The organism is Nocardia sp. NPDC052001, assembly GCF_040680615.1.
In the GTDB taxonomy this organism is placed as follows: Bacteria; Actinomycetota; Actinomycetes; order Mycobacteriales; family Mycobacteriaceae; genus Nocardia.
The window spans coordinates 342110-398190 of the sequence record NZ_JBFAXC010000007.1 but is presented as its reverse complement, the minus strand read 5'-3'; the positions used below and the strand labels follow the sequence as shown (position 1 = coordinate 398190).

General features: G+C 66.2%; 57 protein-coding genes (2 of these 57 running past the window's edge). 38 read left to right on the top strand and 19 right to left on the bottom strand.

The annotated features are described in order from the left end of the window. On the bottom strand, window positions 1–55 hold the start of the coding sequence (locus tag AB0L82_RS30830) for a helix-turn-helix domain-containing protein (RefSeq protein WP_364643928.1). It extends 854 nt beyond the left edge of the window; only the first 55 of its 909 coding nucleotides appear in the window; the start codon lies at window positions 53–55; its stop codon lies off the left edge, out of view. Window positions 56–341: 286 nt separating this feature from the next. Between AB0L82_RS30830 and cysD the strand changes: the two genes are divergently transcribed. From cysD to AB0L82_RS30800, 6 genes are all read left to right on the top strand, one after another. Continuing rightward, window positions 342–1247 carry a sulfate adenylyltransferase subunit CysD gene (gene cysD / locus AB0L82_RS30825; protein WP_364644231.1) on the top strand — a complete coding sequence of 302 codons (906 nt, stop codon included), beginning with the start codon at window positions 342–344 and terminating at the stop codon, window positions 1245–1247. Further along, window positions 1247–3133, top strand: a complete 1887-nt coding sequence (gene cysC / locus AB0L82_RS30820) for an adenylyl-sulfate kinase (protein WP_364643925.1) — start codon at window positions 1247–1249, stop codon at window positions 3131–3133. Before cysD ends, cysC begins: the two co-directional genes overlap by 1 nt. Before the next feature lie 17 nt (window positions 3134–3150). Further along, window positions 3151–4353, top strand: coding sequence for a hypothetical protein (locus tag AB0L82_RS30815; protein ID WP_364643922.1), 1203 nt, complete (start codon window positions 3151–3153; stop codon window positions 4351–4353). Continuing rightward, on the top strand, window positions 4350–5144 hold the full coding sequence (locus AB0L82_RS30810) for an SDR family oxidoreductase (RefSeq protein ID WP_364643919.1): 795 nt from the start codon (window positions 4350–4352) through the stop codon (window positions 5142–5144). The genes AB0L82_RS30815 and AB0L82_RS30810 overlap by 4 nt, the downstream gene beginning before the upstream one ends. Window positions 5145–5164: 20 nt before the next feature. After that, window positions 5165–6298 (top strand): sulfotransferase, encoded by a 1134-nt coding sequence (locus AB0L82_RS30805; RefSeq protein ID WP_364643916.1) that lies wholly within the window; start codon window positions 5165–5167, stop codon window positions 6296–6298. A 104-nt stretch (window positions 6299–6402) separates the two neighbouring features. Continuing rightward, window positions 6403–7722, top strand: coding sequence for a TIGR03118 family protein (locus tag AB0L82_RS30800; protein WP_364643913.1), 1320 nt, complete (start codon window positions 6403–6405; stop codon window positions 7720–7722). Between the two features lie 426 nt (window positions 7723–8148). On the opposite strand, the gene AB0L82_RS30795 is transcribed toward AB0L82_RS30800, so the two are convergent. From AB0L82_RS30795 to AB0L82_RS30785, 3 genes are all read right to left on the bottom strand, one after another. Next, on the bottom strand, window positions 8149–9546 hold the full coding sequence (locus AB0L82_RS30795; RefSeq protein ID WP_364643910.1) for a DUF222 domain-containing protein: 1398 nt from the start codon (window positions 9544–9546) through the stop codon (window positions 8149–8151). 259 nt (window positions 9547–9805) lie between these two features. After that, window positions 9806–10846: a peptidoglycan recognition family protein gene (locus tag AB0L82_RS30790; protein WP_364643907.1), complete on the bottom strand. Its 1041-nt coding sequence runs from the start codon at window positions 10844–10846 to the stop codon at window positions 9806–9808. Window positions 10847–10886: 40 nt separating this feature from the next. Then, window positions 10887–11519, bottom strand: coding sequence for a TetR/AcrR family transcriptional regulator C-terminal domain-containing protein (locus tag AB0L82_RS30785; RefSeq protein WP_364643904.1), 633 nt, complete (start codon window positions 11517–11519; stop codon window positions 10887–10889). Window positions 11520–11615: 96 nt separating this feature from the next. On the opposite strand from AB0L82_RS30785, the gene AB0L82_RS30780 reads away from it, so the two are divergent. The 5 genes from AB0L82_RS30780 to AB0L82_RS30760 are packed head-to-tail and all read left to right on the top strand — an operon-like array spanning window position 11616 to window position 16694. Then, window positions 11616–12767, top strand: a complete 1152-nt coding sequence (locus tag AB0L82_RS30780; protein ID WP_364643901.1) for an acyl-CoA dehydrogenase family protein — start codon at window positions 11616–11618, stop codon at window positions 12765–12767. Between the two features lie 31 nt (window positions 12768–12798). Continuing rightward, entirely contained in the window at window positions 12799–13551 is a 753-nt protein-coding gene (gene fabG / locus AB0L82_RS30775) for a 3-oxoacyl-ACP reductase FabG (RefSeq protein WP_364643898.1), read from the top strand. A gap of 23 nt (window positions 13552–13574) precedes the next feature. After that, window positions 13575–14732 carry an acyl-CoA dehydrogenase family protein gene (locus AB0L82_RS30770; protein ID WP_364643894.1) on the top strand — a complete coding sequence of 386 codons (1158 nt, stop codon included), beginning with the start codon at window positions 13575–13577 and terminating at the stop codon, window positions 14730–14732. Between the two features lie 22 nt (window positions 14733–14754). Then, window positions 14755–16239 carry a long-chain fatty acid--CoA ligase gene (locus tag AB0L82_RS30765; protein WP_364643891.1) on the top strand — a complete coding sequence of 495 codons (1485 nt, stop codon included), beginning with the start codon at window positions 14755–14757 and terminating at the stop codon, window positions 16237–16239. Beyond that, window positions 16236–16694, top strand: a complete 459-nt coding sequence (locus AB0L82_RS30760) for a MaoC family dehydratase (RefSeq protein WP_364643888.1) — start codon at window positions 16236–16238, stop codon at window positions 16692–16694. Before AB0L82_RS30765 ends, AB0L82_RS30760 begins: the two co-directional genes overlap by 4 nt. A 40-nt stretch (window positions 16695–16734) precedes the next feature. On the opposite strand, the gene AB0L82_RS30755 is transcribed toward AB0L82_RS30760, so the two are convergent. Next, a complete protein-coding gene (locus tag AB0L82_RS30755; RefSeq protein ID WP_364643885.1) occupies window positions 16735–17199 on the bottom strand; it encodes a VOC family protein in 465 nt (154 codons plus the stop codon). Between the two features lie 63 nt (window positions 17200–17262). Between AB0L82_RS30755 and AB0L82_RS30750 the strand changes: the two genes are divergently transcribed. After that, window positions 17263–17907, top strand: coding sequence for a helix-turn-helix domain-containing protein (locus AB0L82_RS30750; RefSeq protein WP_364643882.1), 645 nt, complete (start codon window positions 17263–17265; stop codon window positions 17905–17907). A gap of 18 nt (window positions 17908–17925) precedes the next feature. On the opposite strand, the gene AB0L82_RS30745 is transcribed toward AB0L82_RS30750, so the two are convergent. Continuing rightward, complete coding sequence (locus AB0L82_RS30745) at window positions 17926–18720, bottom strand: YdcF family protein (protein WP_364643880.1); 795 nt, start codon at window positions 18718–18720, stop codon at window positions 17926–17928. A 124-nt stretch (window positions 18721–18844) separates the two neighbouring features. After that, window positions 18845–19138, bottom strand: coding sequence for a hypothetical protein (locus AB0L82_RS30740; protein WP_364643877.1), 294 nt, complete (start codon window positions 19136–19138; stop codon window positions 18845–18847). 14 nt (window positions 19139–19152) lie between these two features. Between AB0L82_RS30740 and AB0L82_RS30735 the strand changes: the two genes are divergently transcribed. Next, window positions 19153–19428, top strand: a complete 276-nt coding sequence (locus AB0L82_RS30735; protein ID WP_364643874.1) for an Lrp/AsnC ligand binding domain-containing protein — start codon at window positions 19153–19155, stop codon at window positions 19426–19428. A gap of 81 nt (window positions 19429–19509) precedes the next feature. On the opposite strand, the gene AB0L82_RS30730 is transcribed toward AB0L82_RS30735, so the two are convergent. The 3 genes from AB0L82_RS30730 to AB0L82_RS30720 all read right to left on the bottom strand — a co-directional run bounded on the left by AB0L82_RS30730 (window position 19510) and on the right by AB0L82_RS30720 (window position 21542). Next, the gene (locus AB0L82_RS30730) at window positions 19510–19860 is read right to left on the bottom strand and encodes a hypothetical protein (RefSeq protein WP_364643871.1); all 351 of its coding nucleotides are present in this window, start codon (window positions 19858–19860) and stop codon (window positions 19510–19512) included. Between the two features lie 138 nt (window positions 19861–19998). Then, entirely contained in the window at window positions 19999–21054 is a 1056-nt protein-coding gene (trpD, locus tag AB0L82_RS30725) for an anthranilate phosphoribosyltransferase (protein ID WP_364643868.1), read from the bottom strand. Window positions 21055–21131: 77 nt separating this feature from the next. Further along, window positions 21132–21542: a hypothetical protein gene (locus tag AB0L82_RS30720; protein ID WP_364643865.1), complete on the bottom strand. Its 411-nt coding sequence runs from the start codon at window positions 21540–21542 to the stop codon at window positions 21132–21134. Window positions 21543–21719: 177 nt separating this feature from the next. Here AB0L82_RS30720 and AB0L82_RS30715 point away from each other — a divergent pair, with 177 nt between their 5' ends. The 4 genes from AB0L82_RS30715 (at window position 21720) to AB0L82_RS30700 (ending at window position 26030) form a co-directional block, all read left to right on the top strand. Continuing rightward, complete coding sequence (locus AB0L82_RS30715) at window positions 21720–22331, top strand: heme-copper oxidase subunit III (protein ID WP_364643862.1); 612 nt, start codon at window positions 21720–21722, stop codon at window positions 22329–22331. Between the two features lie 161 nt (window positions 22332–22492). Further along, the gene (locus AB0L82_RS30710; RefSeq protein WP_364644228.1) at window positions 22493–23278 is read left to right on the top strand and encodes a cytochrome c; all 786 of its coding nucleotides are present in this window, start codon (window positions 22493–22495) and stop codon (window positions 23276–23278) included. Further along, the gene (locus AB0L82_RS30705) at window positions 23275–24429 is read left to right on the top strand and encodes a ubiquinol-cytochrome c reductase iron-sulfur subunit (RefSeq protein ID WP_364643859.1); all 1155 of its coding nucleotides are present in this window, start codon (window positions 23275–23277) and stop codon (window positions 24427–24429) included. Before AB0L82_RS30710 ends, AB0L82_RS30705 begins: the two co-directional genes overlap by 4 nt. Then, the gene (locus tag AB0L82_RS30700) at window positions 24426–26030 is read left to right on the top strand and encodes a cytochrome bc complex cytochrome b subunit (protein ID WP_364643856.1); all 1605 of its coding nucleotides are present in this window, start codon (window positions 24426–24428) and stop codon (window positions 26028–26030) included. The genes AB0L82_RS30705 and AB0L82_RS30700 overlap by 4 nt, the downstream gene beginning before the upstream one ends. Window positions 26031–26120: 90 nt before the next feature. Here the strand turns inward: AB0L82_RS30700 and AB0L82_RS30695 are convergent, their stop codons facing one another. The 5 genes from AB0L82_RS30695 to AB0L82_RS30675 all read right to left on the bottom strand — a co-directional run bounded on the left by AB0L82_RS30695 (window position 26121) and on the right by AB0L82_RS30675 (window position 30869). After that, the gene (locus AB0L82_RS30695; protein WP_364643853.1) at window positions 26121–26720 is read right to left on the bottom strand and encodes a TetR/AcrR family transcriptional regulator; all 600 of its coding nucleotides are present in this window, start codon (window positions 26718–26720) and stop codon (window positions 26121–26123) included. After that, window positions 26717–27196, bottom strand: a complete 480-nt coding sequence (locus tag AB0L82_RS30690; RefSeq protein ID WP_364643850.1) for a DUF1772 domain-containing protein — start codon at window positions 27194–27196, stop codon at window positions 26717–26719. Before AB0L82_RS30690 ends, AB0L82_RS30695 begins: the two co-directional genes overlap by 4 nt. 19 nt (window positions 27197–27215) lie before the next feature. Then, on the bottom strand, window positions 27216–27614 hold the full coding sequence (locus AB0L82_RS30685; protein WP_364643847.1) for a hypothetical protein: 399 nt from the start codon (window positions 27612–27614) through the stop codon (window positions 27216–27218). Between the two features lie 121 nt (window positions 27615–27735). Further along, on the bottom strand, window positions 27736–28506 hold the full coding sequence (locus tag AB0L82_RS30680; RefSeq protein ID WP_364643844.1) for a BTAD domain-containing putative transcriptional regulator: 771 nt from the start codon (window positions 28504–28506) through the stop codon (window positions 27736–27738). 179 nt (window positions 28507–28685) lie between these two features. Continuing rightward, on the bottom strand, window positions 28686–30869 hold the full coding sequence (locus AB0L82_RS30675) for an MMPL family transporter (RefSeq protein WP_364643841.1): 2184 nt from the start codon (window positions 30867–30869) through the stop codon (window positions 28686–28688). A gap of 149 nt (window positions 30870–31018) precedes the next feature. Between AB0L82_RS30675 and AB0L82_RS30670 the strand changes: the two genes are divergently transcribed. Next, window positions 31019–31660 (top strand): TetR/AcrR family transcriptional regulator, encoded by a 642-nt coding sequence (locus AB0L82_RS30670; RefSeq protein WP_364643838.1) that lies wholly within the window; start codon window positions 31019–31021, stop codon window positions 31658–31660. 3 nt (window positions 31661–31663) lie between these two features. On the opposite strand, the gene AB0L82_RS30665 is transcribed toward AB0L82_RS30670, so the two are convergent. Then, window positions 31664–32143 (bottom strand): hypothetical protein, encoded by a 480-nt coding sequence (locus tag AB0L82_RS30665; protein ID WP_364643835.1) that lies wholly within the window; start codon window positions 32141–32143, stop codon window positions 31664–31666. A 135-nt stretch (window positions 32144–32278) separates the two neighbouring features. Between AB0L82_RS30665 and AB0L82_RS30660 the strand changes: the two genes are divergently transcribed. The 3 genes from AB0L82_RS30660 to AB0L82_RS30650 are packed head-to-tail and all read left to right on the top strand — an operon-like array spanning window position 32279 to window position 34157. Beyond that, window positions 32279–32740 (top strand): ester cyclase, encoded by a 462-nt coding sequence (locus AB0L82_RS30660; protein ID WP_364643832.1) that lies wholly within the window; start codon window positions 32279–32281, stop codon window positions 32738–32740. Beyond that, window positions 32737–33252, top strand: coding sequence for a DUF2505 domain-containing protein (locus AB0L82_RS30655; protein ID WP_364643829.1), 516 nt, complete (start codon window positions 32737–32739; stop codon window positions 33250–33252). The genes AB0L82_RS30660 and AB0L82_RS30655 overlap by 4 nt, the downstream gene beginning before the upstream one ends. Then, the gene (locus AB0L82_RS30650; protein WP_364643826.1) at window positions 33249–34157 is read left to right on the top strand and encodes an SDR family NAD(P)-dependent oxidoreductase; all 909 of its coding nucleotides are present in this window, start codon (window positions 33249–33251) and stop codon (window positions 34155–34157) included. Before AB0L82_RS30655 ends, AB0L82_RS30650 begins: the two co-directional genes overlap by 4 nt. A gap of 40 nt (window positions 34158–34197) precedes the next feature. On the opposite strand, the gene ubiG is transcribed toward AB0L82_RS30650, so the two are convergent. Both ubiG and AB0L82_RS30640 read right to left on the bottom strand, forming a co-directional pair. Next, complete coding sequence (gene ubiG / locus AB0L82_RS30645; RefSeq protein WP_364643823.1) at window positions 34198–34902, bottom strand: bifunctional 2-polyprenyl-6-hydroxyphenol methylase/3-demethylubiquinol 3-O-methyltransferase UbiG; 705 nt, start codon at window positions 34900–34902, stop codon at window positions 34198–34200. A gap of 35 nt (window positions 34903–34937) precedes the next feature. Next, window positions 34938–36128 carry an FAD-dependent monooxygenase gene (locus tag AB0L82_RS30640; RefSeq protein ID WP_364643820.1) on the bottom strand — a complete coding sequence of 397 codons (1191 nt, stop codon included), beginning with the start codon at window positions 36126–36128 and terminating at the stop codon, window positions 34938–34940. Between the two features lie 209 nt (window positions 36129–36337). On the opposite strand from AB0L82_RS30640, the gene fabD reads away from it, so the two are divergent. The 13 genes from fabD (at window position 36338) to AB0L82_RS30575 (ending at window position 49710) form a co-directional block, all read left to right on the top strand. Next, the gene (fabD, locus tag AB0L82_RS30635; protein ID WP_364643817.1) at window positions 36338–37297 is read left to right on the top strand and encodes an ACP S-malonyltransferase; all 960 of its coding nucleotides are present in this window, start codon (window positions 36338–36340) and stop codon (window positions 37295–37297) included. Between the two features lie 49 nt (window positions 37298–37346). Next, window positions 37347–37748 carry a phosphopantetheine-binding protein gene (locus AB0L82_RS30630; RefSeq protein WP_364643814.1) on the top strand — a complete coding sequence of 134 codons (402 nt, stop codon included), beginning with the start codon at window positions 37347–37349 and terminating at the stop codon, window positions 37746–37748. Between the two features lies 1 nt (window position 37749). Continuing rightward, window positions 37750–38529, top strand: a complete 780-nt coding sequence (gene fabG / locus AB0L82_RS30625) for a 3-oxoacyl-ACP reductase FabG (RefSeq protein ID WP_364643811.1) — start codon at window positions 37750–37752, stop codon at window positions 38527–38529. 7 nt (window positions 38530–38536) lie between these two features. After that, window positions 38537–38983, top strand: a complete 447-nt coding sequence (locus AB0L82_RS30620) for a hypothetical protein (protein WP_364643809.1) — start codon at window positions 38537–38539, stop codon at window positions 38981–38983. After that, entirely contained in the window at window positions 38980–40230 is a 1251-nt protein-coding gene (locus AB0L82_RS30615) for a beta-ketoacyl-[acyl-carrier-protein] synthase family protein (protein WP_364643806.1), read from the top strand. The genes AB0L82_RS30620 and AB0L82_RS30615 overlap by 4 nt, the downstream gene beginning before the upstream one ends. Further along, the gene (locus AB0L82_RS30610) at window positions 40227–40616 is read left to right on the top strand and encodes a hypothetical protein (protein ID WP_364643803.1); all 390 of its coding nucleotides are present in this window, start codon (window positions 40227–40229) and stop codon (window positions 40614–40616) included. Before AB0L82_RS30615 ends, AB0L82_RS30610 begins: the two co-directional genes overlap by 4 nt. Beyond that, a complete protein-coding gene (locus AB0L82_RS30605; protein WP_364643800.1) occupies window positions 40613–41890 on the top strand; it encodes a beta-ketoacyl-[acyl-carrier-protein] synthase family protein in 1278 nt (425 codons plus the stop codon). Before AB0L82_RS30610 ends, AB0L82_RS30605 begins: the two co-directional genes overlap by 4 nt. Before the next feature lie 14 nt (window positions 41891–41904). Continuing rightward, window positions 41905–44226, top strand: a complete 2322-nt coding sequence (locus tag AB0L82_RS30600; RefSeq protein ID WP_364643797.1) for a beta-ketoacyl-[acyl-carrier-protein] synthase family protein — start codon at window positions 41905–41907, stop codon at window positions 44224–44226. Continuing rightward, window positions 44220–45296 (top strand): 3-oxoacyl-ACP synthase III family protein, encoded by a 1077-nt coding sequence (locus AB0L82_RS30595; RefSeq protein ID WP_364643794.1) that lies wholly within the window; start codon window positions 44220–44222, stop codon window positions 45294–45296. The genes AB0L82_RS30600 and AB0L82_RS30595 overlap by 7 nt, the downstream gene beginning before the upstream one ends. After that, window positions 45293–46843: an NAD(P)/FAD-dependent oxidoreductase gene (locus AB0L82_RS30590; protein ID WP_364643791.1), complete on the top strand. Its 1551-nt coding sequence runs from the start codon at window positions 45293–45295 to the stop codon at window positions 46841–46843. Before AB0L82_RS30595 ends, AB0L82_RS30590 begins: the two co-directional genes overlap by 4 nt. Before the next feature lie 12 nt (window positions 46844–46855). Continuing rightward, window positions 46856–48400, top strand: coding sequence for an acyl-CoA carboxylase subunit beta (locus tag AB0L82_RS30585; protein ID WP_364643788.1), 1545 nt, complete (start codon window positions 46856–46858; stop codon window positions 48398–48400). A 118-nt stretch (window positions 48401–48518) separates the two neighbouring features. Next, window positions 48519–49529, top strand: coding sequence for an acyl-CoA dehydrogenase family protein (locus AB0L82_RS30580; RefSeq protein WP_364643785.1), 1011 nt, complete (start codon window positions 48519–48521; stop codon window positions 49527–49529). A gap of 58 nt (window positions 49530–49587) precedes the next feature. Beyond that, the gene (locus AB0L82_RS30575) at window positions 49588–49710 is read left to right on the top strand and encodes a hypothetical protein (protein ID WP_364643782.1); all 123 of its coding nucleotides are present in this window, start codon (window positions 49588–49590) and stop codon (window positions 49708–49710) included. Here the strand turns inward: AB0L82_RS30575 and AB0L82_RS30570 are convergent. Beyond that, window positions 49705–51435, bottom strand: coding sequence for a DEDD exonuclease domain-containing protein (locus AB0L82_RS30570; protein ID WP_364643779.1), 1731 nt, complete (start codon window positions 51433–51435; stop codon window positions 49705–49707). The two genes, AB0L82_RS30575 and AB0L82_RS30570, sit on opposite strands and share 6 nt — an antisense overlap. A 586-nt stretch (window positions 51436–52021) precedes the next feature. Between AB0L82_RS30570 and AB0L82_RS30565 the strand changes: the two genes are divergently transcribed. The 4 genes from AB0L82_RS30565 to AB0L82_RS30550 all read left to right on the top strand — a co-directional run. Then, window positions 52022–52615, top strand: coding sequence for a C40 family peptidase (locus AB0L82_RS30565; RefSeq protein ID WP_364643776.1), 594 nt, complete (start codon window positions 52022–52024; stop codon window positions 52613–52615). Between the two features lie 237 nt (window positions 52616–52852). Further along, window positions 52853–53818 carry an NlpC/P60 family protein gene (locus AB0L82_RS30560; protein WP_364643773.1) on the top strand — a complete coding sequence of 322 codons (966 nt, stop codon included), beginning with the start codon at window positions 52853–52855 and terminating at the stop codon, window positions 53816–53818. 19 nt (window positions 53819–53837) lie between these two features. Further along, window positions 53838–54842, top strand: coding sequence for a hypothetical protein (locus AB0L82_RS30555; protein WP_364643770.1), 1005 nt, complete (start codon window positions 53838–53840; stop codon window positions 54840–54842). A gap of 77 nt (window positions 54843–54919) precedes the next feature. Further along, a protein-coding gene (locus tag AB0L82_RS30550) for a glycosyltransferase family 4 protein (protein ID WP_364643767.1) crosses the window boundary here: on the top strand, window positions 54920–56081 show its 5' portion. 2 nt of this gene lie beyond the right edge of the window; the window shows 1162 of its 1164 coding nt (coding positions 1–1162); it begins with the start codon at window positions 54920–54922; its stop codon straddles the right edge of the window (only 1 of its three bases is visible, at window position 56081).

Below are 56081 nucleotides of genomic sequence, written 5' to 3'. Positions count from 1 at the left end.
CGGTGCCGCGGGTACCGGCCTCGGATAGCGCTGTGGTGGAGGCGATTTCAGTCAAGTCGTCCTCGGTGGTCGTCGGGTCGGCCGGGCCGCGTGCACTGAGGCCAATCTATCGCGAGTAGTGCGCGGTGGCGGGGTGTGGAGCCCGGCCGAAAACATGCCGGGGTGACGGATGGGCCGCTAATCGGGCGCTGGGTATTGACCGGGACTGGTCGGGCGACCTATCGTCGGTGTCACATAATCGAACAATAGCGTCGAATATTCGACACCGCAAGTCTTTCGGGCAGATACGGCCTTCGGGAAGACGCGGTCGCGAGGATCGACGCGGCGAGTGAGTGAAGCGAATGCGCGCGGGATACGAGTTGTCGCACCTGGACGCCCTGGAGGCGGAGTCGGTGCACATCATCAGGGAGGTGGCCGCCACCTTCGAACGACCGGTGCTGCTGTTCTCCGGCGGTAAGGATTCGGCGGTCATGCTGGAGTTGGCGCGGCGGGCGTTCTGGCCCGCACCGCTGCCGTTCCCGCTGATGCATATCGATACGGGCCGCAATTTCGACGAGGTGATCGACTTCCGCGATCGCACCGTCGAGCGCCTGGGCGCACAGCTGCTGGTCGGCAGCGTGCAGGACGATATCGACGCGGGCCGGGTCACCGAGAAGGCGGGCGAATCCCGTAACCGGCTGCAAACCGCGACCCTGCTGCGCAGTATTCGGGAGCACCGTTTCGACGCCGTCTTCGGCGGCGCGCGGCGCGATGAGGAGAAGGCGCGCGCCAAGGAACGCGTCTTCAGCTTCCGCGATGAATACGGCGCATGGGATCCGCGAGCACAGCGGCCCGAAGTCTGGAGCCTCTACAACGGCCAGCACAGCAAGGGCGAGCACATTCGCGTGTTCCCGCTGTCGAATTGGACCGAACTCGATATCTGGGAGTACATCGAGCGCGCCGAGGTGGCGCTGCCGCCGCTGTACTACGCGCACCGCCGCCTGGTGCTGGAGCGCGACGGAATGCTGTTGGCGGACAACAGGTTCATCGCCCGCAAGCCCGATGAGGAACTCTTCGAGACCAGCGTGCGCTTCCGCACCCTCGGCGATGCCGACTGCACCGGCTGCGTCGAATCCGATGCCGCCACCCCCGGCGCGGTGATCGCCGAAACCGCCGTCACCCGCCTCACCGAACGCGGCGCCACCCGCGCCGATGACCGCATCTCCGAATCCGGCATGGAAGATCGCAAGCGAGAGGGCTACTTCTGATGCGCCGCAACCTTTTACGGCTCGCCACCGCGGGCAGTGTCGACGACGGCAAATCGACCCTCATCGGCCGCCTGCTCTTCGACTCCAAATCGCTGTTCTCCGATCAGCTCGACGCCATCGAACGCGCCAGCCTGGCGCGCGGTAACGGCGGACCGGATCTGTCGCTGGTCACCGACGGTCTGCGCGCCGAACGCGAACAGGGCATCACCATCGATGTCGCGTACCGCTACTTCACCACGCCGCGAAGGAAATTCGTCATCGCGGACACCCCGGGGCATGTGCAGTACACCCGCAATATGGTGACCGGCGCGTCCACCGCGGACCTGGCGCTCATCCTGGTGGACGCGCGCAAGGGCGTCTCGGAGCAGACCCGCCGCCACGCCTTCCTGTCCTCACTGCTGGGTGTGGGCCACCTGGTGCTGTGCGTGAACAAGATGGATCTGGTCGACTGGTCCGAACAGCGATTCGAGGAAATCCGCGAGGAGTTCGCGGATTTCGCCACCAAACTCGATGTCGGCGATCTGAGCTTCCTGCCGCTGTCCGCGCTGCACGGCGACAACGTGGTCGATATGTCCACGCACACACCGTGGTACGCGGGACCGCCGCTGCTGCGTCATCTCGAGGAGGTGCACATCGCCTCCGACCGCAATCTCATCGACGCCAGATTGCCTGTGCAGTATGTGATTCGGCCGCACGGCGAATCACAGCGCAGTTACGCGGGCACCATCGCGGGCGGCATCTTCAAGCCGGGTGACGAAGTGGTGGCACTGCCGTCGGGTCGCACCAGTCACGTGACGGAGATCTGGGGCCCGGGCGGCAGCAAGATCGAAGAAGCCTTCGCGGGTATGGCGGTCTCGCTCACCCTCGATGACGAAATCGATATCGGCCGTGGGGATATGCTCGCGCGGCCCGGCAATCAGCCGCATCAGGATCGCGAGCTGGACGCCATGGTCTGCTGGTTCTCCGATACCGGCACGCTGCGCGCCGGGAACGACTACAGCATTCGCACCGCCACCCAGCACACCAAGGTGCGGGTCACCGAGCTGGACTATCGCCTCGATGTGAACACCCTGCATCGGCAGACCGAGGCGGAAGCGCTGTCGCTCAATGACATCGGGCGCGTCACGCTGCACACCCGGCAGCCGATCATGTTCGATCCGTACCGGGACAATCGCGCCACGGGCAGTTTCATTCTCGTCGACGACAGCACCAATCAGACGGTCGCGGCGGGCATGATCACCGCCCGCACCCCGGGCATCGCCGAGGCGACCAGCGATCGCGGGCACCGCGCCACCGGCCGCCGCCCGCGCGCGAATGTGGTGTGGCACAACTCGGCCGTGGATCGCGGACAGCGGTTGAGCCAGGGTATGACGCTGTGGCTGACCGGGCTGTCCGGCTCCGGAAAGTCCTCCATCGCGGTCGAATTGGAGCGGCAGTTGATCGCCGCCGGTCGCCCGGCCTATCTCCTCGATGGCGATAATCTGCGGCACGGCCTGAACAACAATCTCGGCTTCACCGATGCGGATCGGCGCGAGAATATTCGCCGCGTCGCGGAGGTCGCGTCACTGTTCGCCGATGCGGGCACCATCGCCATCGTCTCGCTGATCAGCCCGTTCCGGGAGCAGCGCCGCGATGCGCGAAAGCTGCACGACGACAAGCGATTGCCGTTCAATGAGATCTTCGTTGACACGCCGATCGAGGAGTGCGAGCTTCGGGATCCGAAGGGTTTGTACAAGCGTGCCCGTTCGGGGGAGCTGCCCGAATTCACCGGCATCTCTTCGCCTTACGAGCGCCCGGAGTACGCCGAACTCACCATTACTCCCGATCAAGGCAACCCAGCCGAGATAGCCCGCCTTATCCGCCGAGAACTAGGCATTCACTCTTGAAAGAAGGCAGACGCCTGATGGACACCCCCAACATCGAACAGGCCGAACTCCCGCTGACCGAGCCCTTCCTGGCCGCGGTCGCCGAGGCCGAGAAGCTCATCGCCGCAGCGGATTTCATCCGTGACGAGCACGACCTCGCCGAGGGCTACGACTATTTGCAGGGCAGTATCGCCGCGGTTCTGCAACTGTCCCGCGCGCACGGCACCTCGCATCCGTATTTCGTGACCTCCACCGGCCCGTACACCAAGATGGGCCTGGATAACCCGGACACGCTGTACTACCACGCGAATGTGGAGCCGACCGGCGAGTACCTGCTCACCGGCGTGCGCGGCAATACCGTCGACCTGAGTTTCCAGGTGCTCAAGGGCGATTACACCGCCACCGACGTCCCCAATGGTGATGACGCCTTCGATGATCGCCGCCTCGATATCGCCGAGGACGGCAGCTACCAGCTGCGATTCGGCCCGCCCAAGGAGAATCCGGAGCCGAACTACTTCGTGCTCGGCGAGGGCGCGTCCATGCTCGCGGTGCGCGAGGTGTACGGCGACTGGGATACCGAGCGCAAGGGCTCGATTCGCATCGAGCGCGTCGACACCATCGGCACCGCCCCGGCCGAACCCGATGTGGCGGGTCTGCGCAAGCGCTACCGCGCCGCCGGTCGCATGCTGCTGACCCGGGTCAACACCTGGTTCAACTTCCCCAAGTGGTTCTATCTGAACCTGCCGGTCAACACCCTGACCGAACCCCGGCTCACCCCGGGCGGTTTGAGCACCCAGTACTCCTCGGTGGGGCATTTCGATCTCGCCGACGATCAGGCGCTCATCATCACGGTGCCGAAATCCGATGCGCCGTACCAGGGCTTCCAGCTCGGCAGCCGCTGGTACATCTCGCTGGATTACAGCAATCACCAGACCAGCCTGAATCACGCTCAGGCACAGGTGGATCCGGACGGCATGATCCGCATGGTCGTCTCCGCGCGGAACCCGGGTGTCACCAACTGGATCGAGACCACCGGCCGCCGCCTGGGCATTCTCCAGTTCCGCTGGCAGCGCGTGGCCCGCCCGATGACCGAGGCGGACGGCCCCGTCATCGAACTGGTGCCCTTCGACAAGGTGGCCGAACGGCTGCCGCACTACGCACACAATCAGATCGACGAGGCGGGCTGGCGCGAACGAATCGCCAACCGCCAGCGCGCTTTCGCGGGAAGGATGCTCGGATGACCCGGCTCAGGACAGGACTGCTCGACGGCAAGGTCGTGGTGATGAGCGGTGTGGGCCCCGGCCTCGGCCGCTCCATCTGCCTCGAAGCCGCCGCGGCCGGTGCCAAGGTCGTGCTCGCGGCCCGCACCGAATCCCGTTTGAAGGAGGTCGCCGACGAGATCGAGGCCGAGGGCGGCGTAAGCCTGAGCGTGCCAACCGATATCACCGATGAGGAGCAGGTGCGGAACCTGCTGGCGCGCACGGTGGAGACGTTCGGCCGGGTCGACGTGCTGGTGAACAACGCGTTCTCGGTGCCGTCCATGAAACCGCTGGCGCGCACCGATTTTCAGCAGATTCGCGATAGCGTCGAACTCACCGTGCTCGGCGGGCTGCGCATGACGCAGACCTTCACCGACGCCCTCGCCGAAACCAAGGGCAATGTCGTCATGATCAATTCGGCGGTGCTGCGGCACTCCGAACCCCGGTACGGCAGCTACAAAGTCGCCAAATCCGCGCTGCTGGCCATGTCGCAAACCCTGGCCACCGAACTCGGTGACAAGGGAATCCGGGTCAACACCGTTGCCCCCGGCTACATTTGGACCGATCAGCTGAAGTGGTACTTCGGCGAGATCGCCAAGAAGTACGGCATCACCGAGGAGCAGGTCTACCAGCAGACAGCGTCCAAAACCGATCTCAAGCGACTGCCGCTGCCCGATGAGATCGCCCAGACCGTGGTGTTCCTGGCCTCGCCGTTCGCCAATGCCATCACCGGCCAGACCATCGACGTCAACTGCGGCGAATACCACGTTTGATGAGCAAGGAGTTACCACCCATGAGCGCACGCACCTCCGTCGGCACCGTCGAGGATCTGCACGCCTCGGCCACCCGGGTCTGCGGCCTCGAAGACTTCGGCGCGGACGATTACCTGGAGGGTTTGAGCACCCTGCTGGAGTCGTATCAGCGCGATGCCGGACTCACCGAGCTCGGCTCCAAGATGAGCCGGTTCTTCCTGCGCGGGGCGCTGGTCGCCCGCGCGCTCAGCGAAGCGTCCTGGAAGGCCAATCCGGCGTATGCCGAAACCCGGGTCACCAGGCCGATTTTCGTGACCGGACTGCCGCGCACCGGCACCACGGCGCTGCATCGGCTGCTGGCCGCGGATCCGGGGCATCAGGCCCTGGAGATGTGGTTGGCGGACTTCCCGCAGCCGCGCCCGCCGCGCGACAGCTGGGCCGACAATCCGATCTACCAGCGCATCGACGCCGGATTCGCGCAGCATCGCATCGAGAATCCGGAATTCATGGGCGTGCACTATATGAGCGCCGCCGATGTCGAGGAGTGCTGGCAGCTGCTGCGCCAGACGGTCAAGTCCATCTCGTACGAGTCGCTGGCCTACCTGCCGACCTACTCGCAGTGGTTGCGCAAGCAGGACTGGACCGACGCCTACCTCCGGCATCGGAAGAACCTGCAGCTCATCGGGCTCGGCGATGAACGGCGCTGGGTGCTCAAGAATCCGAGCCACCTGTTCGCCCTGGACGCGCTCATGGCGGTGTACCCCGATGCGTTGATCATTCAGACCCATCGCGATCCGGTGACCATCGTCGGTTCGTCGTGCAGTCTGTCCGATCAGGCGGCGCGCGGCTGGTCCACCACCTTCGTCGGCGAGACCATCGGCAAGACGCAGTTGGAGCTGTGGTCGCGCGGGCTGCGTGAATTCAACAGCGCCCGTGCGCGATACAACCCGGAACAGTTCCTCGATATCGAATTCGATGAATTGCGGGCCGATCCCATGGGCACCGTCGAAAAGATCTACACGGCTTTCGGCATCGATTTCTCGGACCGGGCGCGCGCGGCCATGGGTTCACTCGATGAGGAGAGCAAGAGCGGTGATCGGAAACCCGTTCACCGGTACTCCCTGGCCGATTACGGACTGACCGAAGACCAGGTCAGGGCGGAGTTCGAAGCCTAGTCACGTCCCCTCGTCCTTCCGGATATGGTTAGCATCACCTAAACCGGCTATGGTTAGCGTCGCCTAACCGTGGAAATGCGGTCTGGACTGGAAGGACGAGGGAATTGCGTAAGAATCTGATGCGGATCTCGGCGCTCGGCGCGGCCATACTGGTCGCCGCCGCGTGCTCGAAGTCCGAGCCCGCCGCCGACAACTACCCGGCTGCACTGGACGGTAATCACTACGCCCAGATCAACCTGGCCGCGGACAAGGACTCGTACAAGGCGCAGTTCACCTACCCGGACATGGTCAACGCCTGGGGCCTGGCCGATCGCCCCAAGGGCGCCGGCGGCCATTTCTGGGTCGGCGGCGGCGGATTCTCCTTCCAGTTCGTCGGTGACGTCACCAAATCCTCGGATCCCAAGTTCCAGAAGCTGTTTCAGGATCCGCTGAAGCTCGTCACGGTTCCCGGTGCGGACTCGGACACCTCCGATAAGAGCGTCGGCAAGACCACCGGCGTCCTCTTCAATCCCGCGCCCATCACCTCGGACCTGTTCGTGGTGAAGGATCAGCCCGTCAGCTATGACGGCAAGGACGAAAAGCTCACCGGCTCCGCGCGTTTCATCTTCGCCACCGATTCCGGCAAGATCTCCGCCTGGACCGAACAGGGCGCGGGCGGTGCGATCGTGCGCCACGACGGCCCGGCCAACACCGTTTTCGACGGTAAGGACAAGGGGATGCAGTTCTTCGGCATCGCCCTCACCCCGTCCGGTGACAAGCTGCTGGCCGCCGACTTCGGCGAGAACCCGCAGATCCGCACCTTCGACAAGAACTGGCAGCTGATCGGCACCACCGGCTACGCCAACCCCTTCGCCACCGGCGACAACCTCGACCCGGCCGATCCGGCCAAGGGTAAGAAGGTCAAGCCCGGCGATCCGGCCCCCTGGAACGTCACCACCATCGGCCAGCGCGTGTTCATCTCGTACGCCACCACCAAGCCCGATGAGGTCGACGCCACCAAAATCGATGTAGGCGAAGAGGATTCCCTCGACAAGGCCGCCGATAAGGCGGCCGCCGGCAAGCCCGGCAAGGGTAAGGTCGCCGAATTCGACGCCACCGGCAAACTGGTTCGCACCATCGACGGCGATGACCGGTTCAACGCCCCCTGGGGTGTCACCATCGCCCCCGATTCCTTCGGCCCCCTCGCCGGAAAGATCCTGGTCGGCAACTTCGGCGGCCTCGGCCACATCGTCGCTATCGACGACAAGACCGGCAAGCCCGTCGACTACCTCCGCAACACCTCCGGCGCGCCCATCGAGATCCCCGGACTCTGGGCTCTGATGTTCGGCAACGGTGAAAGCCTCGGCGACTCCGACGCCCTCTACTTCACCGCAGGCCCCGAAGACGAGAAAGACGGTCTCTTCGGCAGCCTCCGGCTCCAGTAGTAGCCAGCAGTAACTCGAAGGCCCCAAGTCGTTTTCGGCTCGGGGCCTTTTTCTCTGTATGAAAAGATCAAGAACAAAAGACTAAAAGAACAAAAGATAAAAGACGCCCGGACAAGAAAAGAACAAGAACAAAAGACAAAGGCCAACAACAAGAACCAAAACACTTGGGCGGCTTGGTTCTCGAGTCTTGGGAGGTGACCACAGCCAGTCACCCCGTTGGGGACGTGAGGGGCGGCCTGGGTTGCGGGAGAGCAAGTCGGGTACGGCAGGCGAAGTAACCAGCACTGCTTCTTTGTCCGGACTGCGGAAGGGCTGGAACCAGACACCAAAGGCCGGAACCGGATACGGGGCACCCGGATTGAGGTGCGGACATGCCCGTAGGACCGGCAGGAGGGTTCCTGACGGTGGAGACAGGTGGGGTGGAACTTATTGCCTGGCTGGGCACGCCGGGCGAGGCAATACCCAGGGTCGCTGGCGCATCCGGTTCGGCGCGCACGCCCGAGCAGGGCTGACGGGCAGCGGGGCTACCGGGGCGGTGGCCATCAACTCGTCCGGGTGATGCATGTGATTCACCTGCGGGGTCCGGGTCGGGTCGATATGCGCCGGGGCGATCCACGCGGTCCGCCCGGCGAACCGCTCGCCCTTACCGAGTTTGATGGTTGTCCACCCGGTGGGGGTGTCGTTGACCAGGGCGTGGCAGTGATCGCATGCGAGGGTGAGGTTTTCGATGTCGGTGAGGCCGCCTTTGACGAACTCGGTGACATGGTGCACGGCGGCCATGCTGGCGGGTGCGGTGCAGCCGGGTCGGGTGCAGCCGCGTTCGGTGGCGATGAGCGCCATCCGCTGGGCCGGGTTCGCCAGGCGGGCCCGACCGATATGCAGGGGCATGTCCTCGCCGTCGGTGATGACCGAGAAGGTCTTGCTTTTGCGGGCAGCCATTTCCAACGCGACAGCGACAGGAACGGTCCCGCCGGTAGCGGTGGTGGCCACACCCGCAGCGCGTTCGACATCGTGGATGCTCATGGTCACGATCGTGGTGACCGGCAAGCCCCGGTGCACGCCCAGGTGCGCGGGGTGAAAGTCGGGGTGCAGCAGCGCAAACAGGGCATCGTGCTGACGTTGCACGGTGGTGCGCATATCCCGCTTGGCGGCGGCCTTGACGACCTCGGGGTCGAGGTTCTCATCGACCACGAACGGGCTTTCGGGGTCGGCGGGGTTGCACAGACCGGGCTTGGCGAGTTTGGCCAGCACCGCGTCCATGGCGGCACGGGCTTCGGGGGTCAGCACCACGGTCATGGTGGACATCAGATCGAAGCCCTGCGGGCTCAACCGCATGCTGCGCATACGTGCACGATCGGTGTCATCGGTCAGGGTGCCATCAGGGTCCAGATGTCCGAGGATCCGGTCCCCAATCTTGGGCAGCTGGTTCGGGTTCAACGCCCGCGCGTGCCGCGCCAGGTGCTCTTCGGCCAAGGCACGGTCTTCGGCGGTGACCTTGTTGGGCAGGCGGTCCATGACCTGCCGGATGACGCGGACGTGGTCGAGGCCGATCGCGCCTTCCTCTTGCGCGAGCGCGGTGTTCGGCAGTACGGGTGCGGGCACCGAGATGTCGGCGTTGTCCCCGACACGCGGCCAGATCGCGGCTTGTTCGGCGCAGTGCCACCGGTTCAACGCGTCCCCGTGCGAGATCCGCAGGGTGTCTTGCAGAAACAGCGCCACCGAGCCTGCTCCGGCGCGCTTGGGCAGCGATCGCGAGCAGGTCTGCACGACCAGGTCGAGTTTGAGCGCGTCGAGTTTGCGGGTAGCGGTTTCGATCTGCTGCATCAATTCGACAATGTCATTGTCCGACACCGGAATAAGCGGCTGAGAAACAAGGGAGTCGATCGCAGCGGAAAGCGCTGATGCACTCTCCGTGATTGCGACTTTCTCCCCTGAATTCATACCTCTATTCTACTCCCGAGTGGCAAGCTACGAAAGCTCAATTCCATTGTGATTCAACAATATTCAGACAATTGCGCTTTTCATCTAGCGACCATTCTCCCGTTCTGTCCCGGCGCGATACCCCCTGCCGACTGATTCGACTTCACAACTGCGACAGCGCAGTCAGCAGCGGGAGGATAGTGTGCAGGAAATCGCCGGGGCAGGTGGTCTCCCCGCATACCGATTGCCAATCACCGTGACCGGCCACGGCGGGTTTGACGGCGGTGACGCCGTTGGCCGGGTTCACGTATTTGATCTGGGCGAACGGGTTGATGCCCAGCCCGGAGCAGAGGCGGGTCAATACGATGTCGAGGCTGTGGAGTGCGGCTTTGCTGGGCAGGGTGCGGCTGAAATCACCGATCAAGCAGATGCCGATATTTCCCGAATTCGCCCCGCGCACATGGCCCGCCGTGACCACTTCGGCCCCGGGCTTCAGGTCCGTGCCCGGTTTGAAGATGGGTGCGTCGTCGGTGCCGGGGTGGCGGCCGGAGTAGATGACCCCGTTCGGGTCGATCATCAGGTGATAGCCGAGATCGCCCCAGCCCTGACCGTCCGGATCGGGGAGGGCGTGGAAGCGGTAGACGCCGCGAACCGTATCGCGGTAATCGTCGTACTCCTGGCCGGTCGGGATCTGGGTGTGGTGCACCGTGATCACCTGTGCCGGTGCGTATTCCGGCTCGCCCCAGGTCTGCAATGTCTCGTCCGCGCCCCAGCCGGAGCGGGTGACGGCCGGGAACCCCCAGGCGTAGGAGGTCGTCACCGGGGTCTTGAATGGTTGTGCGGTGACCGGGGTGAAAATGCCCGGGAGCGTGACGTTCTCGGCGATCACGTCGACCTTGTCCGCACCGGCCGGGATCGGCACGATCTCGGACAGCTTGCCCGGCCGGTCATCGCGGCCGTGCGCGGTGCGGCGCACCGGAATCGGATCGGTCCACTTACCCGCCACCCGGAAGCGCACCGAGGCGGGCTTGGCGTTCGGCTCGCTATCACGCAGTGCGGTGAAAGCCGCACCCGCGCAATCGGTCCCCTCGGCCGGTGCGGCCCCTGCGCTGCCGCTCGCCCCGAACAGTCCGGCCGCGGTCAGTGCCGCGGTCCCGGTCAACAGTGTGCGGCGATCGATCCGAATATGCTGTGTCACTACCACCCTCGCTCTTTCGTAGATGAATCGTACGAAAGGGCAACGATTATTCCGCGACCCGCGCCGGGAAGCGTGCGGCGAGGCCGTCCACGAACGCGTTCAGCGCCAATTCGAAACTCTCCGAATCGATTTCGTCCGCGCGGGCGCGCAGCAGATGTGCCTGCTCCAGATGCGGGTAGCGGTCCCGATAGACCTGCACGTCATCGACGAAACCCCGGGAGAACGATCCGATGGTCGCCCCCATCACCAGATAGCGGGTGGCGGCTCCGATCATGGTGGCCTCACGGGGCGGCCAGCCCGCGCCGACCAGTCCACCATGCACCGCATCGGCGTGGCGCAGATTCTCCTCGCGCTTGCCCGGACCCGCGGCCAGATAGGGCACGAAGTTCGGGTGTGCGACCAGTTCGGCGCGATAGGACCGCGCCCAGGACATGAGCCCGTGCCGCCAATCACCGTGCTCGAATTCGGAGGTGTCGACGCGGCTCATGATGCCCGAGGCGATGTCATCGAGGACATCGTCCTTGGTGGGGTAGTGGCCGTACAGCGAGGCGGCCTGCACGCCCAGTTCGGCGGCCAGTTTGCGCATGGATAGATCGGCCAGGCCGTCGCGGTCGATCAGGGTCAGCGCGGCCTCGCGAATGCGTTCGCGGCTCAGGAGCGGCACCTTCGGTCTGGCCATAGTCGCAAGTTATCACCCGGGTCTTGAAAAACCGAACACCGTTAGGATAGCTTCGGGGTTATAAACCTAACAACGTTTGGTTAGGAGCTATCACAGATGGACTTCGAGCTCGGCGAGGCACAGCGCGAACTTCGCGAGGTCGCCCGCGCCTGGGTGGACAAAGAGGTCGTGCCGTACGCCGCCGCATGGGATCGCGCCGAAGCGGTGGACACCGCCATCGTCGGCAAACTCGGCGATATGGGCTTCCTCGGCATCGAGATTCCCGAGGAGTACGGCGGATCCGGCGGCACCGCCCTGGACTACTGCCTGCTGCTGGAGGAACTCGGGCGCGGCGACAGTTCGGTGCGCGGAATCGTCTCGGTCTCACTGGGTTTGGTCGCCAAATCGATCAAGACCTACGGAAACGAGGAGCAGCGGCGGGAATGGTTGCCGCGCTTGACCTCCGGGCAGGCGATCGGCTGCTTCGCGCTCACCGAACCCGGCACCGGATCCGATGCGGGCAACCTCACCGCCAAAGCCGTTCGGGACGGCGATGATTGGCTCCTCTCCGGCACCAAGATCTTCATCACCAATGGCACCTGGGCCGATGTGGCGATCGTCTTCGCGCGCAGCGGCGGACCGGGCCCCAGGGGCGTGACCGCCTTCCTGGTGCCCACCGACACGCCCGGATTCACCCGCACCGAGATCAAGGGCAAACTCGGATTGCGCGGCCAGGCCACCGCCGAATTCGTGCTCGATCAGGTGCGCGTGCCCGATACCGCCCGACTCGGTGCCGAGGGTCAGGGCTTCAAGATCGCCATGGGCGCACTCGACAAGGGCCGCATGGGCGTGGCCGCCGGATGCGTCGGCGTCGCGCGCGGCTGCCTGGAAGCCGCGGTGAAATACGCCGGGGAACGCGAACAGTTCGGTAAGCCCATCGCCTCCTACCAGCTGGTTCAGGAACTGCTCGCCGATATCGCCGTCGATGTCGAGGCGGCGCGGCTGCTCGCCTGGCGGGTCGCCGACCTGGTGGAGCGCGGGAAACCGTTCGGCACCGAAGCCTCGGTCGCGAAACTGTTCGCCAGTGAGGCCGCGGTGAAGGCCGCCAATAACGCCATTCAGGTGTTCGGCGGCTACGGCTATATCGACGAATACCCGGTCGCCAAATACCTTCGGGACGCTCGCGTGCTCACGCTGTACGAGGGCACCAGCCAGATTCAGAAGCTGCTCATCGGCCGCGCGCTCACCGGTGTCAACGCCTTCAACTGACCACTCACATTCGCTGACAAGGAGTTTCACCATGACTTCGAAGGTTGCATTCGTCACCGGCGCGGCGCGCGGTATCGGCGCGGCCACCGCGACTCGGCTCGCGGCCGACGGATTCACCGTCGTCATCGCCGATTTGGACGAGGCCGCCTGCAAGACCGCCGTCGACGCCATCATCGCGGCCGGCGGTAAGGCCATCGCGGTGGCCTGCAATGTCGCCGACGAAGCCTCGGTCGACGCGGCGTTCGAACGCGTTGTGGCCGAACTGGGTTCGCTCGACGTACTGGTCAACAATGCCGGTGTGCTGCGCGACAATCTGCTGTTCAAGATGTCCGTGGCGGACTGGGACACCGTCATGTCGGTGCATCTGCGCGGTGCGTTCCTGTGCAGCCGGGCGGCGCAGCGGTACATGGTGAAGCAGAAGTCCGGCAAGATCGTGAACACCTCCAGCGTGTCCGCGCTGGGCAGCCGGGGACAGGCCAATTACTCGGCCGCCAAGATGGGGATTCAGGGGTTCACCCGGACGCTGGCCATCGAACTCGGCCCGTACGGGATCAATGTCAACGCCGTCGCGCCCGGATTCATCGTCACCGATATGACCGATGCCACCGCCGCGCGCGTGGGTGTGGATCCGGCCGAATTCCGTAAGGCCGCAGCCGATATCACCCCGCTGCGCCGCGTGGGGCAGCCGGAGGATATCGCCAACGTGGTGTCGTTCCTGGCCTCCGAGGATTCGTCCTTCGTGACCGGCCAGACCATCTACGTCGACGGCGGGCGCAAGCTCTAACGACGCTCGAGAGAGAAATCATCATGCAGAGAACAGTTTTCGACGCCGACCACGAAGCCTTCCGTAAAACGGTGCGCGCCTTCATCGAGTCCGAGGTCGCGCCCGTCTACGACCAGTGGTTCGAGGCCGGGATCGCACCGCGCGAGTTCTATTACAAGCTGGCCGAACTCGGCGTCTTCGGAATCGAGGTGCCGGAGGAATTCGGCGGCGCGGGCATCGAATCCTTCAAGTTCCAGAGCATTCTCATCGAAGAGGCCGCCCGCGCGGCGGTCTCCTTCGGCGGCTCCAGCGTGCACGTGGGGCTGTGCCTGCCGTATCTGAAAATGCTGGCCACCCAGGAACAGAAGGAACGTCTGCTGCCGGGGTTCGTGAGTGGCGAGATCATGTTCGCCATCGCCATGACCGAACCCGGCACCGGCTCCGATCTCGCCGGAATGCACACCACCGCAAAGCTTTCCGAGGACGGCACGCATTACGTGCTGAACGGGTCCAAGACCTTCATCACCGGTGGCGTGCATGCCGACCGGGTGATCGTGTGCGCCCGCACCGACGCCCCGCGCGCCGATGATCGCCGCCACGGAATCTCACTGTTCATGGTGGACACAAAATCCGAGGGCTACACCGTCGGCCGCAAGCTCGACAAGCTGGGCCTGCGGGTGTCCGATACCGCCGAACTCAATTTCACCGATGTGCGGGTGCCGGTCGCGGATCTGCTCGGCGAGGAGAACAAGGGTTTCTCCTACCTCGGCCGGAACCTGCCGCAGGAACGCCTGTCCATCGCCGTCGGCGCGTACGCGCAGGCCAAGGCGGCGGTGCGGTTCGCCAAGGATTACACGCGGCAGCGCAATGTCTTCGGGCAGCCGGTCGCCAGCTTCCAGAACACCAAATTCGAGCTCGCCGCCTGCCAGGCCGAAGTGGACGCCGCCGAAGCCGTGGTGGATCGCGGGCTGGAGGCCCTGGACGCCGGAACGCTCACCGCCGCCGATGCCGCGTCGGCCAAGCTGTTCTGCACCGAGGTGGCGGCCCGTGTGATCGACCGCTGCCTCCAGCTGCACGGCGGCTACGGCTTCATCAACGAATACCCCATCGCCCGCCTCTACGCCGATAACCGGGTCAACCGGATCTACGGCGGCACCAGCGAAGTCATGAAGATGATCATCGCCAAGGACATGGGTCTGTAACTTCAATCTCTCCGAGGTCTCCATGAACGCGACGCTCTCCCTGGCCAGCATCCTCGCCGAACCCGCGCGGCGACGGCCCGATCACATCGCCCTCATCGAAGGGGCACAACGGATTACGTTCGCCGAGCTGTGGCGGCAGGCGCGGGAGCAGGCCGCCGCGCTCATCGAGCTCGGGGTGCGGTCCGGGGATCGGGTCGCGCTCATGGGGCCGAACACCACCGATTTCCCGCGCGCCTACTACGCCATTCTGGCGGCGGGCGCGACCGTGGTGCCGGTGCACCTGCTGCTCACCGCCGATGAAGCCGAATACGTACTGACCGACAGCGGGGCTTCGCTGCTCATCTGCCACGAGCTGGTCGCACCGGTCGGACAGGTCGCGGCCGAGCGTGCGGGAATTCGGTGCGTCGACCCGAAAGAGCTTGTCGGCGAGCCGATTCCGACGTTCGTCTCGCGTGGCCCGCTCGACACCGCGGTGGTGTTCTACACCAGCGGCACCACCGGGCGACCCAAAGGCGCGGAACTCAGTCACCTCAATATGGTCATGTGCGCGACGGTGAACGCCTTCGACGCCAACGACGTGCACCGCGATGACATCGCGCTGGGCGCGCTGCCGCTGTTCCACGTCTTCGGTCAGACGGTGTCCATGAACTCGCACTGGCGGGTCGGAGCCACCCTCGTGCTGCTGCCGAGATTCGATGCGGCGGAAGCGATCCGGCTCATGAACGCCGAGAACGTGAACACCTTCCACGGCGTGCCGACCATGTACATCGGCATGCTGGAAGCCGGGAAGGAATTCGAGACCCTGCCGCATCTGCGGCTGTGCATCAGCGGTGGCGCGGCGCTGCCGCCCTCGGTGCTCGAGGAGTTCGAGCGCGTCTTCGGCTCGTACATCCTGGAGGGCTACGGACTGTCCGAGACCTCACCGACCGCCTCGGTCAATCAGCCCGAACTCGGTCCCGAGGCGGGCACCGTCGGCCATCCGGTCTGGGGCGTCGATGTGGAGATCGCCGATCCGGACGTGCGCGACCGCATCGAACTGCTGCCGCCCGGGACCATCGGCGAGGTCGTGGTGCGCGGTCACAATGTGTTCAGCGGGTACACCGGGCGGCCCGAGGCGACCGCGGAAGCCGTGGTGGACAACTGGTTCCGCACCGGCGACCTCGGCACCAAGGATGACAAGGGCTATCTGCGCATTGTCGACCGCATCAAGGAGATGATCATTCGCGGCGGGTTCAACGTGTACCCGACCGAGGTCGAGGCCGCCCTGCTGCGGCATCCCAAGATCGCCCAGGTCGCCATTATCGGCGTTCCCGATGAGAACTACGGTGAGGAGATCCTGGCCGTGGTCGTGCCCGCCGAACCGGTCACCGCCGATGAGGTGATCGACTATGCCCGTGAGCATGTCGCGCGCTACAAGTATCCGCGCCGGGTCGAATTCCTGGACGCGCTACCGCTCGGCCCCACCCATAAGGTCCTCAAGCGAGAACTGAAGGAGCGCTTCGCATGAGCGTCACCGATTTCGCCGACTTCGATCAACTGCGCGCCGCCGCCGGCACCGAAATCGGTGTCAGCGACTGGTTTCTCATCGATCAGCAGCGCATCGACCGCTTCGCCGAGGCCACCGGCGACCACCAGTGGATTCACGTCGATCCGGAACGGGCGGCGGCCGGACCATACGGCCGCACCATCGCGCACGGATTCCTGACGCTATCCCTGGTCGTGCCGATGACCGCGCAGGTGATGACCTTCAGTGCCGCGCGCATGGCGATCAACTACGGGCTCAACAAGGTTCGCTTCATCACCCCGGTGCCGGTGGGCAGTCGCATTCGCGGCCGCTTCACCCTGAACACCGTCACCGATATCCCCGGCGGCGTCCAGGCCGAGCGCACGGTCACCGTCGAAATCGAGGGTGAGGCCAAACCGGCCTGTGTCGCGGAGAGCATTGCCCGCTACCTGTCCTGAGGTGTGAATCGGTGTGGGAACCCCTCGCTCCCACACCGATTCACCGTGCGGGCAGCCAGGTGTCCGGATCGTCGATCGGGGTGCCGTAGCCGGGGCGGTCGGCGGTATCGGCGGCGTGCTCGGCCCAGGTGTAGATATGCAGTTGCAGGCCGTCGGGATCGTTGAAGACCAGCAGCCAGCCGATACTGGCCTCGATGACGGGGGAGTGCTCGACGCCGTGCGCGTCCAGATGCGCGGCCCAGCGCTCCAGATCGGCGGGACCGCGCGCGCCCAGGCTCACCGGGTCGAAATCCTTGCAGCCCTGTGCGGCGAGGGCGTTCTCGCGCAGGCAAAGCATCGACGCGCCGATACCGGGGAGTTCGCCCGCGGTACCGCGCACCATCCCGTCGTCATCGGTGAACTGCACGGTCGGGCGGAAGCCGAGCACGTCCCGATACCAGCGCACCGAGCGCACCAGATCGGTCACCGGGATCTTGATGTGATGAATGCCTGCCAGTTCGGGCATCGAAGTCACCTTCTCGAATTTCGCCGCAGTGGCACTGCGGTGGATATTGATAGGATGCTCCTCATGAGCCAACCGGTCAAGAGGACCTACCGAGCGGCCAAACGCGCCGAGACCGCCACGGCCACGCGCGCCGCCATCCGGGCGGCGGCGACCGAACTGTTCGTCGAATCCGGCTATGCCGCCACGACCATGCGGGAGATCGCGCGCCGCGCCGGGGTGGGGGAGCGCACCCTCTACGACGCTTTCCCGAATAAGTTCGAGCTGTTCCGGCACACGATCGGGGTGGCGACCGTGGGCGACGAGGAGCCCGTCGCGGTGCTCGATCGGCCCGAAGTGCTTGCCGCGCAGACCGATACCGACGCGTCTGCCGCCATCGAACGCCTCATCGAGTACACGGCAGGGCTTTTCGAGCGCGCGGGCGATCTCATCATGGTCGGCATCGAGGCGGGCGCGGCGGACGCGGCCATGCGCGCGGGCTCCGAGGCCGCCGAGGCGGATACCTACCAGACCTGGCTCGGGTTGACCCGCAACCTCTTTCGCGCCGATGCGCTCCGGCCCGAACTCGATGCCGAAGCGGCGGCGGATATCTTCTTCGCGCTCGCCTCACCGCATGTGTTCCGGCTGCTGCGGCGGCACAGAGGCTGGAGTGCGGCGCGATACCGGGAATGGCTCACCGAGGCGGTCACCGCACAACTGCTGCGCGAGTGACCGCCCCGGCCGCCGGGACTACTTGTCCGGGCCGAAAGGCTGTGCGGACAAGGGTGATTCATCCGGGGTCATGGTCGCCACCACCGAGATCCCGGCCGAACGGAAATTGCTGAGCGCGCGGGCGATATGGTCCGCCGAGGTGATCAGGATGGCGGCGTGCGCGCCGATCACCTCCATCAGCCGGGCCGAGAACGCGGCGTTCTGCACCGTCGAATTCGCTTTGGTCTCGGTGTGAATGCGCTCGGGGGAGATACCGCGCTGGGTCATCCAATCCGCCATGGCCTGCGCCTCGGTGACACCGGCCTGCGGATTGCCGCCGGTGAGGATCACCGGGGCCATCGGGGACAGCAGCGCCGAGACATAGCCCGCGTACAACCGGTTGATCAGTTCCGGTCGCATCTCGCCGTCCGGCATCAGGCCGTAGCCGAGCACCACGATGGCGGTGCTCGGGCTGAACATGGCGGGCAGTTCCAGCCCGGGCAGATCCAGGCCCGGCACCAGTGTGGTCACCGAATTGAGCGCGCTCACAACGTCTTCGGTGATCCCGGCGATCGGCACGGCGGGCATGGTGATGGGCTGAGTGTGCCCCGGGGCGGCCGTCGTGCCCGGTGCGGTCACCGTATCGGGGCGTGCGGCGGTCACCGCCTCGGACTGCGCCGGAACGGCGACCGCATCGGTATCGGCCTGCGCCGGTGCGGCCCCCGCCGCGACCACCACGACGGTGGCCCCCGCGAGCAGGGTGCGCACGGCGAGCCGCGCGGTATTTCGGGAGATATGACGGAGAACCGGAACGGCCGGTAGCAGATCGAACATCGAAAACCCCCAGGGTAGCCACACTAGTGACTACTAGTCGGTTCACATTTCGATCCATGATCACCCGAATCGGCTGGCCGGGATGGGTTTTCGGAAAATCAAGCCCCGAATTCCGGGTACCGTCTCAGTCAGTGGGACCGAACATTTCCCGGTGCGCCCGGAACCAGGTCGCGAAATCGTGCGGCGGGCGACCGAGCAACTCCACGATCGTAGTCGTGCGCAGACCGGCCGTGTCCGAACGCATCTGCTCGAACGACTCCGCGATCGCCGCCGCCAGCGCGGGCGGGGCGCCGTTGGGGAAGCGGGCCCGCACGGCCTCGTCGACGGTGACGGACTCACCGAGGTCGAACGCGAACAGCTCATGACAGCCCTGGCCGAGATTCATCGGTCCGCCACCGATCTCCTCGGCGGTGATCACCTAGAGTTGGCCCCATGATTACCGCGATCGTGCTGATCCACGCCGAGTCCGACCGCATTCCTGAGACCGCGCAGGAATTGGCGGATATCGACGGTGTGGCCGAGGTGTACTCCTGCGCGGGCGACGTGGATCTGATCGCCGTCGTGCGGGTGCGCGAATACGAGCGCATCGCCGAAGTGGTGACCGGGCGGATCAACAAGACCGCCGGGGTGGTGCGCACCGCGACTCACATCGCCTTCAAGTCCTACAACCGCGCCGACGTCGAAGCGGGCTTCTCCATCGGCGAGTAGCGGATTCAACCCGCGAATCGCTCCGTACGGACCAGATACGTCCGAGCGGAGCGATGCGTCAGCGCTGCGGACCTCGGTACCTCAGCCGGTCTGGATGGATGCCCCGAGCGGGGTGGCGGACCGGCCGGGCTCGACCACATTGGTGACCCCGCCCTTGCATCCGGGTAGCAGGTACACCCGGACCTCCTGGGCGGTGTGATTCACCACCGCCAGGCGGCGCGGCACCTTGCGCACGGTGAGGCATCCGGCCGGATCGCCGTAATCGTGCCCGTCCACGCTCAGCGTGCCGTTAGCGGTCTGGGTCGGTATCGGCGCGACCGGATGCGCCCCGCTCTCGGGCACCACCCCCAGCGCGGCCCCCGCCGCGAGTACCGCGCCGATCGTGAAAAAGCCCCGCCGCCAAGGTATTCCGTCGCGCCCGAACCGCACCATTGCCGCACATCCTCGACTGGGCCAGTATCGCGGTCAGCCGCAGCCATCAGCGGGAAACCGCCTGCTCAACGCCAAAACTGTAGCGCCGTCACAAGCATCCCACCGGCAAACACGCCTTCCAGCAGAGATAAGGGGCGTTCAGTCCGAACCGAGCTGATTGGTGACGGTGACCCAGCGGTCCAGCAGATCCGCGGCCGCGCCGGTGTCGATGGCGGCGGCGACGCGCTCCAGGGCCGCGGCCAATCGCGGATGCAGATCGTCCGCCGATGTGTCCGGGGTCAGTTCGAAGGCGACTACCGCGGCCGCCGAATTCAGCAGCACCGCATCGCGTACGGGGCCCGGCTCACCGGCGAGCATATTGCGGGCGATCACCGCGTTCATGGCCGCGTCGCCGCCGCGCAGCGCCTCCGGGGCCACCCGGGGAATGCCGAGTTCGGTTGGGTCGATGGTGGTTTCGAAGCTGCGACCGCCCACCACGACCCAGGCGTCGGTGGTGTCGGCGGTGGTGATCTCGTCCAGGCCGTCATTGCCGCGCACGACCAGTGCCGAGGCGCCGCGGTCGGCGAACACGCCCGCGATGACCGGGAGCAGATCGGCGAAGGCGCAGCCGATCAAGCCCGCGGTGGGCTGGGCCGGATTGGTCAGCGGGCCGAGGATATTGAAGACCGTCGGGATGCCGATCTCACTGCGCGCCGGACCCGCGAAGCGCAGGGACGGATGGAAGACGGGGGCGAAACAGAAACCGATGCCCACCTCGTTGACCGAGGTCGCCACCGATTCGGGGCCGAGCGCGATCTTCACGCCGAGCGCCTCGAGCACATCCGCGCCGCCGCTCTTGGACGATGCCGCGCGGTTGCCGTGCTTCACGACGGGAATTCCGGTGGCGGCCACCACGATCGAGGACATGGTGGAGATGTTCACCGTGCCCGAGCGGTCACCGCCGGTGCCGACGATATCGACCGCCGCGCCCTTGTAGGGCACCCGGCGCGCGTGCGAGAGCATGCCCTGGGCCAGGCCGCCGAGCTCCTCGGGGGTGGGGCCCTTCATCTTCAGGGCCACGCCGAAGGCGGCGATCTGCGCGGAGGTGGCGCTGTCGGTGAAGATCTCGTTCATGGCCCACGCGGCCTCATCGGTGGACAGATCATTGCCATCGGTGAGGATGCCGAGGATTTCTCGCCAGCTGCGCGCGCTCATTGCTCTTCCGTTCCCCCGGAAGTCCGGAGTGATGTCGGGGCCATCGGTGTTGTCGGAGCAAGCCTAGTGGGCGGGGGCTATTTCTTTTCCTTCGGCGGCACCGGCGATGGTTGCAGCGCATCCCAGCCCAGCGCCTCGCCGTCGTGGCGATGGGCCAGACTCGCCATCCGCGAGCGCTCCTGCGAACAGTGCAGGGCATCGAGCACCTGCACGCGCTGCAAGATCACATTCGACCCGTCGCCGGTATCACCGGGCGCGTAGCCGCCCTGTGCGGCGATGGCGAAGATTTCGGCCCGCCGCTCTTCGGGAATCCGCAGGTGATGCCGCAGCAGCACCGGCTGGTCGGGAGTCCAGTTCTCCGCGCGCGCCAAGGCGGCCGAACACGCCTCCGCGTCATCGAAACTCGACGCCACCGAGATGAGATCGGCGCGCCCGGGATCCAGTTCCGTTGTCCCGCCGCGTCGCAGCAGTCGCCGCACCCACTCCATGGTTCGAAAACTCCTCCGAAATAGGGCTCAGGTTTCTCTTACCTGGGCAATCTAGGTTGGTCCGTGACACGCCGAGCGCCCATCGAGAGGCTTGCTCGCCCTGCGGTTTCCGACACGTACGACGAACTTTCGTACCCCGCTATGTCTGTCGTACTACGACAAGTCATACTTACCGGCGTGACGACCGCAGTAGGGACCCCAGGATCGGCCATTACCCAGCGAGTGCATTCGCTGAACCGGCCCAACATGGTCAGCGTCGGTACCATCATCTGGCTGTCGAGCGAGTTGATGTTCTTCGCCGGCCTGTTCGCCATGTACTTTGTCGCTCGCGCGCAGGCCCACGGTAAGTGGCCGATGGAGCCGACCGAGCTGAACCTCAAGCTCGCCGTGCCGGTGACCGCAGTCCTGGTGGCCTCGTCCTTCACCTGCCAGATGGGCGTCTTCGCCGCCGAGCGCGGCGATGTGTTCGGCCTGCGCCGCTGGTACACCATCACGCTGATCATGGGTGCGATGTTCGTGGCCGGTCAGGGCTACGAGTACACGAACCTGGTCAAAGAAGGCACCACGATCTCCAGCACCGTGTACGGCTCGGTGTTCTACATCACCACCGGCTTCCACGGTCTGCACGTCATCGGCGGTCTGATCGCGTTCGTGTTCCTGCTGGTCCGCACCTCGCTCAGCAAGTTCACCCCCGCGCAGGCGACCGCGGCGATCGTTGTCTCCTACTACTGGCACTTCGTCGACATCGTTTGGATCGGGCTCTTCGCCACGATCTACTTCATCCGCTAGCAAGCGGATCCAGTACCACGGCCAGCCCGCCGTAGGCACGAAGCTTCTGACAAGTCGGTTCCGTCTACTCCAAAGGGACACAGATGAGTTCATCTCCCCCGTCAGCGCCAGATCCCAGCGAGGGGATCGGCGAGGCCACCAAGACCCGCAAGCAGCGGCGCATGCGCCGCAAGCTCGCCGGCGGTCTGGTTCTCCTGATGGGCCTCGTCGGAGCCGGCTTCGCGGCATCGGCCCTGACCCCGACGGCGCAGGTCGCCACGGCGCACGAGGACCAGTCCGCGCTCATCCGCGAGGGCAAGCAGATCTACGACACCTCGTGTGTCACCTGCCACGGCGCCAACCTGCAGGGTGTGCAGGATCGCGGCCCGAGCCTGATCGGCGTCGGCGAGGCAGCGGTGTACTTCCAGGTTTCCTCCGGTCGTATGCCCGCCGCCCGCAACGAGGCGCAGATCGTGCGCAAGCCCCCGAAGTTCGACGCCGGTCAGACCGACGCCCTGGGCGCCTACATTCAGGCGAACGGCGGCGGCCCGACCGTGCTGCGCGATCCGAACGGTGAGATCGCCCAGGAGTCCATCATCGCCGGAGCCGATCTCGGCCGCGGTGGCGAACTCTTCCGGATGAACTGCGCGTCCTGCCACAACTTCACCGGTAAGGGCGGCGCGCTGTCCTCCGGTAAGTTCGCCCCGCCCCTGGAAGAGGCGAGCGAACAGCAGATCTACCTGGCCATGCTCACCGGCCCGCAGAACATGCCCAAGTTCTCCGACCGGCAGCTGTCGCCGGAGGAGAAGAAGGACATCGTCGCGTACATCAAGGACCGCATGGAGACCAAGTCCGAGGGCGGCTACGGCCTCGGCGGCTTCGGTCCCGCGACCGAGGGGCTGGCGATCTGGATCGTCGGCATCGTGGTTCTGGTCGGATCGGCCATGTGGATCGGATCCCGGTCATGAGCGAACAGGAGCGAAAAGGCATGGGGGACAACCCCAGCGAGAAGGACTTCACCGATGAGCAGCTCGACGCCATGTCGCGCGATGAGCTCGTCGAACTCGGCACCAAGCTCGACGGTGTCGACGTCGCCTACCGCGCACCGCGCTGGCCGGTGCCCGGCACCCGCGCGGAGAAGCGCGCCGAGCGTCAGGTGGCGCTGTGGTTCGCCATCGCCGGCATCTTCGGCGCCGCGCTCGTCGGCATCTACCTGTTCTGGCCCTGGGAGTACAAGGGGCGCGGCGAGGACGGCAATACCGCCTACACGCTGACCACTCCGCTGTACGGCCTCACGCTCGGTATCGCGGTGCTCGCCGTCGGTATCGCCGTGGTGCTCATCCGCAAGAAGTTCATCCCGGCCGAGATCTCCATCCAGGAACGCCACGACGGCCGCTCCTCCGAGGTCAACCGCCGCACGCTGGGCGCACAGCTGCAGGACGCGGTGGAGACCTCCACCCTGGGCCGCCGCAAGCTGATCACCCGCACCGCGGGCGCCGGCGTCGGCGTGCTCGGCATCGGCGCACTGCTGGTGTTCGCGGGCGGCATGATCAAGAACCCGTGGGCCAAGCGCGACAAGTCGCCGCTGTGGGTCTCGGGCTGGACCCCGGATTACGCGGGCCAGACCATCTTCCTGCGTCGCGATACCGGCCGCCCCGAGGACATCGTCCTGGTGCGCCCGGAGGACCTCGACGCCGGCGCCATGGAAACCGTCTTCCCCTGGAAGGAAGAATGGCGTGGCGATGAGCACGAGACCCTGCAGTCGCTGCGTGGAATCCGCAACGCGGTCATGCTGATTCGCCTGCGCACCGCGGATGCCGAAAAGGCCGTCAAGCGTAAGGGCCAGGAGAGCTTCAACTACGGCGACTACTTCGCGTACTCGAAGATCTGCACCCATCTCGGTTGCCCGACCTCGCTTTTCGAGCAGCAGACCAACCGGATTCTGTGCCCCTGCCATCAGTCGCAGTTCTCCGCGACCGAGTGGGGTAAGCCGGTCTTCGGTCCCGCCGCTCGCGCGCTGCCGCAGCTGCCGATCACCGTCAATGCCGAGGGCTATCTGGTCGCCGTACACGACTTCCTCGAGCCCCTCGGCCCGGCCTTCTGGGAGCGTCGTTCATGAGCCAGGTCAACGAACTCGACGAGCGGTACCACGCTGCCGCATTCGTGAAGCGGTCGATCAACAAGGTCTTCCCGACCCACTGGTCGTTCCTGCTCGGTGAGATCGCGCTGTACGCGTTCATCATCCTGCTGCTGTCGGGTATCTACCTGACGCTGTACTTCGACCCGTCCATGTCGGAGACCGTCTACAACGGCTCATACCAGCCGTTGCGCGGTGTCACCATGTCGCGGGCCTACGAGACCGCGCTGAACATCTCGTTCGAGGTGCGCGGCGGTCTGTTCGTGCGCCAGGTGCACCACTGGGCGGCACTGCTTTTCGCGGCGTCGATCATCATCCACCTGTTCCGCATCTTCTTCACCGGCGCGTTCCGCAAGCCGCGTGAGGCCAACTGGGTGATCGGCTCGCTGCTGCTCATCCTGGCGATGTTCGAAGGCTTCTTCGGTTACTCGCTGCCGGACGACCTGCTCTCGGGTACCGGTCTGCGCGCGGCCTTCTCGGGCATCACCATCGGTGTTCCGGTCATCGGCACCTGGCTGCACTGGCTGATCTTCGCGGGCGACTTCCCGGGCGAGATCATCATCCCGCGTCTGTACATCGCGCACGTGCTGCTCATTCCGGGCATCCTGCTGGCCCTGATCGCCGCGCACGTCGCGCTGGTCTGGTACCAGAAGCACACCCAGTTCCCCGGACCGGGTCGCAAGGAAACCAATGTCGTCGGCGCGCGCATCGTGCCGGTGTTCGCCGCCGACCAGGGCGCGTTCTTCGCCTTCACCCTGGGCGTCGTCGCGATCATGGGTGGCGTGCTGCAGATCAACCCGATCTGGAACCTGGGTCCCTACAACCCGTCTCAGGTCTCCGCGGGTTCGCAGCCGGACTTCTACATGATGTGGACCGACGGTATGGCGCGTCTGATGCCGCCGTGGGAGCTCTACTTCTGGGGTCATACGGTTCCGGCCGCCTTCTGGGTCGCGCTGATCATGGGCCTGGTGTTCACCGTGCTGGTGATCTACCCCTGGATCGAGAAGCGCCTCACCGGCGACACCGCGCGGCACAACCTGCTGCAGCGTCCGCGCGATGTGCCGGTGCGTACCGCGATCGGCTCCATGGCCATCGCGTTCTACCTGGTGCTGACCCTGGCGTGTGTCAACGACATCATCTCGTTGAAGTTCGACATCTCGCTGAACGCCACCACCTGGTTCTTCCGCATCGCCCTGCTGACCGTGCCGCCGCTCGCGTACTTCGCGGCGTATCGGTTCTGCCTGGGCCTGCAGCGCAGCGACCGGGCGGTGCTCGAGCACGGTATCGAGACCGGTGTCATCAAGCGCCTGCCGCATGGTGAGTACATCGAGATCCACCAGCCGCTGGGCCCGGTCGACTCGCACGGTCACCCGATCCCGCTGGAGTACCAGGGCGCCCCGGTGCCCAAGAAGATGTCCAAGCTGGGCTCCGCCGGTAAGCCCGGCACCGGCTCCTTCCTGTTCGCCGACCCGGCCCAGCAGCAGCTGGAGAACGTCGAGAACGCGCACAAGGAAGAGCACGACATGCTGGCCGCCCTGGAAGCACACCAGGACACCGCGGACAGCGGTTCGCACGGCCACTGAGGCCGAGCCAAGCTGTAAAGGGAAGGCCCCGAGTCGAATTCGACTCGGGGCCTTCCCCGTTTCCGTGTACCCCCGCGGAGGTCCGCCGGTCTACACCGTGACCTCGGTATCGCGGTGTGGCTGTGCCGCTTCGGCGTTCAGCGTTTCGGTGATCTCCCGCGCCCAGTCGGCGGGCACCGCGCCGGGGCCGATGACCTGCATCGCCGCCATGACGGTGAGCAGCATGCCGGTTTCGAAGAAGCGGGTGACCAGATCCGGTGTGGCACCGGTCAATTGCTTGACCAGGGCGTAGATCTCGCCGTAGCGGGCGCGCACCGCGACGCCGATGGCGGGATGTGAACTCGCCGCCATACCGTGCAGCAGTACGACGACGAGTTCGCGCTCGTCCAGGATCTCGGCATAGCCCGCGCTGAGCCCCGCGAGCAATTCCACCGGATCCGTTGTGGTACGCCGGTTTTCGGCGATCGCCCGGAAGATCTCCTCGATGCGGTCGCAGACCCGGTGCACCGCGGCGAGGAAGAGCTGTTCCTTACTGCCGAAGAGGCGGATGACATAGGGCTGGGAGACCCCGGACCGGCGGGCTATGTCATCGGTGGTGGTTCCGGCGTAACCGGATTCGCAGAAGGCCGCCACAGCGGCGGTGAGCACCTGCTCACTGCGCTGGGCGGCGGTCATGCGAACTCTGCTCACGCGGCTTCCCGGATGGCCAGGCACAGGCTCAGCAGTGCGACGGTCTGGAGTCCGGCGCGGGCGTAGATGACGCTGTCCCAGCGCTTTTGGAGGGCGCGCGGGTCCAGGCCCGCGGGGGCGTCGCCCTGGGACGCGGCGGTGAGCTGCTTGTTGATCGGAGCGCTGACGCGGATGTAGATGGCCATCCAGATCGCCAGGAACGCGAAGGCCAGCGCGGCCAGCAGGGTGACCTTCCTATCGCCATCGATGAGCGAGGTCACCGCCGCCAGCCCGGCGGCGATCCAGCCGATCGCGCCGGGAATCGGCATGCGCGCGTCCGCGATTCGGTGCACATTGCCGATGGTCTGCACCAGTACGTTGTCATCGACCGCCGCGAGGGCGGGGCGCAGCACGATCGCGCAGAATACGTCGGTTCCGTAGACGACGGCGCCGCCGAGCACCGAAACCGTCAGCAGTCCTTCGGTGATGTTTCGCACTGTTCTTCGCTCCAAATCTTCAGTCGTCGAGCAGGCCGGCGACCAGGAGGCCACCGAAAAGACCTGCGGCAGTGAGGAGTTCCCAGGTGTCGGGGGCACCGGAATTGCCGGTGATGCGACGCTTGTTAAGCGTGACCGAGGCGTCGATGAGCTCGAGTCCCACGCTCAGTACGAACCAGTGCCGCACCGGATGGCCCCGGTACAGCGAGAACAGGGTGCCGGCGCCGAGCACCAGGTCCCGGGCCCCAAACGCCCGGGACGGCAACGAGGACATCTTCTCGTCGTACTCGCCCGACCACGATTTGACCGTCTCCGCGGGGTTGAGCAGCATGCCGCTGCCGATCGCCACGCGTGCGGCGCCTTGAGCCCAGGCGGTGCTGCGAACCACCTGACGCAAGACCGTTTTTCCGTTGGCCATCCATCCAGCCTTAATCTCGTGTGCGCTGTGGCACGCCGTCGAATATGCGCACCAAGACTGTCACCGATGACTGGCCGGAACACTTGACGGAATCTTGATTCCGATGGCCACGGTTCCGCCCTCAGGAAATTTCGCGCAGATCGAAACTATCCGAGGCCAGCAGGGTGCGATGAATTTCCCGGAGCCGCGGCCCGGGTTCCGCGCCCATCATTTCCACAATGCGCCCGCGAGCTGTCCCATACAGTTCGAGCGCCTCCACCGTGCGCCCGGTTTGCATGAGGGCTTGCAAGAGTTTTTCTATCACGAGCTCGGAGTGCGGATTATTCGCCATCTCGCGGCGGAGTTCGGTGATCACCGCACTCGAGTTGCCGATCATTATTTCCGTTTCGGCCCAATCGGTCATGGCATCGAGTCGTTCCCGGTCGAGCCATTCCCGGACCCGGGTCGCCCAGCTCCCGGAGATATTCGCGATCGGGCATCCCTGCCACAGATTCAGTGCTGATTTCTGCAGGAAAGCCCTGGTACGAGGGTTGTTTTCCTGCCGGGCCTCACTCATCAGCGCATAAAACCGGTGCAGGTCGATACAGTGCGGAGAGATATCCAGCAGATATCCGCCGTTCTGGCGGACTATTCTGACGTCATTCGTGGAATTGCAGCCTTCGTTCGCTTTCTCGAGAATGCGCCGCAGTCGGGTGACATACGTATAGACGACATTGCGAACATCCGAAGGCGGTGATTCATCCCATACCCGTTCGACCAAGGTGTCGAAGCCGATCGGTGTATTGGGCTCCAAAAGTAGTGGAAGGAGCACTGCTCGTTGTTTCGGTGGACCGAGGCTAATTGGAGCACGTCCCGCATATAGGTCCAGTGAACCGAGAAGTTGAAATTCCATACTGCCCCCAACATAACAAGCCAATATTGAAGATCCCCCCCAGCGCAGTCGAGTCGCCGCTGATCTCAACCGTTAGCGATCCTATCACTGATAGCCGATCGTGTCCGGTCGTGATCTTCTGCGCTGCGCCGGAAGGGAGCTCGAAATAGCTTGTCTACCTTGGGTTTCAGGTAAACCTGTTAACTTCCCGTCAGTGTTGCCGGGGCGGACGCCGACTCGTCGGGCTGTGTCGCGGGCAACTCGTCCGCATCCGATTCCCGGACGCCGATGCGCTGGTGAAGCCGCTTCAGCGGTCCCGGTGCGTACCAGGCCCGCTCACCCAGCAGCCGGAAGGTGACCGGAACCAGAATTCCGCGCATCACGGTGGCATCGAGCACCACCGCGAGCCCCGCCGCGATGCCGAAGAACTTCGCGAAACTCACCGGACTGAGCGCGAAGGCGAAGAAGCTGATCGCGATCAGCACCGCAGCCGCCGAGATGATGCGGCCGGTGCGCCCGAGCCCCTCGACCACGGCGTCGCGGGTGCTCGCCCCGGCGTCGTGCAGTTCCTTGATACGGCTGATCAGGAACACCTCGTAGTCCATCGAGAGCCCGAATGCTATGCACAGCAACAACACCGGCATCGACATGTCCAGCGGTCGCGGTGTGATGCCGAGCAGTCCGGCGCCGTGGCCCTGCTGGAAGATCAGGATCATCACACCGAAGGTGGCGGACAGTCCGAGCGCGTTCAGCAGCAGCGCCCGCAGCGGCTGAATCACGCTGCCGGTGAACAGGAACAGCACCACGAAGGTGGTCACGACCAGCAGTAGCAGTGCCCACGGCAACCGGGTGCCGATGGCGTGTTTGGTATCGACCAGGGTGGCGGTGGTGCCGCCGACCAGGAAGTGCGCGCCGTCCGGGGTGGAAGTGGCCCGGACAGTTCGCACCAGATCCTGTGCGGTGCCGGATTCGGGATGGATATCGGCGTTCGGTGTCACGACCACCTGCTGTGCGGTGGGCGTGGCGAGCTGGCGCTGCGCCTGTCCCGCGGGCTGACCGGAGACGAAAACCCCTGCGGGACTGTCGACTCGGGCCACGCCGGGCAGCAGTGAGAGTTTCCTGGCGTAGTCGTCGATCGCCACCACCGAGACCTGATCGGTGGTGACCGCGTCGATGGTCGCGGTGCTGTCGCCGCCGAACTGGGTGCGCAGCACATCGAGTGCGACGCGGCTGTCGGTGGTGGTGGGCAGTGAGCGATCGTCGACGGTGGCGAATTCGATGCGCAGCACCGGCGCGGCGGCCAGCAGCAGGATCGCCAGCACCGGAATGGCGGTGGCGACCGGACGGCGCATGACGGCCGCGGCCAGTCGGCCCCAGGTCCGCGATTCCTGCGCACTCGCGCTGTGCACGAAGGGAATTCGTCCGGCGTCGATACGCGGGCCGAGTACCGCGAGCAGTGCGGGCAGCAGAATCGTGCCCGCCGCGGCCGCGATGACCGTGACCCCGATACCGGCCAGTGCCAGCGAACGCAGGAAGGTGGACTGGAAGACCAGTACCGCGGAGAGCGCGACCGCGACGGTGACCGCGCTGAAAACGATGGTGCGCCCGGCGGTTCGGACGGTATGGACCACCGCGTCCGGTGTGGACGTGCCGCGGGCGAGTTCTTCGCGGAAGCGGCTGACCGTCAGCAGCGCGTAATCGATGGCCAGCCCGAGCGCCATGGCGGTGATGAGGTTGGTGGCGAAGATGCTCACCGGTGTCACCTCGGCGAGCAGGGACAGTTCGGCGAAGGTGCCCGCGATGGCCAGCAGTGCGATGAGCAGCGGCAGCACCGCCGACATGACACTGCCGAAGATGGCGAGCAAGAGGATGAGAGTCAGTGGCAGCGCGATGGATTCGGCCAGTACCAGGCCCTTCATCACGGCGGTGTTGATGTCGTTGTTGACCGCGAGCGCACCGGCGGCCCGGACGGTCACCGCATCGCCCGCCTTGCCGAGGTCGTCCTTCACCACGGCGGCAACGGTTTTGGCGCTTGCGGTCTCGTCACCGCTGACGAAGGCGGAGATCAGTCCGTAGCGGCCGTCCTGTGATTTGAGCGCGGGAGTGCCGGTTGTCCAGTAGGACACGATGTTTCGCACTTCGGAGCGCTGCTTCAGCGCGGTCGTGACCCGGTCGGCGGCGGCCGCGACGGCGGGATCGTCGACCTTGCCGGATGTGGCTTCGATCAGCAGCAGCAGGTTCGGATTGCCGTCCAGGTGCTGATCGATGAGCTGTTGGGCGTGCGTCGATTCCGCGTTGTCGGGGGCGAATCCGCCGGTCTCCAGTTTCGAGAACGCGGTGCCGGCCAGTGCCATTGCGGCCACGGCGATGATCCCGGAAAGCACCAGGACCAACCTCGTTCGCCGAACGATGAAGAGACCTAACCGAGTGAACATGGTGCGCTTCCTGTCGTTCGATCAGTAGTAGCTGAGCTATCGACTATTGAACATCTATCACTGATAGACAGTCAACCGTTGTCAGTATGCTGTTGTCAATGAAAGGAGGATCCGTGGAGCGAGAGGTCAAGGCCCCTGCCAGCAGCCCCAGCGGACGGCGACGCGAACGCGAGCGCGAGTACATGCGAAACCTGTTGCTCGATACGGCCCGCAGCATCGCGGCGGAGCAGGGGTGGCAGGCGGTGACCATCCGGCGCATCGCCGACCGCATCGAATACACCTCGCCGGTCATCTACCAGTACTTCTCCGGTAAGGACGCGCTGGTTTCGGAGGTGATGTGCGTCGGCTTCCGGGATATCGCGGACCGCATCGAGGCGACCATGAGCGAACCCGTCGAACGCCGCCTCACCGCGGTGGGCTCGGCGTTCTGGAATTTCGCGTTCGCCGCGCCCGAGCTGTATCAGGCCATGAACGGACAGGCCGGGGTCTCGTTCGACGGGGCGGAGATGCCGCCTGAGGTGGAGCGGGGTTTCATGGTCTTCCACGCGGTGCTGCAATCCATCGCGGACGATCAGGGCAGGCAATTGCGCGATCCGGCCGCGGCCGTGCACACCATGTGGGCGTATCTGCACGGTTTCGTCTCCCTGACGATGAGCGGCCGGGTGGCCGGCGGTGCGGGACAGGGCGAGAAGTTCATGCTCGCTTCGCTGGGCCCGCTGTTCGACGCGCAGTTGCGGTGAGACTCAGGACATGAAGGTGAAATCCGACGTCGCGGTGAATATCTGCGAGCGCGAATCCGCGCTCGGCTCGGACTTGGCCACCCAGTAGCGGGTGCCGAGCCGATTCCCGAAATCTCCGCCGGTGCCGTTCACGCCCAGCGTGATCGGCACGCCCGCGTAGGCGGTGGTCATATTGATCACGCCGAAGGAGTGCAGCGTGCCGCCGTGGAAGCTCATGGTGTCATCGCAGTACGAGTACATCTCCTTGGTGCCCGGATCCTGGAAGAAGACGGTGCAGTATCCGGTGGTCTGCCCGATGACCGGTCCATCCGGGGTGTCGTGGATCGTGTAGGAGTACGTGCCGGTCATCCCGTTGATCTCCAACGAGGTCATCTTCTCGAAGACGTGGACCGTGCGGTCGGGCTCGGCCTGGGCGCTCGGCGCGAGCAGCGCCGGGGTCGCCAGCAGTGCGGCGGCGAGAACTGTGGTGGTGATGCTTCGCATGCGAAAACAATTGCCGCGGTTACTGGTGCGCCGCCTCGAGGTCCACTCGAGTCAAGGTGAGTTCAAGGTTTCGTCCAATGCCGCGGTGTGATCCTCGGGCGCAGGAAACCGATGAACCGCAGTCAGGAGACCTTGATGTCAGAGGCGGACAAGGCGCTGATACGCCGCGTATTCGACGAGATGGCCAGCCAGGGCAAACTCGATGTCGCGTATGAGATCTACTCCCCGAAATACGTTGACCACCAGGCGTTCCCGGGTGCGCCCGAACGCGGGCCGGAGGGTGCGCACGCCTCGATCGGCCTGATGCGGACGGTACTGCCCGATCTCACCGTGCGGACCCATGAGATGAGCGCGCATAATGGCCTCGTCGCGTGCCATAACACTTGGTCCGGAACGCATTTGGGGGAGGTCCTCAATATTCCGGCGACCGGGCAGCAGGTCAGCTTCAACGCGCTGGTCGTGTTCCGGGTCGACGCCGGATTGATCACCGAGCGCTGGTCCATCGGCTTCGACGAGAATATGCGCCGCGCGCTCGGCCTGAAATTCAAATGGAGCTCGTCCAAGAGCTCGACTCCGCGGACAGGTGGAACGCTATGACACGCAAGGTGAGTCGCGTCGAGGAGTACGCGCAGTCGGCGGCCGAGGTGCATCGCGCGGTCACCACCCGGCAGTACTGGGTGGACCGGGTCGCCGAATTGGACGGTGCGGGAGCGGAATTGGTGTCCTTCGAGGTGACCGGCGACACCACCAGGATCGTGGTGTCCAAGCCCGCGCCGGTCGGGCGGATGCCCGCGCAGGTCGCCAAGCTGATCCCGGATTCGGTGCGGCTGGAGGTGACCGAGTCCTGGGGTCCGCTCGCCGATGGCGTCGCGCACGCGGAGATGGTGGCCGATATCGCCGGTATGCCCATCACGCTGGCCGCGAAATTCGTGCTGAAGGACGCCGGTGCGCGATCGACGCTGGATTTCGACGGCACGGTGGATGTGCGGGTTCCGGTGCTGGGCAAGGCGATCGAGGGCAATATCGCCACCGATGTGGGCAATGAGGTGACCCAGATCGCCGAGTACACCGAGACCTGGTTGACCCGCGAGCGGCAGGACAAGGCATGAGCGCGCCGATCGTCATCACCGGGGCGAGCTCGGGACTCGGTCTGGCGACCGCGACAATCCTTGCGGGCAAGGGGATCCCGGTCATTCTCGGCTGCCGGGACGAGGGCCGCGCGGCGGCCGCGAAACAGCAGATCCTGACCGCCGTGCCCACGGCCGAGGTGGAGATCGTGATCATCGATCTGGCCTCGATCGACTCGGTGCGGCATGGGGCGCGGCAGTTGAAATCGCTGGCGGTGCCGCCCGCGGCGATCATCTGCAATGCCGGATTGCAGATCGTGGACGGGGTGCAGCAGTCCGCCGACGGGTTCGAGATGACGTTCGCGTCGAACCATCTCGGACATTTCCAGCTCATCGACGAGGTGCTCGGGACGCTGGCATCGGGAGCTCGCATCCTGGTGGTGTCCAGTGACGTGCATCAGGGTCCGGCGAAATCGGGCGGCTTCCCCGCGCCCGAGTGGACCACCCCCGGTGAGCTCGCCGACGTCGAGGTGCAGCGCCGGACCGCGTCGAATCGCGGTGGCCGGGTGCGCTATTCGACCTCCAAGCTGGCCAATGTCTACTTCACCTATGAGCTGGCGCGGCGGGTGGCCGATCGCGGTATCACCGCCAATGCCTTCGATCCGGGGTTGATGCCGGAAACCCGGCTGTCCCGGAACTATCCGATGCTGATGCGCCGGGGCTTCCAGCTGATGACCCCGATCATCCGGTTGATGATGCCGGTCGCGCGGCCGCTCTCGCAGTCCGCGGACGATCTGGCCTGGCTGGCCACCGCCCCTGAAATGGCGGAGGTGACCGGCAGCTACTTCACCGGGCGCGACAAGGTGCCCAGCGCACCCGAATCGCATGACGCCGACAAGGCCCGCGAACTGTGGGAGGTCTCGGAGTCGCTGGTACAGAAGGCCTGAAGTCGTGGGGACGTCCCGTACGGGACGTCCCCACGCGGTTCTACTTCTTGGCGACGTTCATATACGTCGAGGTGCTGTCCAGGCCCTGCCAGGTCATCAGGCTGCCGTCCTTGCGCTGGCCCAGAATGGTGAGACCGCGCATCTTGTCCAGCTGGGTGAGGCCCGCGCCGGACAGGTAGCCGCGCATCTCGCTCGGCTTGATGAAGTCCTTGTACGCGTGCGCGCCCTTGGGGACGATCTTCATCACGTACTCCGGCATCACGATCATCATGAAGTACGAGACCGGCGTCCGATTGATGGTGTCGTACAAGAAGATTCCGCCGGGAGCCAGCACGCGCGCGATCTCGCGCACGGTCTGCGCCGGATCGGTCACATGCTCGAGCACATCCACACAGGTGACGATGTCGAACGCCCCGTCCGCGTACGGCAGGTGCTCACCGACGCCGACCTGATAGTCGATGGTCTTGCCGGTCTCCTCGGCGTGCGCCCGCGCGACGGCGATGAGATTGGGGGAGGGGTCGATCCCGCTCACCAGAGCGCCACGCGCACTGAGGAATTCGGTGGTGAACCCACCCGCGCAGCCCACGTCCAGGACCTTCTTACCGGTCCAGCTGTCGACGAACTTGTCGAAGTACGCGAACCGCGGGCCCTGAAAAGAGGCCAGGTTCTTCATATTCGAGTCTTCGCTCCACCACTTGTCGGCGAAGGCGCCGAAGAAATAGGGATCGGTGGCCGGCTCGGTCATGGGGTTTCCTTCCGAATTCACAGGGGGGTTCGCGGTCACGGGGCGGTCGGCACGGTGGCCCACCGTGCGGCATAGGAGATCTGGTCGCGTTCGGCGGCGGTGAACGCGAATTTCGGCCAGGCCAGGCGCATGACGAGCTGACGGAGCTGGATGAGGGCCGGATTCTCCACCGCGCCCATCTGCCCGATGAGCCAGGCGGTGCGCTGCATTGCCGCGGTGCGGGGGATGCGCTGCTGTTCGTAGAGCCGCAGGGCCGATGGCACATCGGGGGTGGCGGCGAGTTCCTCGGCCAGGATCGAGGCGTCCTCGAGGGCCTGGCACGCCCCCTGCCCGATATTGAAGGTGATCGGGTGCGCGGCATCGCCGAGCAGGGTCGCCCGATCCCGTCCCCAGCGCTTCTTACTGGGCCGCCGGTCGTAGACGTCACTGCGAATGATGTCCGACTCCGGTGTGGCGGCGAGGATTTCGCTCACGGGGTCGACCCAGCCGCGATGGCGTTCGGCGAGCAGCGCCTTCATATCCGGTTCGTTCGCCCCGCCCGCCGGACCATTGGCCACGCTCATCCAGTGCACGACGCCGGGAGCGACGTCGTAGTAGGTGAAGCGGGTGCCGGGCCCGAAGAGCGCGTGGAAGGTGCCCGGGGGAATCAGGTCGTGGGTGAGCGCCGCTTTGCCGCGCCAGGCGATATAGCCGTTGTAGCGCGGCTTTTCGGCACCGTGCAGCCCGATGCGGACCGTACTGTTGATGCCGTCCGCGCCGATCAGCACATCGCCGGTTTCGGTGCTGCCGTCCGCGAGGCGCACGGTCACGCCGGTGTCGTTCTGCTCGAACGCCACCACCTCCGCACCGGTTCGAACAACATTGCCGCTCAGCGCCTCTCGCAAGGCCCGGTGCAGTATCGATCGCTCCACGGCGATGGTCGGTCGCCCGTACTTCGCGGTGAACGATCCGACGTCCCAGGCCCCGAACACTTCGCCACGTGACGATGCGAATCGGCAGATCTCCTGCGCCGGAGCTATTTTCAGCACCTCGTCGGCGACGCCGAGCTGGTCCAGGATCAGGGTGCCATTGGTCCAGATATGCAATCCGGCCCCGCCGTCCCGCAGCGTTTCGGAGCGTTCGAACACGATCGGGTCGAATCCCCTGTGCTGCAACGCCAGTGCGGCGGCCAGACCGCCGATCCCGCCCCCGGCGATCAGGACTCGGCGGGCCTGTGTCCCTACCATCTGCGCCTCCCGGCAATGCGTAGTGCGATGTCGGGTGCCAGCCTGGCCACCACAGCTGGCCGGGCATCTCGAGGTTGTCTTGAATTCGGTCACGGTCAGTGGTCCGCCCAGTGAACTGCAAGTGGACCGCCCGGCACGCGATCCAGTGGGCGGCACAGTACTGCCCGGCATGCTCAGTTCCAGGCGCTCTGGAGAGGAGATCACGAGCGATGGGTATTGAGCTCGAGGGCCCGATTCTGGGCATGTTCCCAGGTCAGGGGTCACAGCGTCCGGGGATGGCGACCGCCTTGCGCGCCGATCATCATGAGGCGGCGGCTGTCTTCGCGACGGCGGATGCCGTACTGGGGCAGCCGATCTCGCAGCTGTGCAGCACCGGCGGCGAGGAGGAGTTGCAGCGCACCGATATCACCCAGCCCGCCGTGGTCGCCACCAGTCTGGCCATCTGGGATGTACTGCGCGCCAGAGGTTTCGAGCCCGCGGCGGTGGCCGGGCACAGCCTCGGTGAGTTCGCGGCGCTGGCCGCGGCGGGGGTGCTGACCTATGAGCAGGCACTACTGCTGGTCGCGCGCCGTGGCGAACTCATGGCGCGGGTCGGGGAGAGCGTGCCGGGAGCCATGCTGGCGATCATCGGGTTGTCGGCCGAGCGGGTCGAGGAACTGTGCGAACAGGCCACGGGCGCGGAGGTCGCGAACTACAACGAGCCCGAACAGACCGTGATCTCCGGTACCGCGACCGCCATCGCCGAGGTCGAGACCGCCGCGCTGGCCGCCGGAGCTCAGAAATGCGTCCGGCTCAAAGTCGGTGCGCCCTTTCACTGTTCGCTGATGGACGCCATCGCCGCCGATTTCGGGGCCGAGTTGGATCGGCAGCCCTTCGCCGATCCTCGCATGACCGTCATCAGTTCGGTCACCGCCGCACCGCTGCGCTCGGGCGCGGAGGCGCGAATCCTCTTGCGCCGCCAGCTCAGCGGCAGTGTGCAGTGGGTCGGCACGGTGCGCGCCGCGCTCGATGGCGGCAGCACCACGCTGGTGGAGATCGGCCCGGGTCGTGCGCTCACCGGTTTCGCCAAACGCATTGCGCCCGAAGCCCAAACGCTCGGTACCGGCAATCCCAAGAACCTCGCCGCGGTGCTCGCGGCGCTGGAGAACGCACGCGCGATCGCTTCCTGAACCACCGCTTCACGAATAACAGATTCACCACTTTCACGAGGAGTCCCTCATGTCCGAAATCAATTCCACCGTTATCGAAGCCGTGGCCGCCGCCCTCGGGCTCGACGACAGCGAGGTAACCCTGGAGTCGACTCTCATCGATGAGCTCGGCGCCGAGTCCATCGACCTGCTCGACATTCTGTTCCGCGTCGAGCGCAAGAGCGGCATCAAGGTGCAGGCCTCCGATATCGGTGATGCCATCCAGGGCGGTATCCCGGATGAGGAATTCGGCGATGAGAACGAGATCGTCACCGCGGCCGGCCTGGCCCAGCTGGCCAAGGTGATGCCGCAGATCGATGTCGAGGCGCTGGCCGGCAAGCTGCCCGCCGAGCGGATCATGTCGCTGCTGACCGTGCAGAACCTGGTCGACATTGTGATCGGCAAGGCCAAGGCCGCCGAGAATGCGGCCTGATATGGCTGCCGAACTCGACGGTCAAATCGCGCTCGTCACCGGTGGGTCGCGGGGGATCGGGCGGGCGGTGGCGTTGCGCCTGGCCGCCGCCGGTGCCCGGGTCGCGGTGAACTATCGCTCCGGTAGCGCCCAGGCCGAGGACGTGGTGCGCGAAATCGATGCGCGCGGTGGGAAAGCCATCGCCCTGGGCGCGGATGTCGCCGAGCCGGAGCAGGCGCAGACCCTGGTCGAGCGCACCGTCACCGAACTCGGCGGCCTCGACATTCTGGTGAACAATGCCGGAATCGCCAGGGATGGACTGATTTTCAATCTGGCCGAGGCCGATTGGGTCGAGGTCATGCGCACCAATTTCGGCGGCACCTTCAACTGCACCAAGGCCGCCATGGCGCATTTCATGGGTCAGCGCGCGGGCGCGATCGTGAATGTCTCCTCGGTGATGGGGGAGGCGGGCTGGATCGGCGAATCCAACTATGCCGCCTCCAAGGCCGCCATCAACGCGTTCACCCGGTGCAGCGCACTGGAACTCGCGCGATTCGGCGTCCGGGTGAACGCGGCCCTGCCGGGTTTCACCCCGACCGAACTGGTCGGCGGCCTGCTGGCCAAGGGCGGCGGGCGCTCGATCAAACAGCAGATTCCCGTGCGCGAGTTCGCGAGTCCGGAACAGGTGGCCGAGGTGGTCGCCTTCCTGGCCGGACCGGGTGCGGCGTATATGACCGGTTCGCTGGTGCGAGTCGACGGCGGCGCGGGCGCCGCGCTCGGCCTCGGCCGCCCCAAGCTGTGAGGACTGTATGCGATTCCACCTGGTAGACCGCATCGAATCCTGGACACCGCATACCGAGATCCGGGCGCGCAAACTCACCTCGGCGGCCGAGGAGTTCTGGCGCGTGGGACCGGACGGCCCGGTCATGCCGAAACCCCTTGTGCTGGAAGCACTCTGCCAGGCGGGAACCTGGCTGGTCATGCTCAGCAGCGATTACGCCCGGCGCGCGGCACTGCTGTCCATCGAACACGTCGAATTCGAATCCGAGGTGTACAGCGGCGATGTGCTCACCATCGACGGCACGGTCATCTCGAATTCCGATGAGGTCGCCGTGCTGGACGGCACCGTCACCGTCGGGGAGCGGCGGGTGCTGACCGCGACCGGGATGATGTGCGCGCTCATCGACACCGGCAAACTCGATGACCCCGAACGGGTTCGCCTGCACGGGGAACAGCTGCTCGGGGGTGCGTTGTGAGACGGGTCGCGATCACCGGTATCGGCGCGGTGACACCGCTGGGCAATACCGCCGTCGAGACCTGGGCGGGTCTGGCCGCCGGGCGCAGTGGCGTCGGCCCGCTCACCACCTTCGACGCCTCCACCTATCCGGCGCGAATCGGGGGACAGGTCAAGGACTTCCGCTGTACGGACCTGCGGGATCGGCGACTGCCCGACGCGGGACGGTACGGCATCGCCGCCACCCGCGAAGCCCTGGCGCAGGCCGGGATCGGCCCGGGCACCTACGCGCCCGAGCGGATCGGCATAGCGGTGGGAGCCAGTGTCGGCCGCCCGGAATTGCAGACCGTCGTCGATGTCGCGTACCTGCGCGATCAGACCGGGGCCACCGAGATCTATCGGCACGCGCCCCGGGATGTGCTGTACCGCAACGCCAATATCACCCTGTCCGCGCTCGCGGTCGCGGCCGAGGCGGCCGGGCCGATGATCAGCGTCAGCACCGCCTGCGCGGGCTCGGGACATGCCATCGGTGAGGCGTTCCGGGCCATTCAGGACGGTGACGCCCTCGCCATGGTCGCGGGCGGCACCGACACACTGACCAGCTGGATGGATGTGCTCGGCTTCGGACTGCTGGGCGCGCTCACCGTCGACTACAACGATCGGCCCGAAAAGGCTTCCCGCCCTTTCGAAGCCGATCGCTCGGGATTCGTGATCGGTGAGGGCGCGGTCATGGTGGTGCTCGAGGAGTGGGAAGCGGCCATGGCGCGCGGCGCGACCGTCCTCGCCGAATTGCGCGGCTACGCCTCGACCTTGAACGCGTACCGCATCACCGATTCGCCGCCGGACGGCGGTGGCGCGATCAGCGCCATGACCGGCGCGCTCGACGATGCCGGAATCGCGCCCGCCGATATCGATTACGTGGTCGCGCACGGGACCGGGACACCCGGTAACGATCTCTCCGAAACCATCGCCATCAAATCCGTATTCGGGGACAGCGCCGCGCGGTTGGCGGTCAGTTCACCGAAATCCATGACCGGGCACCTGACTTCGGCGGCGGCCTCGCTCAATGTGCTGGCCGCGGTCGGCGCGCTGCGCACCTCGATCGTGCCGCCGACCATCAACCTCGATCGCCCCGATCCCAAGCTCGATCTGGACTACGTGCCCAATATCGCCGCCCATCGCGAGGTCGGTGCGGTGCTGGTGAACGCCTTCGCATTCGGCGGCACCAACACCTGCCTGGTCGTCGCCAAGCCACAGGAGCACGAATGAACCCGGTATGGGAACCGATCCTGGACGGGGTGCTGCTCGTCGAACCCGGGCAGCGCGCGGTGACGGTCCGCAATATCCCGGCCACCCTGGCCATTTTCGACAGCCACTTTCCGCGCTTCCCGGTGCTGCCGGGGGTGCTGCTGCTGGACAGCATGATCGAGACCGCGAAATACGTTGTCGGCGAACCCGGTCCGCCCTGGCAGGCGAGCGAGGCCGGGGTGGTGCGCTTCCGGCACTTCGTGCAGCCGGGGGATCGCGTCATCATCGAGGCGACGCTGACCGCCGCGCCCGGCACGTTCAAGGTGCAGGCCAAGGTCGGTGATCGGGTGGTCGCCACCTGCCGGTCGCTGCGCCTGAGCCCGGTCGAGGCGGTGGTGCCGGTATGAACGAGGTAGTCGTCACCGGTATCGGACTGATCACCGCCCTGGGTGAGGGCCAGGAACCGACCTGGCAGGGACTCATCGAGGGCCGCACCGGAATCGGGCCGATCACGACCTATGAGCCCGCATCACTGCACACGCGCCAGGCCGCGCAGTTGCGGGGCTTCGATGTCCGTACCTACCTGGAGCGCAAGGCCCGCCGGTTCATGGCCCCGGTCGATGAAATCGCCGCTGCCGCGGCATTACTCGCGCTGCGGGACGCGGGACTCGACGTGGCCGAGCTGGATCCGGCGCGCACCGGGGTATTCGCGGGCGGCAACAAGGAACTGTGCCGCCCCGAAGGCGTGGTCGAGGGCGCGCTGGCGGTGCGCGGTGCGGACGGCCGGGCCGACTTCCGCACACTCGGCGAAGTCGCCTCCTCGGTGTTCCCGCCGCTGTTCTACGTCGAGGGTCTCCAGCCCGCCGTGTTGTTCTTCCTGTCCCAGATGTTCGGGGTCCGTGGGCCGAACGCCTATTTCCACGGCACCGCGGAAGCGGGCGCCAATGCCATCGCCCGGGCCGCGCGCGCACTGCGGCGCGGTGAGGCCGACGTCGCGGTCGCGGGCGGATTCGATGATCCGACCTCGTGGTGGCCGATGTCGCATATGGACACCATCGGGGTGCTGTCGGATCGAAATGATCTCGGCCCCTCGGCTTTCCGGCCCTTCGACCGGGCCCGCTCCGGTTCGGTGCTCGGCGACGGCGCGGCCTTCCTCATCCTCGAACGCCGGGACGCCGCACTCGCGCGCGGGGCGCGCTGCTACGCCGAGATCGCGGGCTCCGGCCTGACCAACGACCGGCAGGCGCTCACCCCCGAACCGCACGGGCGGGCGCTGGCCGCCGCCATCACCCGGGCGCTCGACAATGCCGCCATGCCGGTCGATCAGGTCGGGTACATCGCCGCGCACGGCTGCGCCACCCGGCTCGGCGATGTCACCGAAACCCGGGGCATCCGAACGGCATTGGGGTCGGCCGCCGACACCGTGCTGGCCAGCAGTGTGAAACCGCAGACCGGGCATCTGGTCGGCGCGGCCGGTGCGCTCAATATCGCCGTCGCCGCGCTCACCCTGCATCACGCGATCGTGCCGCCGACGCTGCACCTGGAAACACCGGATCCGGACTGTGATCTGGACTGGGTGCCCAAATCCGCGCGCCCGGCCGCCACGCTCACCGGCGCGCTGGCGCTGGCCCGCGGGCTGGCCGGTCAGCAGGTGGCGCTCGCGCTGCGCCCCATCTCGTAGACCCGGAGGAACTCATGTCGAAAACCATCGACCGCATAGTCGTGAGCGGAATGGGGGCCGTCACCGCCTTCGGCATCGGCCTGCAACCGCTGTGGGAGGGTGCGCGGGCCGGTGCGGTCGCCATTCGCCCGGTGGCCGGACTGCCCATGGCCGGATACCGGACCAAGCTCGCGGGGGAGGTGCCCGAGGAGGTAAAGCCCTCGTACGCCGGGATTTCCGATGCGGTGCGGGAGCCGTCGCTGGATTTCGCGCTGGTCGCCGCCGAGGAGGCGCTGACCGCCAGCGGACTCGCGAAGCTCGTACCGCCGCAGCGCTGGGGCGTGGTGTTCGCGACCTGCAACGGTGGATTGGTCAGTGGGGAACAGGCATTGCGCGCCGAGGCGAGCGGGCAGCCCGCACCGTTCGAACAGCTGTTGCTGGTGTCACCGCAGACCATCGCCGAGGTGATCGGCGCGGCCTTCGGATTCGGCGGGCCGGTGCTGTCGGTGAACACCGCCTGCGCCTCCGGTGCGCACGCCATCGCGCACGCGGTGGAACTGCTGCGCGACGGGCACGCCGACGCGCTGCTGGTGGGCGGCAGCGATTCGCTCTCGGGGGTGACATTCGCGGGATTCAACAGCCTGGAATCGCTGTCGCCGAATCCGGCCGCGCCGTATTCGAAAGGGCGCGACGGGCTTTCGCTCGGCGAGGGCAGCGGCATGCTGGTGCTCACCCGGGCGGAGATCGCGGCGGCGCACGATGCGCCGGTACTCGCCGAGGTGCTCGGCTACGGGCTGTCGGCGGACGGATATCACGCCACCGCACCGCATCCCGAAGGCGCGGGGGCTGCCCGCGCCATCGTCGCGGCACTCGCCTCGGGCGGTGTGCGGCCCGAACACGTCGGCTATGTGAACGGACACGGCACCGGAACGCCCAAAAACGATCCGGCCGAAGTCGCCGCGGTCCGAACGGCTTTCGGCGATGACACCGCGAAAACCCTGTTGAGCAGCACCAAATCGATGATCGGGCATCTGCTCGGCGCGGCGGGCGCGGTCGAGAGCATCGTGACCGTACAGGCGCTGCGGGAGCAAACCGCGCCGCCCACGGCCGGATTCCTGGAAGCCGATCCGCACTGCGCCATCGATGTGGTGCCCGGCGGCTCGCGGCCCCTGGACACCGCGGCCGCGCTATCCAACAATTTCGCGTTCGCCGGGGCCAATGCCAGCATCCTGTTCGGACTGCCCGGCCGGATCGATATTCCGGCACCGGCCGATGAACCGATCGTCATCACCGGACTGGCCGCGCTCGGACCGGACTGGAACACCATCGAAGGACTGCACACCGCGTACCGCGACTACTCCGCCGCCGACCGCAGACCCGACCGGTTCGCGGCACTGCTCGGCAACCCCGAATGGGAGCTGCCGCCGCGTGAACGGCGTCGCGTCGACCGGCTCGGCAGGTACGCCATCATGGCCTCCGCCATGGCGCTCGCCGATGCCGGACTGGCCGGGGCGGAGCGACCCGCACCGCGCATCGGCGTGGTGCTGGGCACCGGGCTCGGACCGCTCGCCAGCATCGAGGAATTCGTGGTGCCGCTGGTCGACTCCGGGCCGGAGAGCGCCAATCCGGCGGTGTTCCCGAACACCGTCTACAACGCCGCCGCCGGACAGGTCGCCATGAAACTCGGGCTCACCGGGGTGACCTCCACGCTCACCGCCGCGCACGCCGCGGGTGCGGCCGCGCTGTGTGTCGCGCGCGATCTGCTGCGCCGAGGAACCGCCGACGCCATCGTGGTGCCCGCCGTCGATACCTTCTGCGCCGCGGCGCAAACCGCGTACGGACGCCTGCCCGCGTTCGCGCGGTCACCCGAATACATTCCCACCGAGGGCGGATACGGCATTGTGCTGGAACCGCTTTCGAAGGCACTGGCGCGCGGTGCGGTGCCGCGCGCGGAATTCGCCGGATTCGGTATGGCCTCCGACGGTCGCGGCATCGGCGAATTCGATACGGACGGCAGCGGTTTCGAACGCGCCATGCGGGCCGCGCTCACGCATGCCGGGCTGACCGCTGCACAGGTCACGCGCATCCAATCCAACGCGGCCGGGATCGAAGCCTTCGACACCGCCGAATTCGCCGCCATCGGACGGGTTTTCGACAGCACCGAACCGTTCGTCGAAACGCCCAAGCGGTGGCTGGGCGAACCGGTCGGCGCGGGCGCGCACCTGGCCATCGCGCTCGCGGCCGAACAGCCGCTCGACAAGCCGGTGCTGATCAACAGTTCCTCGCCGGGCGGCACCCATATCAGCGTGGTGCTGACCCCGGTGCGCACCGCCGACGACAGGAGTACATCGTGGTGACGATCGCCGGCACGGGCGCGTATCTGCCCGGTATACCGCTCACGAACGACGATATGGCGGGGCTGTGCGGAACCCTGCCGCCCGAGGTGCTCGAGGGTTTGCAGGTGCAGCGCAGGCACTGGGCCATCGATCCGACCTCCGGCCGCCACCTGGTCAGCAATGGGGAGATGGCGGAGGCCGCGGCACTGCAGGCGCTCGAACGCGCCGGGATCGAACCCGGGGATGTCGAACTGCTGGTCATGTCGACCTCCAGCCCGGAATACCATCTGCCCGCGCAGGTCACGTTCGTGCAGGCGCGACTCGGGCTGACCCGCTGCGCGGTGGTCGAGGTGCGCTCGGGCTGCGCGGGAGCGGTGCAGGCGCTCGATATCGCCTGGCGCATGCTGGAATCCGGGCGGTATGCCAATGCGGTGGTGATCGGCAGCGAGATCATCTCACCGCTGCTGTTCCCGTATTTGCGCAGCGGTGATCCCGAGGCCGTGCGGTTGCGGGATCGAATCTCGTTCTACAACTTCGGCGATGGCGCGGGCGCGGTCGTGCTGACATCCGGCGACGGCCCGGATCGATTGCACGGCAGCGTGAATGCCTGCATCGGCGGTGATCGCCAGCCAGGTATGCACATCATCGGCGGCGGCACCCATGCGCCGATCGCCGAACAGCTGGCCGCACGGCAGATGGTGCGATTGAACCTCGACGTCGTGCAGTCCGAGAAATTCGGGCCGACGGTCTTCGTGGAAGCCCTCGACGCACTGCTGCGGGCGAGCGATCTGACCATCGACGAGATCACCGGATGCGTACTGCCCGAAGGCAACGCGCCCTACTTCACCGCCGAACTCGAATCCGCGGGCATGTCCGCCGAACAGTGGAAGACCGTGCAATCCAAGATCATGGAGAACCTCTCCGATGTGGGCGCGACCGGCTCGGCGGCGGTGCCCATCGCACTCGACGACGCCTGGCAGCACGGGCGCATTCGCCCGGGTGACAAGGTGCTGCTGCTCGGAATCGAAACCAGCCGTTGGATTTACGCCGGAATGGCGTTGACCTGGACGGCAGAGAAGAGCCCGCGATGACGATTCTGGTGGATGCCGCCCGGGACAGCTATGACGTCGTGGTCATCGGCAGCGGGCTGGGCGGCCTGACCGCCGCGGCGCTGCTCGCGCGGACCGGGCGCAGCGTGCTGGTGGTGGAACGGCACAACCGGCTCGGCGGTTACGCGCACTCGTTCACGCATAAACGGCAGATCTTCGATTCGGCGGTGCATCTGATCGCCGGTGCCGAACACGGCGAGAGTGGATTTCCGAGCATGCTGCCGCTGCTGCTGGACTACCTCGGGGTCGCCGATCGGTGTGAATTCCGGCAGCTGGATTCGCTGTACCGGGCCATGTTTCCCGGCACCAGCGTCGACATCCCCACCGGGCCCGAGTTTCTCGACGTCCACACCCGGCTCTTTCCGCAGGAGAAGCTGGGACTGCGCCGCCTGCAACGGCTTTCCACACAGCTGGCCCGTGAGGTGATGCGGACGCCACCGGATCTGCCGTCCGAGGATCTGCTCGCGGCCGGACTGCCGCTGCTGCACGAATACCAGCATCGGACCGTCGGAGAGGTCTTCGATCAGCATTTGCGCGATCCGAAATTGAAGGCGCTGCTGGGCACGCTGTGGCCGTATCTCGGTGTGCCGCCCAGTTCTGCGGCCTTCGACACCTGGGCTCCGATGCTGATGAACTATGTGGATCTGGGCGTCTACTACTGCGTCGGCAGCTTCCAGAATCTGGTCGACGCCATCGCCGCGAGCCTGACCACCGCCGGTGGTGAGACGCTGCTGAAGACGTCGGTGCGGCGCATCACCGTCGAGAACGAACGCGTCACCGGGGTCGTCCTCGACAATGGGCAGCGCATTCGCGCGCAGACCGTCATCTCCAATGCCGATCCGCTCCAGACCTGCGATGAGCTGATCGGCGAAGCTGTTGTGGGACAGGAATATACGAAGCGACTGCGGGATATGCGACCGTCGCTCTCGGCTGCGGTGGTGTTCCTGGCCACCGATCTGCCGCTCGAGGAGATGGACGTCGCGCACGAGACCTTCCTGTACGACCACTGGGATCACGACGTCGTCTACGACCGCATGAATGCCGGTGAGGTGCCCGCGCTCGCGGTAACCGTTCCCACACTGAGTGATTCATCGCTGCTGCGCGGGCGGGCCAAACACCTGGTGACGCTGTCCACGCTCATCGCCTACGACGCGGTGGACTCGTGGCGGGCGCACAAGCCGCGCTATGAGCAGCTCATGCTGGAGAAACTGGAGCAGGTGATACCCGGGATCGGCGGGCATATCGACTTCGCCGAAGCCGGGACACCGCGAACCATGGAGCGCTACACGCTCAATCAGCAGGGCGCGATCTACGGCTGGGCGCACACCCCGGACCAGAGCTCCACCGATCGGATGCCGCATCGCGGGCCCGTCGACGGGCTCTTCTTCTCCGGGCATTGGACCCAGCCCGGCGGCGGGGTGCTCACCGTGGTCAGCTCCGGCATCCAGACCGCCGAATTGGTAGCGGGCGCACCGGTTTTCGTACCGGCCTTCGATCGCATCGATCGCTTTCAGGCATCCACCAGATAAAAGGGGTATCGAATGCGCAGAGCCACAGCGGAACTGGCCGATATCAAACGCCGCGTGCTGGATTGGCCGGATACGGCCGCCACCGCGGCCCAGCACGCCAAAGGTAAGCTCACCGCCCGCGAGCGCATCTCGATCCTGTTGGACGAGGGGTCATTTCACGAGGTCGACGCATTGCGCAAACATCGCGCCACGGGGTTCGGACTGGAGAACCGCAAACCCCATACCGATGGCGTGGTCACCGGCTGGGGCACCGTCTTCGGCCGCACCGTCTTCGTCTACGCGCAGGACTTCCGGATCATGGGCGGGGCGGTCGGCGAGGCGCACGCGCAGAAGATCCACAAGATCATGGATTTGGCGCTGGCCGCCGGCGCGCCCCTGGTCGGACTGAATGACGGTGCGGGAGCACGCATTCAGGAGGGCGTCACCGCGCTCGCCGGATTCGGCGGGATCTTCCAGCGCAATGTCGCGGCCTCCGGGGTGATCCCGCAGATCAGCGTGATCCTGGGGCCGTGCGCGGGCGGCGCGGCCTACAGTCCCGCGCTCACCGATTTCATCTTCATGGTGCGCGAGACCTCGCAGATGTTCATCACCGGACCGGATGTGATCGCCGCCGTCACCGGGGAACAGGTCACCATGAACGGGCTCGGCGGGGCGGATGTGCACGCCGACACCTCCGGGGTCGCGCATTTCGCCTACGACGACGAAGCCGGATGCCTGCACGATGTGCGATACCTGCTGGCCATCCTGCCCGCCAACAATCGCGATCCGGCACCCGTCGCCGACACCCCGGACCAGCCGGATCGGCGTTGCGAACGCGTCTACGACATCGTGCCCGCCGACGGCAACCGGCCCTACGATATGCGCACCGTGGTCGAGGAGATCGTCGACGACGGGGACTTCTTCGAGGTGCACGAGAACTGGGCCGCCAATATCCTGTGCATCTTCGCGCACCTGGACGGGCAGCTCGTGGGGATCGTCGCGAACCAGCCGATCGTGCTGGCGGGCGTGCTCGATATCGCCGCCTCGGAGAAGGCCGCGCGCTTCGTGCAGATGTGCGACGCGTTCAATATCCCGATCGTCACCCTGCTCGATGTGCCCGGATTCCTGCCCGGGGTCGATCAGGAACACCATGGCATCATCCGGCACGGCGCGAAACTGCTGTACGCGTACTGCAATGCGACGGTGCCGCGGATTTCGGTGGTGATGCGCAAGGCATACGGCGGGGCGTACATCGTCATGGATTCCCGATCCATCGGCTCCGATCTGGCATTGGCGTGGCCGACCAATGAGATTGCCGTGATGGGTGCCGAGGCCACCGCCAATGTGATCTTCCGCCGCGAGATCGCCGCCGCCGACGATCCGGAAGCCCTGCGGCAGCAGCGCGTCAAGGAATACCGCACCGAACTCATGCACCCGTACTACGCCGCCGAACGCGGACTCGTCGACGATGTCATCGATCCCGCGGACACCAGAATCGCCGTCATACGCGGACTGGCGATGCTGCGGCGCAAGCAAGTCGGACTGCCGATCCGCAAGCATGGGAACCCGCCGCAGTAGCTCCGCGCGAGCCGAATCACCCGAAATCGCTCATATCGGCACTGGTAATCTCCCTGTGCCCGAGGTCGCCATGTCGAATTCCACGGTGGGCCTCGATCGGGATCTGGGAGGGAACCGAATGAGTGTGGACTGGGTACGCGCGGCCGAAACACTCGTGCGTGAAGTGCTCGACGATCACGCCGCGGACGTCGATCGCACCGGCAAGATCCCCGCCGCGCATTTCGACGCCCTCGCCGAACGCGGGTTCTACGGATTCCCGCTCTCCGAGGGCATGTCACCGGACATCCTCATCGATACCGCGGCGACGATCATCAGCGGTTGTCTCGCAACGGGTTTCGTCTGGGCACAGCACCTGGGAGCCCTGCGCGCCGTCGCCTTCAGCCCGGACGCCGCCCTGCGCGACCGCTTCCTGCCCCGCATGCTCGCGGGCACCTACCGCTGCGGCGTCTCCTGGGCGGCGGCCCGCGCCAACCCCACCCTGTTCGCCGAACCCGTCGAGAACGGCTTCCGCCTCACCGGCTCCGCTCCCTTCGTCACCGGCTGGGACTACATCGACGCCGTCGCCACCGCCGTCCGCGTCCGCGCCAGCGGCACCGAATCCGTTGCCACCCTGCTCATCCCGATCCACGACACCGCCGCCCTCACCGCCACTCGCCTCCCCCTGACCGCCGCCGACGCCAGCGCCACCGTCGCCCTCCGCTTCACCGACTCCTTCGTCCCCGACTCCACCCTGATCTCCATCAAACCGGTCGACGAATCCGCCCCCAACCCCCTCAGCGACTGGATCAACGGTGCCCTCTCCCTCGGCATCCTCATCCGCATCAACCGCTACCTGACAACTCAACCGATCGACGCCACCCCCTACGCGGCCCAACTCGCCTCTCTCCGAACCAGATACGCCACCGCCCTCGGCAACCCCGACCAAACTCACGTTCTCCGAGCCGAAATATCCCAAGCCGCCCTCACCGCAGCCGCAGCCGCCGTGGTAACCACAGGCAGCCGCTCCACCCTCACCCACACCCCCGCCGAACAACTCATGCGCGAAGCAACCTTCGCCCTCGTCTGCACCACCCGAGACCCCATCAAATCCACCCTCCTGGAAGCCTTCACGCCCACGGTCGAATCCTGACGAGCGCCGCGGCGGATTACCGCCGGAACCGTGCTTCGGGCGCGGCGAGGATCGAGGGATGACCCTCGACTCGCTTACCGTGCTGCAGAAGTTCCATGACGCCGAAGCCACCTATGTTCGTGGCGATGCGGGGATTGATGGGATGGTCGCTTATCTGGCGGCTGATGTCGGTTCGCTATGACGGCTGCGCGTCGTCGAGTTTGCGCGCGTTCTCCGCGCGCTCGAGCCATTGCAGCCAAAGGCCCGCGCCGAGGCGGGGTTCGGCGTAGCCGTCGGTGGTTCGGACTATTCGGGTGCCGGGTTGTTCGAGCCAGCGGACCAGGAGTCCGACTTCCTCCGGTAGCGCGCCGTGTAGTGGGGGGTGGACGGGTGGGTCGGCGGGGGAGTTGAGGCGGGGTGGGATGACGGTTTCGGCGGCGGCCGCGAGCCGGTCGACGGTGAGCATGGGGGAGATGCCGCGGGGCGCATTGCCCGCCGAGGCGAGGCGGCCGTGGCGGATGATCGCGAACTGCCAGCCACCGGCTCCGTCGGGGTGGGCGGCTATCAGTTCGGGGATGCGGGTGAGGGCGGCGAGGCGCTGGGTGCGGCGCAGGGCTTGGATAACAGTGACCGTGCGGTCACGTAGACGGGCTGCGGCCTCGAAATGTTCTGCAGTTGAAAGGAATTCGATCTTTTCCTGGATCGCGATCAGGATGGCGTCGCTGTCGCCGGAGAAGAGGGCGCGGACCGCTTCCGGGGCGTGCGCGTACTCCTCTATATATAGGGGTCTGTTTTGGGCGCTCGCCGGGCAACCGCCGACCACGGCGGGCGGGCAATCGTGCGCGCCGTCGCGGGGGATGCGGGTGGTGCAGGTGCGCAGGGCGGAATTCTCGGCGATCGTGGTCGCCACCTCCATGGCATCGGCACGGGAGGTGAAGGGGCCGAGGGAGTCTCGGACGGGGGTGCGGGACACCGCGAAACGGGGGAACGATTCGTCGGTGAGATTGAGCCACCACGCGCGCTGCGGAAACTTGGAGCGCCGGTTGTACGGCGGAGTGTGCGCGAGCAACAGCCGGAGTTCGCGCACACCCGCCTCGAGCCCGTGCGCACACTCGACATGATCGACTCGCGTCGCCAGCTGCACCATCTCGCGCATGCGCGGACGGGTGTCCGAACCGGTGAAATAGTTGCGGACACGGCGGCGAAGATTCACCGCGGTTCCTATATATAGGACTTCATCCGACGGACCCCGGAAGAGATAGACCCCGGGGGTGGCCGGAAGATCCGCCGCGAGAGTCCGTTTCGCGCGCTGGCGGCGCGTCACCTCCGGCAGATAGTCCAGCAGCTCGGTGAGGCTGTGCACGCCCTGATTGCCCACCCGGGCGATGAGCGCGTGCAGCACGTCCACGGTGGCGCGCGCGTCATCGAGCGCGCGGTGCGTGGGACGGGTCTGCGCGCCGAGCAGTTCCGCGATGAAGGACAGCTTCACCGAGGGAGCCTCATCGCGCCCGAGTACCCGCCGCGCCAGCCGCACCGTGCACAGCACTTGGAAAGCGGGCCAGGACAGTTCGCAGCGCGCAGCGGCGGCGCGCAGGAAGCCGGTGTCGAAAGGGGCGTTGTGCGCGACCAGTACCGCCCCGGCCGCGAACTCCAGAAAACCGGGCAGCACCTGTTCGATGCGCGGCGCGTCGATGACCATCGCGGTGGTGATCCCGGTGATCTGCACGATCTGCGGTGGAATCGCGTACCCGGGGTTGATCAGGGTCGCGAACTCACCGAGCACCTCACCGCCGCGCACCTTCACCGCGCCGATCTCGGTGATGGCGTCGCCGTCCGGACTGGTTCCGGTGGTCTCCAGGTCCACGACCACGAACGTTGTGTCATAGAGCGGTGTTTCGAGCTCATCGAAGGCCAGCTGTTCGGACACGACCCGCAAGCGTAGGCCGGGGGTCCGACAGGTTCGAAGCCGTTACCCCCGGTAACGGCCCGATTTCATCGACCAGGGGAAATGTCGGAATTCGCAATCGAGATTTGCGGGGTGAAATCCCCGATTTGAGCAAATATGCAGAAATGTGGTCAGGGTCACATTGATTCATAATGTGGATCAATCCGAGCGAGTGTGACGCACTGTCCGGGTCAGTGTCCGGCGCGTGCTGGCGCGGTGAGGATCGCCTCAGCACGGTTTGCAAGTCCGCCGGTCAGAGCCTGGTCGGGCAAGGCATCTCCGACCTGCTGTTATTCGGAATCGGTCCTGCAAGGAGGGGTCGTCGCGACCCCTTCCCTACTGACTGGTAGCTCAGCGGAAGCTCCCGCTGAATTGGTCGCTGTTATCGTTTCGTGATTGCTGTGACTTTTGTCGCACCGAAATGTCGGCTTGTAACTATTTCGAGCCATCGTCCGTTGGGCGCAGCTTTACAAACCACCGTTATCGGCTCGTAATCTTCCTGAGACCTCGCGGAGTCCGACCCACCAAACCGGTGCGGCGTCGCGGGGCAGATTGGAAGTACCTCACCATGGCGACCAAGACCGTCAAGCGGGCCCTCTCGGCCGGTGCCGTCGGCGCTGCCACGCTGAGCGCGCTGCTGCTGCCCGCCACTCCTGCCTCGGCGCAGCCGGTGACCATCCCCGGCGTCGGAACCTTCGACGTCCCGGATCAGATCCAGCTCCCCGCCGGCATTCCCGGTGTCCCGGAATCACTTCCGGTGCAGTTGCCCGCCATCCCGGGCGTCGAGATCCCGGCCGCCCCGGCCCCGGCTCCCCAGGTGAGCCCGCGCCAGCAGGTCGTGGACGCCGCCATGAGCCGACTGGGCGATCCGTACGTGTACGGCGCCGCGGGCCCGAACGCCTTCGACTGCTCCGGTCTGGTGCAGTGGTCGTACGCGCAGGCCGGAATCAGCCTGCCGCGCACCAGCTATGACCAGCTCAACGCCGGCTACGCCATCTCCGAGGACTCGCTCGAGCCCGGCGATGTGGTGTCGTTCTACGGCGGCAGCCACTCCGGCATCTACGTGGGCGACGGCAATGTCGTGCATGCCTCGACCTCCGGTCAGCCGGTCAAGGTCGCCCCGATCTCGTCCATGCCGTTCGCCGGCGCGCGACGAATCTGAATCGAAGATCCGCAGGTCGGATGACCTGCGAGCGAACGGCGACCGTAATGATTTCGTGTCCTGCTGGACACAAGCGGTCGCCGTTTCGTAATCTATTCGAGACCTTCTTTTCCAGCTCGGGGTAAGAGAACGGGACACGGCACCACGGTGGTAGCGCAACATCGCACGAAGAAACTCGTAGGTGGAGCCCTCACGGCAGGGGTACTCCTGGTCGGAGCCAATGGCATCGGACCCGCGATGGCCGATCCGGTCGCCGCACCGGCATCGGCCGGGGAAGCGGTGCAGCGCCTGATCGATCTGTCACGGCAATCCGAACAGCTCAACCAGCAGGCCCTGAACGCCCAGTCCGATCTCGACATCAAGGTCGCCGCCGCCAAGGACGCCGATTCCAAGGCCGCGGACGCCGCCACCGCATTGGATGCGGCGCGCTCCGAGATTCGCAGATATCAGCCGGTGATCGATCGCGCGGCCAGTTCGGCCCTGCTCGGTTCCCGTACCAACCGGCTCACCTCGCTGCTGGTGAGCTCCTCACCGCAGCAACTGCTCGATCAGATGTCCATCGTGGATTTCGTCGGTGCGCGCACCAATGATCAACTGAGCCAATATCAGAAGGTCAGCGCCACCGCGTCCGCGGCCGAGGCCGTTGCCCGCACCGCCGCCGACGCGGCGCGTGCGGCCAGCGCCCAGGCCGACGCCGTGCGCGTCGATCTGGAGAACAAGCGCTCCTCACTACAGGGCTCCATGGCCGGGGTCATCGCGGCATGGGGTCAGCTCTCCGCGAGTGATCGCTCCGCCCTTGCCGGTTCGATGTTCCCGCCCGGCTTCGACCGGGATTCGCTACTGCGCGGACTGGTTCCGGGCAGCGGCACCAGCGCATTGGCCGCCGGGCTCACCCGCATCGGCGCGCCGTATGTCTGGGGCGCGGTCGGCCCGGAACAATTCGACTGCTCCGGTCTGGTGCAGTGGGCGTTCCATCAGGTCGGCAAGAATGTTCCGCGCACCAGTCAGCAGCAGGCTTCCTACGGCACACCCGTCGATGAGAAGGATCTGCGGCCCGGCGATGTCGTCTTCTTCTATTCCGATATCTCGCATGTCGGCATCTACGCGGGTAATGGTTTGATGTTGCACGCCTCCACATTCGGAGTGCCCGTCCAGGTGGCACCGATGGGATCGACACCTTTCCACTCGGCGCGACGATTCTGACCAACACCACGAGGTGGCAATGAGCGCACTGCGGCAGGTACGCGGCTGGTTGTCGGCGAAACGACGGTTCCAGTTCTGCCTGACCCTGGTCATGGTGACCGGGTTGACCGCCGCCTGCGGCGCCCTGCTCATGCTGCCCAATTCGGTACTGCCCAAGATTCGCGCGGTTGTGCCCGGCGGCGATGCGCTGGTCGCCACCGATCCGCAGGTATCGGCGCTGCACCGGCTGATGGACTCCTACGGCAAGGTGATCTCCGAACCGGTGGGCACCGGGGCGGGCAAAGTCGGTGTGGTGCTTGGACATCCGGCCCGCAGCGGCGATATGGACGTGCTCGCCGCGGAGTTGAGCGCGGCCACCACGGCGGTCAGCGCGGTCTGGGGTTCGGACTGGTCGCAGGCTCCGGTGGTGGTGGTCGCTTCCAGCCCAGCCGAATTCGCGGCGCTCACCAATGAGACCGGTGCGGTACCCGCCGAAGTCGCCGCTGCCACGGTCGCCGATCCCTTTCATCCGGGTGCGCAACCGACGGGTCAGCGGGTCGTCTTCGGATCCGAAGCCGGACGCCGGCTCGGCCCGGACGGACTGCGCTCGGTGCTGCGTCATGAGCTCACCCATGTCGCGACGCGTGCGGTGACCGTCGACCGTTCACCGCAGTGGATGCTCGAGGGCTTCGCCGAATATGTCGCGCATCGCGGTATGCGCCAGCCCATCGAAGAGGTCGCGCCCACCCTCACCACGCGTGCCCGGGCGGGCACTCTCCCCGCCGATCTGCCTGCCGACGCGGCCTTCGAACCCGCCAGCGGTGAGGCGGCCGCGGTCTACGAACAGGCCTGGTCCGCCTGTGCTTTCATCGCCGATCAATTCGGCGAGGCCCAATTGGTCTCGCTCTACCGGCAAGTGGCGACCGGCCCCAAGGACAACGCGGCCGTGGCGGCGATCGTGCGGAACACCCTGGCCATCGGGTATCCGGACCTGCTGGCGCGCTGGCATTCCTGGATCACCGCCCGCACCACCCCCGGCGCCTGACGCGACACGCCACTCTGCGGGGGTGCGAGGTTTCAGGCCGGGGCGAGTCGCGGCCGCCGGTGCAGTAGGTTGATCGCATGGGGCGAACGCTGCTGGTTACCAATGATTTCCCGCCACGACCGGGAGGTATCCAGTCCTACGTGCACGCGCTGGCCATGCAGCTACCGCCCGATGAACTCGTGGTCTACGCGCCCCGCTGGAAGGGCGACAGCCACTGGAAGTTCGACGCGGAGCAGCCCTTCGAAGTGGTCCGGCATCCCACCACGCTGATGCTGCCCACACCGCTGGTGGCGCGCCGCGCGGCGAAACTGCTGCGCGATGAACAGTGCGATCGGGTCTGGTTCGGTGCGGCCGCGCCACTGGCCCTGATGTCGCCGCTGCTGCGCCGCGCGGGAGCCGAACGCATTCTGGCCTCCACGCACGGGCACGAGGTCGGCTGGTCCATGCTGCCCGGCGCGCGCCAGGCCCTGCGCGCCATTGGCGACAACACCGATGTCATCACCTACGTCAGCAAATACACGCGCCGCCGCTTCTCCGCCGCCTTCGGCGCGCAGGCCGCCCTCGAATATCTGCCGCCCGCCGTGGACTCCGAGGTCTTCAAACCCGATCCGGCCGCCCGCGCCGAATTGCGCGAGCGCTACGGCCTGGGCGATCGTCCCACCATCCTGTGCCTGTCCCGGCTGGTCCCGCGCAAGGGCCAGGACGCGTTGATCGTCGCCATGCAGGACATTCGCAAGCAGATCGACGGTGCGGTCCTGGTCATCGCGGGCGGCGGCCCCTACGAACAGAAACTGCACACCCTCGCCGAAACCCTCGGTGTGGCAGACGATGTCGTCTTCACCGGCCGCGTCCCCGCCGCCGAACTGGCAGCCCATCACACCCTCGCCGACGTCTTCGCCATGCCCTGCCGCACCCGCGGCTTCGGCCTCGACGTCGAGGGCCTCGGCATAGTTTTCCTCGAAGCCTCCGCCTCCGGCGTCCCCGTGGTGGCGGGCAACTCGGGCGGCGCTCCCGAAACGGTCCGCGAAGGTGAAACCGGCTACGTCGTCAACGGCCGCTCCACCGCCGCCATCACCAAGGCCATCGTCGACGTCCTCTCCGATCGCGACGCCGCCGCCCGCATGGGCGAAGCCGGGCGCGCCTGGGTCCAACAGCAGTGGCGCTGGGACCGCATGGGCGAACGCCTACGCGATCTACTCGACCCGCCGGTGCGCTCGACTCCGGGCATCACCTTGAACT

Excerpts from the sequence above, each read along its gene's own strand:
- AB0L82_RS30705 (WP_364643859.1), top strand. The coding sequence starts at position 23,275 with ATGAGCGAACAGGAGCGAAAAGGCATGGGGGACAACCCCAGCGAGAAG.
- cysC (WP_364643925.1), top strand. The coding sequence starts at position 1,247 with ATGCGCCGCAACCTTTTACGGCTCGCCACCGCGGGCAGTGTCGACGAC.
- AB0L82_RS30785 (WP_364643904.1), bottom strand. The coding sequence starts at position 11,519 with ATGGCCAGACCGAAGGTGCCGCTCCTGAGCCGCGAACGCATTCGCGAG.
- AB0L82_RS30685 (WP_364643847.1), bottom strand. The coding sequence starts at position 27,614 with ATGGCCAACGGAAAAACGGTCTTGCGTCAGGTGGTTCGCAGCACCGCC.
- AB0L82_RS30760 (WP_364643888.1), top strand. The coding sequence starts at position 16,236 with ATGAGCGTCACCGATTTCGCCGACTTCGATCAACTGCGCGCCGCCGCC.
- fabD (WP_364643817.1), top strand. The coding sequence starts at position 36,338 with ATGGGTATTGAGCTCGAGGGCCCGATTCTGGGCATGTTCCCAGGTCAG.
- AB0L82_RS30815 (WP_364643922.1), top strand. The coding sequence starts at position 3,151 with ATGGACACCCCCAACATCGAACAGGCCGAACTCCCGCTGACCGAGCCC.
- AB0L82_RS30710 (WP_364644228.1), top strand. The coding sequence starts at position 22,493 with ATGCGCCGCAAGCTCGCCGGCGGTCTGGTTCTCCTGATGGGCCTCGTC.
- AB0L82_RS30660 (WP_364643832.1), top strand. The coding sequence starts at position 32,279 with ATGTCAGAGGCGGACAAGGCGCTGATACGCCGCGTATTCGACGAGATG.
- ubiG (WP_364643823.1), bottom strand. The coding sequence starts at position 34,902 with ATGACCGAGCCGGCCACCGATCCCTATTTCTTCGGCGCCTTCGCCGAC.
- AB0L82_RS30620 (WP_364643809.1), top strand. The coding sequence starts at position 38,537 with ATGCGATTCCACCTGGTAGACCGCATCGAATCCTGGACACCGCATACC.
- fabG (WP_364643898.1), top strand. The coding sequence starts at position 12,799 with ATGACTTCGAAGGTTGCATTCGTCACCGGCGCGGCGCGCGGTATCGGC.
- AB0L82_RS30750 (WP_364643882.1), top strand. The coding sequence starts at position 17,263 with ATGAGCCAACCGGTCAAGAGGACCTACCGAGCGGCCAAACGCGCCGAG.
- AB0L82_RS30580 (WP_364643785.1), top strand. The coding sequence starts at position 48,519 with ATGAGTGTGGACTGGGTACGCGCGGCCGAAACACTCGTGCGTGAAGTG.
- AB0L82_RS30650 (WP_364643826.1), top strand. The coding sequence starts at position 33,249 with ATGAGCGCGCCGATCGTCATCACCGGGGCGAGCTCGGGACTCGGTCTG.
- AB0L82_RS30565 (WP_364643776.1), top strand. The coding sequence starts at position 52,022 with ATGGCGACCAAGACCGTCAAGCGGGCCCTCTCGGCCGGTGCCGTCGGC.
- AB0L82_RS30735 (WP_364643874.1), top strand. The coding sequence starts at position 19,153 with ATGATTACCGCGATCGTGCTGATCCACGCCGAGTCCGACCGCATTCCT.
- AB0L82_RS30765 (WP_364643891.1), top strand. The coding sequence starts at position 14,755 with ATGAACGCGACGCTCTCCCTGGCCAGCATCCTCGCCGAACCCGCGCGG.
- AB0L82_RS30575 (WP_364643782.1), top strand. The coding sequence starts at position 49,588 with ATGACCCTCGACTCGCTTACCGTGCTGCAGAAGTTCCATGACGCCGAA.
- fabG (WP_364643811.1), top strand. The coding sequence starts at position 37,750 with ATGGCTGCCGAACTCGACGGTCAAATCGCGCTCGTCACCGGTGGGTCG.
- AB0L82_RS30680 (WP_364643844.1), bottom strand. The coding sequence starts at position 28,506 with ATGGAATTTCAACTTCTCGGTTCACTGGACCTATATGCGGGACGTGCT.
- AB0L82_RS30795 (WP_364643910.1), bottom strand. The coding sequence starts at position 9,546 with ATGCAGCAGATCGAAACCGCTACCCGCAAACTCGACGCGCTCAAACTC.
- AB0L82_RS30665 (WP_364643835.1), bottom strand. The coding sequence starts at position 32,143 with ATGCGAAGCATCACCACCACAGTTCTCGCCGCCGCACTGCTGGCGACC.
- AB0L82_RS30730 (WP_364643871.1), bottom strand. The coding sequence starts at position 19,860 with ATGGTGCGGTTCGGGCGCGACGGAATACCTTGGCGGCGGGGCTTTTTC.
- AB0L82_RS30670 (WP_364643838.1), top strand. The coding sequence starts at position 31,019 with ATGAAAGGAGGATCCGTGGAGCGAGAGGTCAAGGCCCCTGCCAGCAGC.
- AB0L82_RS30605 (WP_364643800.1), top strand. The coding sequence starts at position 40,613 with ATGAACGAGGTAGTCGTCACCGGTATCGGACTGATCACCGCCCTGGGT.
- cysD (WP_364644231.1), top strand. The coding sequence starts at position 342 with ATGCGCGCGGGATACGAGTTGTCGCACCTGGACGCCCTGGAGGCGGAG.
- AB0L82_RS30805 (WP_364643916.1), top strand. The coding sequence starts at position 5,165 with ATGAGCGCACGCACCTCCGTCGGCACCGTCGAGGATCTGCACGCCTCG.
- AB0L82_RS30555 (WP_364643770.1), top strand. The coding sequence starts at position 53,838 with ATGAGCGCACTGCGGCAGGTACGCGGCTGGTTGTCGGCGAAACGACGG.
- AB0L82_RS30610 (WP_364643803.1), top strand. The coding sequence starts at position 40,227 with ATGAACCCGGTATGGGAACCGATCCTGGACGGGGTGCTGCTCGTCGAA.
- AB0L82_RS30655 (WP_364643829.1), top strand. The coding sequence starts at position 32,737 with ATGACACGCAAGGTGAGTCGCGTCGAGGAGTACGCGCAGTCGGCGGCC.
- trpD (WP_364643868.1), bottom strand. The coding sequence starts at position 21,054 with ATGAGCGCGCGCAGCTGGCGAGAAATCCTCGGCATCCTCACCGATGGC.
- AB0L82_RS30585 (WP_364643788.1), top strand. The coding sequence starts at position 46,856 with ATGCGCAGAGCCACAGCGGAACTGGCCGATATCAAACGCCGCGTGCTG.
- AB0L82_RS30780 (WP_364643901.1), top strand. The coding sequence starts at position 11,616 with ATGGACTTCGAGCTCGGCGAGGCACAGCGCGAACTTCGCGAGGTCGCC.
- AB0L82_RS30590 (WP_364643791.1), top strand. The coding sequence starts at position 45,293 with ATGACGATTCTGGTGGATGCCGCCCGGGACAGCTATGACGTCGTGGTC.
- AB0L82_RS30770 (WP_364643894.1), top strand. The coding sequence starts at position 13,575 with ATGCAGAGAACAGTTTTCGACGCCGACCACGAAGCCTTCCGTAAAACG.
- AB0L82_RS30600 (WP_364643797.1), top strand. The coding sequence starts at position 41,905 with ATGTCGAAAACCATCGACCGCATAGTCGTGAGCGGAATGGGGGCCGTC.
- AB0L82_RS30630 (WP_364643814.1), top strand. The coding sequence starts at position 37,347 with ATGTCCGAAATCAATTCCACCGTTATCGAAGCCGTGGCCGCCGCCCTC.
- AB0L82_RS30755 (WP_364643885.1), bottom strand. The coding sequence starts at position 17,199 with ATGCCCGAACTGGCAGGCATTCATCACATCAAGATCCCGGTGACCGAT.
- AB0L82_RS30745 (WP_364643880.1), bottom strand. The coding sequence starts at position 18,720 with ATGTTCGATCTGCTACCGGCCGTTCCGGTTCTCCGTCATATCTCCCGA.
- AB0L82_RS30720 (WP_364643865.1), bottom strand. The coding sequence starts at position 21,542 with ATGGAGTGGGTGCGGCGACTGCTGCGACGCGGCGGGACAACGGAACTG.
- AB0L82_RS30810 (WP_364643919.1), top strand. The coding sequence starts at position 4,350 with ATGACCCGGCTCAGGACAGGACTGCTCGACGGCAAGGTCGTGGTGATG.
- AB0L82_RS30700 (WP_364643856.1), top strand. The coding sequence starts at position 24,426 with ATGAGCCAGGTCAACGAACTCGACGAGCGGTACCACGCTGCCGCATTC.
- AB0L82_RS30560 (WP_364643773.1), top strand. The coding sequence starts at position 52,853 with ATGGCCGATCCGGTCGCCGCACCGGCATCGGCCGGGGAAGCGGTGCAG.
- AB0L82_RS30640 (WP_364643820.1), bottom strand. The coding sequence starts at position 36,128 with ATGGTAGGGACACAGGCCCGCCGAGTCCTGATCGCCGGGGGCGGGATC.